Source organism: Paracoccus aestuariivivens (assembly GCF_009711225.1).
Taxonomy (GTDB): domain Bacteria; phylum Pseudomonadota; class Alphaproteobacteria; order Rhodobacterales; family Rhodobacteraceae; genus Paracoccus; species Paracoccus aestuariivivens.
Genome location: NZ_WMIE01000019.1, coordinates 1 through 57,671, shown reverse-complemented (window position 1 = coordinate 57,671; position 57,671 = coordinate 1). Strand labels below are relative to the sequence as shown.

General features: G+C 61.2%; 53 protein-coding genes (1 of these 53 running past the window's edge). 32 read left to right on the top strand and 21 right to left on the bottom strand.

Annotated features, from left to right (window positions below; all coding sequences use genetic code 11):
* The 6 genes from GL286_RS18655 to queF form a co-directional block, all read left to right on the top strand.
* On the top strand, positions 1-389 hold the 3' portion of the coding sequence (locus GL286_RS18655; RefSeq protein WP_155097086.1) for a gamma-glutamyltransferase family protein. It extends 1,195 nt beyond the left edge of the window; only the last 389 of its 1,584 coding nucleotides appear in the window; the start codon falls outside the window, past its left edge; the stop codon is at positions 387-389.
* Between the two features lie 15 nt (positions 390-404).
* A complete protein-coding gene (locus tag GL286_RS18650; protein WP_155097085.1) occupies positions 405-1,394 on the top strand; it encodes a bile acid:sodium symporter family protein in 990 nt (329 codons plus the stop codon).
* A 176-nt stretch (positions 1,395-1,570) separates the two neighbouring features.
* Positions 1,571-2,275, top strand: a complete 705-nt coding sequence (gene queC / locus GL286_RS18645) for a 7-cyano-7-deazaguanine synthase QueC (protein ID WP_155097084.1) — start codon at positions 1,571-1,573, stop codon at positions 2,273-2,275.
* On the top strand, positions 2,275-2,628 hold the full coding sequence (gene queD, locus GL286_RS18640) for a 6-carboxytetrahydropterin synthase QueD (protein WP_155097083.1): 354 nt from the start codon (positions 2,275-2,277) through the stop codon (positions 2,626-2,628). Before queC ends, queD begins: the two co-directional genes overlap by 1 nt.
* Positions 2,625-3,329 (top strand): 7-carboxy-7-deazaguanine synthase QueE, encoded by a 705-nt coding sequence (gene queE / locus GL286_RS18635; protein ID WP_155097082.1) that lies wholly within the window; start codon positions 2,625-2,627, stop codon positions 3,327-3,329. Before queD ends, queE begins: the two co-directional genes overlap by 4 nt.
* A 16-nt stretch (positions 3,330-3,345) precedes the next feature.
* Positions 3,346-3,810, top strand: a complete 465-nt coding sequence (gene queF / locus GL286_RS18630) for a preQ(1) synthase (protein ID WP_155097081.1) — start codon at positions 3,346-3,348, stop codon at positions 3,808-3,810.
* A gap of 2 nt (positions 3,811-3,812) precedes the next feature.
* On the opposite strand, the gene GL286_RS18625 is transcribed toward queF, so the two are convergent.
* Complete coding sequence (locus tag GL286_RS18625; RefSeq protein ID WP_155097080.1) at positions 3,813-5,468, bottom strand: GMC family oxidoreductase; 1,656 nt, start codon at positions 5,466-5,468, stop codon at positions 3,813-3,815.
* 83 nt (positions 5,469-5,551) lie between these two features.
* Positions 5,552-6,865: an MFS transporter gene (locus tag GL286_RS18620; protein ID WP_211596420.1), complete on the bottom strand. Its 1,314-nt coding sequence runs from the start codon at positions 6,863-6,865 to the stop codon at positions 5,552-5,554.
* Positions 6,866-7,086: 221 nt separating this feature from the next.
* On the opposite strand from GL286_RS18620, the gene GL286_RS18615 reads away from it, so the two are divergent.
* Positions 7,087-7,851, top strand: coding sequence for an IclR family transcriptional regulator (locus tag GL286_RS18615; RefSeq protein ID WP_155097079.1), 765 nt, complete (start codon positions 7,087-7,089; stop codon positions 7,849-7,851).
* A gap of 78 nt (positions 7,852-7,929) precedes the next feature.
* On the opposite strand, the gene GL286_RS18610 is transcribed toward GL286_RS18615, so the two are convergent.
* Complete coding sequence (locus GL286_RS18610; protein WP_155097078.1) at positions 7,930-8,391, bottom strand: YaiI/YqxD family protein; 462 nt, start codon at positions 8,389-8,391, stop codon at positions 7,930-7,932.
* Between the two features lie 219 nt (positions 8,392-8,610).
* Positions 8,611-9,336 (bottom strand): FadR/GntR family transcriptional regulator, encoded by a 726-nt coding sequence (locus GL286_RS18605; protein WP_155097077.1) that lies wholly within the window; start codon positions 9,334-9,336, stop codon positions 8,611-8,613.
* 317 nt (positions 9,337-9,653) lie between these two features.
* Here GL286_RS18605 and GL286_RS18600 point away from each other — a divergent pair, with 317 nt between their 5' ends.
* The 3 genes from GL286_RS18600 to GL286_RS18590 all read left to right on the top strand — a co-directional run bounded on the left by GL286_RS18600 (position 9,654) and on the right by GL286_RS18590 (position 14,375).
* Positions 9,654-11,021, top strand: a complete 1,368-nt coding sequence (locus GL286_RS18600) for an MFS transporter (RefSeq protein ID WP_155097093.1) — start codon at positions 9,654-9,656, stop codon at positions 11,019-11,021.
* Positions 11,022-11,113: 92 nt separating this feature from the next.
* Positions 11,114-12,667 carry a galactarate dehydratase gene (garD, locus tag GL286_RS18595; protein ID WP_155097076.1) on the top strand — a complete coding sequence of 518 codons (1,554 nt, stop codon included), beginning with the start codon at positions 11,114-11,116 and terminating at the stop codon, positions 12,665-12,667.
* A 190-nt stretch (positions 12,668-12,857) separates the two neighbouring features.
* Entirely contained in the window at positions 12,858-14,375 is a 1,518-nt protein-coding gene (locus tag GL286_RS18590) for a peptide MFS transporter (RefSeq protein WP_155097075.1), read from the top strand.
* Here the strand turns inward: GL286_RS18590 and GL286_RS18585 are convergent.
* Positions 14,372-15,292 (bottom strand): LysR family transcriptional regulator, encoded by a 921-nt coding sequence (locus GL286_RS18585; protein ID WP_155097074.1) that lies wholly within the window; start codon positions 15,290-15,292, stop codon positions 14,372-14,374. The genes GL286_RS18590 and GL286_RS18585 overlap by 4 nt on opposite strands.
* Positions 15,293-15,425: 133 nt before the next feature.
* Here GL286_RS18585 and GL286_RS18580 point away from each other — a divergent pair, with 133 nt between their 5' ends.
* The 6 genes from GL286_RS18580 to GL286_RS18555 all read left to right on the top strand — a co-directional run bounded on the left by GL286_RS18580 (position 15,426) and on the right by GL286_RS18555 (position 20,852).
* Complete coding sequence (locus GL286_RS18580) at positions 15,426-16,250, top strand: aldo/keto reductase (RefSeq protein WP_155097073.1); 825 nt, start codon at positions 15,426-15,428, stop codon at positions 16,248-16,250.
* Between the two features lie 7 nt (positions 16,251-16,257).
* Positions 16,258-17,445, top strand: a complete 1,188-nt coding sequence (locus tag GL286_RS18575) for an MFS transporter (RefSeq protein WP_155097072.1) — start codon at positions 16,258-16,260, stop codon at positions 17,443-17,445.
* A gap of 170 nt (positions 17,446-17,615) precedes the next feature.
* Positions 17,616-18,593, top strand: a complete 978-nt coding sequence (locus tag GL286_RS18570; RefSeq protein ID WP_155097071.1) for a tagatose kinase — start codon at positions 17,616-17,618, stop codon at positions 18,591-18,593.
* A 15-nt stretch (positions 18,594-18,608) separates the two neighbouring features.
* Positions 18,609-19,373 (top strand): SDR family NAD(P)-dependent oxidoreductase, encoded by a 765-nt coding sequence (locus GL286_RS18565; protein WP_155097070.1) that lies wholly within the window; start codon positions 18,609-18,611, stop codon positions 19,371-19,373.
* An 11-nt stretch (positions 19,374-19,384) separates the two neighbouring features.
* Positions 19,385-20,113 (top strand): SDR family oxidoreductase, encoded by a 729-nt coding sequence (locus GL286_RS18560; protein ID WP_155097069.1) that lies wholly within the window; start codon positions 19,385-19,387, stop codon positions 20,111-20,113.
* Between the two features lie 7 nt (positions 20,114-20,120).
* Entirely contained in the window at positions 20,121-20,852 is a 732-nt protein-coding gene (locus GL286_RS18555) for an SDR family oxidoreductase (RefSeq protein ID WP_155097068.1), read from the top strand.
* Here the strand turns inward: GL286_RS18555 and xylB are convergent, their stop codons facing one another.
* From xylB to GL286_RS18515, 8 genes are all read right to left on the bottom strand, one after another.
* Complete coding sequence (gene xylB, locus GL286_RS18550) at positions 20,853-22,304, bottom strand: xylulokinase (protein WP_155097067.1); 1,452 nt, start codon at positions 22,302-22,304, stop codon at positions 20,853-20,855.
* 7 nt (positions 22,305-22,311) lie between these two features.
* A complete protein-coding gene (locus GL286_RS18545; protein WP_155097066.1) occupies positions 22,312-23,772 on the bottom strand; it encodes a mannitol dehydrogenase family protein in 1,461 nt (486 codons plus the stop codon).
* A gap of 14 nt (positions 23,773-23,786) precedes the next feature.
* On the bottom strand, positions 23,787-24,848 hold the full coding sequence (locus tag GL286_RS18540) for a sn-glycerol-3-phosphate ABC transporter ATP-binding protein UgpC (protein ID WP_170295294.1): 1,062 nt from the start codon (positions 24,846-24,848) through the stop codon (positions 23,787-23,789).
* Between the two features lie 12 nt (positions 24,849-24,860).
* Complete coding sequence (locus GL286_RS18535) at positions 24,861-25,913, bottom strand: NAD(P)-dependent alcohol dehydrogenase (protein ID WP_155097065.1); 1,053 nt, start codon at positions 25,911-25,913, stop codon at positions 24,861-24,863.
* 3 nt (positions 25,914-25,916) lie between these two features.
* Entirely contained in the window at positions 25,917-26,105 is a 189-nt protein-coding gene (locus GL286_RS18530) for a DUF2160 family membrane protein (RefSeq protein WP_155097064.1), read from the bottom strand.
* A 3-nt stretch (positions 26,106-26,108) separates the two neighbouring features.
* A complete protein-coding gene (locus GL286_RS18525) occupies positions 26,109-26,948 on the bottom strand; it encodes a carbohydrate ABC transporter permease (RefSeq protein WP_155097063.1) in 840 nt (279 codons plus the stop codon).
* A 3-nt stretch (positions 26,949-26,951) separates the two neighbouring features.
* Positions 26,952-27,830 carry a carbohydrate ABC transporter permease gene (locus GL286_RS18520; RefSeq protein WP_155097062.1) on the bottom strand — a complete coding sequence of 293 codons (879 nt, stop codon included), beginning with the start codon at positions 27,828-27,830 and terminating at the stop codon, positions 26,952-26,954.
* Between the two features lie 74 nt (positions 27,831-27,904).
* A complete protein-coding gene (locus GL286_RS18515; RefSeq protein ID WP_155097061.1) occupies positions 27,905-29,341 on the bottom strand; it encodes an extracellular solute-binding protein in 1,437 nt (478 codons plus the stop codon).
* Positions 29,342-29,547: 206 nt separating this feature from the next.
* Here GL286_RS18515 and GL286_RS18510 point away from each other — a divergent pair, with 206 nt between their 5' ends.
* Positions 29,548-30,504 (top strand): sugar-binding transcriptional regulator, encoded by a 957-nt coding sequence (locus tag GL286_RS18510; RefSeq protein ID WP_155097060.1) that lies wholly within the window; start codon positions 29,548-29,550, stop codon positions 30,502-30,504.
* Between the two features lie 170 nt (positions 30,505-30,674).
* Entirely contained in the window at positions 30,675-31,064 is a 390-nt protein-coding gene (locus GL286_RS18505; protein WP_155097059.1) for an acyl-CoA thioesterase, read from the top strand.
* A gap of 16 nt (positions 31,065-31,080) precedes the next feature.
* Here GL286_RS18505 and GL286_RS18500 read toward each other — a convergent pair whose 3' ends face one another.
* Both GL286_RS18500 and GL286_RS18495 read right to left on the bottom strand, forming a co-directional pair.
* The gene (locus GL286_RS18500; RefSeq protein WP_246185025.1) at positions 31,081-31,539 is read right to left on the bottom strand and encodes a cell wall hydrolase; all 459 of its coding nucleotides are present in this window, start codon (positions 31,537-31,539) and stop codon (positions 31,081-31,083) included.
* A 220-nt stretch (positions 31,540-31,759) separates the two neighbouring features.
* Complete coding sequence (locus GL286_RS18495) at positions 31,760-32,233, bottom strand: Lrp/AsnC family transcriptional regulator (protein ID WP_155097058.1); 474 nt, start codon at positions 32,231-32,233, stop codon at positions 31,760-31,762.
* A gap of 125 nt (positions 32,234-32,358) precedes the next feature.
* Between GL286_RS18495 and GL286_RS18490 the strand changes: the two genes are divergently transcribed.
* The 6 genes from GL286_RS18490 (at position 32,359) to GL286_RS18465 (ending at position 38,660) form a co-directional block, all read left to right on the top strand.
* A complete protein-coding gene (locus GL286_RS18490) occupies positions 32,359-32,622 on the top strand; it encodes a hypothetical protein (protein ID WP_155097057.1) in 264 nt (87 codons plus the stop codon).
* A 163-nt stretch (positions 32,623-32,785) separates the two neighbouring features.
* Positions 32,786-34,666, top strand: coding sequence for a polysaccharide pyruvyl transferase family protein (locus GL286_RS18485; protein ID WP_155097056.1), 1,881 nt, complete (start codon positions 32,786-32,788; stop codon positions 34,664-34,666).
* Positions 34,663-35,832, top strand: coding sequence for a KpsE/RkpR family capsule polysaccharide export protein (locus GL286_RS18480; RefSeq protein ID WP_155097055.1), 1,170 nt, complete (start codon positions 34,663-34,665; stop codon positions 35,830-35,832). The genes GL286_RS18485 and GL286_RS18480 overlap by 4 nt, the downstream gene beginning before the upstream one ends.
* Positions 35,829-36,509, top strand: coding sequence for an ABC transporter ATP-binding protein (locus tag GL286_RS18475; RefSeq protein WP_155097054.1), 681 nt, complete (start codon positions 35,829-35,831; stop codon positions 36,507-36,509). The genes GL286_RS18480 and GL286_RS18475 overlap by 4 nt, the downstream gene beginning before the upstream one ends.
* Positions 36,502-37,293, top strand: coding sequence for an ABC transporter permease (locus tag GL286_RS18470; RefSeq protein ID WP_155097053.1), 792 nt, complete (start codon positions 36,502-36,504; stop codon positions 37,291-37,293). Before GL286_RS18475 ends, GL286_RS18470 begins: the two co-directional genes overlap by 8 nt.
* A gap of 170 nt (positions 37,294-37,463) precedes the next feature.
* Complete coding sequence (locus GL286_RS18465; RefSeq protein WP_155097052.1) at positions 37,464-38,660, top strand: hypothetical protein; 1,197 nt, start codon at positions 37,464-37,466, stop codon at positions 38,658-38,660.
* 69 nt (positions 38,661-38,729) lie between these two features.
* Here GL286_RS18465 and GL286_RS18460 read toward each other — a convergent pair whose 3' ends face one another.
* Complete coding sequence (locus GL286_RS18460) at positions 38,730-39,035, bottom strand: hypothetical protein (protein ID WP_211596419.1); 306 nt, start codon at positions 39,033-39,035, stop codon at positions 38,730-38,732.
* 305 nt (positions 39,036-39,340) lie between these two features.
* On the opposite strand from GL286_RS18460, the gene GL286_RS18455 reads away from it, so the two are divergent.
* Positions 39,341-40,072: a porin family protein gene (locus GL286_RS18455; protein ID WP_155097051.1), complete on the top strand. Its 732-nt coding sequence runs from the start codon at positions 39,341-39,343 to the stop codon at positions 40,070-40,072.
* A 20-nt stretch (positions 40,073-40,092) separates the two neighbouring features.
* Here the strand turns inward: GL286_RS18455 and GL286_RS18450 are convergent, their stop codons facing one another.
* Together GL286_RS18450 and GL286_RS18445 are read right to left on the bottom strand one after the other, a co-directional pair.
* Entirely contained in the window at positions 40,093-40,446 is a 354-nt protein-coding gene (locus tag GL286_RS18450) for a hypothetical protein (protein ID WP_155097050.1), read from the bottom strand.
* Positions 40,447-40,551: 105 nt separating this feature from the next.
* Complete coding sequence (locus tag GL286_RS18445; protein WP_211596418.1) at positions 40,552-42,915, bottom strand: arylsulfatase; 2,364 nt, start codon at positions 42,913-42,915, stop codon at positions 40,552-40,554.
* A gap of 162 nt (positions 42,916-43,077) precedes the next feature.
* Between GL286_RS18445 and GL286_RS18440 the strand changes: the two genes are divergently transcribed.
* Both GL286_RS18440 and GL286_RS18435 read left to right on the top strand, forming a co-directional pair.
* A complete protein-coding gene (locus tag GL286_RS18440; RefSeq protein WP_155097048.1) occupies positions 43,078-43,824 on the top strand; it encodes an alpha/beta hydrolase in 747 nt (248 codons plus the stop codon).
* Positions 43,824-45,119: a glycoside hydrolase family 15 protein gene (locus tag GL286_RS18435; protein ID WP_155097047.1), complete on the top strand. Its 1,296-nt coding sequence runs from the start codon at positions 43,824-43,826 to the stop codon at positions 45,117-45,119. Before GL286_RS18440 ends, GL286_RS18435 begins: the two co-directional genes overlap by 1 nt.
* Here GL286_RS18435 and GL286_RS18430 read toward each other — a convergent pair.
* The 3 genes from GL286_RS18430 to GL286_RS22885 are packed head-to-tail and all read right to left on the bottom strand — an operon-like array spanning position 45,013 to position 50,531.
* Entirely contained in the window at positions 45,013-46,356 is a 1,344-nt protein-coding gene (locus GL286_RS18430) for a glucoamylase family protein (protein ID WP_155097046.1), read from the bottom strand. The two genes, GL286_RS18435 and GL286_RS18430, sit on opposite strands and share 107 nt — an antisense overlap.
* Positions 46,344-48,587 (bottom strand): glycoside hydrolase family 3 N-terminal domain-containing protein, encoded by a 2,244-nt coding sequence (locus tag GL286_RS18425; protein ID WP_155097045.1) that lies wholly within the window; start codon positions 48,585-48,587, stop codon positions 46,344-46,346. The genes GL286_RS18430 and GL286_RS18425 overlap by 13 nt, the downstream gene beginning before the upstream one ends.
* Before the next feature lie 18 nt (positions 48,588-48,605).
* Positions 48,606-50,531 (bottom strand): ATP-binding cassette domain-containing protein, encoded by a 1,926-nt coding sequence (locus tag GL286_RS22885; RefSeq protein WP_170295292.1) that lies wholly within the window; start codon positions 50,529-50,531, stop codon positions 48,606-48,608.
* 727 nt (positions 50,532-51,258) lie between these two features.
* Between GL286_RS22885 and GL286_RS18415 the strand changes: the two genes are divergently transcribed.
* From GL286_RS18415 to GL286_RS18395, 5 genes are all read left to right on the top strand, one after another.
* Complete coding sequence (locus GL286_RS18415) at positions 51,259-52,260, top strand: iron-siderophore ABC transporter substrate-binding protein (protein ID WP_155097043.1); 1,002 nt, start codon at positions 51,259-51,261, stop codon at positions 52,258-52,260.
* Complete coding sequence (locus GL286_RS18410) at positions 52,257-53,297, top strand: FecCD family ABC transporter permease (protein WP_155097042.1); 1,041 nt, start codon at positions 52,257-52,259, stop codon at positions 53,295-53,297. The genes GL286_RS18415 and GL286_RS18410 overlap by 4 nt, the downstream gene beginning before the upstream one ends.
* Entirely contained in the window at positions 53,294-54,331 is a 1,038-nt protein-coding gene (locus GL286_RS18405) for a FecCD family ABC transporter permease (RefSeq protein ID WP_155097041.1), read from the top strand. Before GL286_RS18410 ends, GL286_RS18405 begins: the two co-directional genes overlap by 4 nt.
* Positions 54,328-55,134, top strand: a complete 807-nt coding sequence (locus tag GL286_RS18400) for an ABC transporter ATP-binding protein (protein WP_155097040.1) — start codon at positions 54,328-54,330, stop codon at positions 55,132-55,134. The genes GL286_RS18405 and GL286_RS18400 overlap by 4 nt, the downstream gene beginning before the upstream one ends.
* A 164-nt stretch (positions 55,135-55,298) precedes the next feature.
* Entirely contained in the window at positions 55,299-57,488 is a 2,190-nt protein-coding gene (locus tag GL286_RS18395) for a TonB-dependent siderophore receptor (RefSeq protein WP_155097039.1), read from the top strand.
* The last annotated feature ends 183 nt before the right edge of the window (positions 57,489-57,671 follow it).

Genomic DNA, 57,671 nt, shown 5'->3' with positions numbered 1-57,671 from the left:
GGCATCCGAATGCCATCGGACCGCGGAAACGCCCGATGCATACGATCATTCCCGGCATGGTGACGCAGAACGGTCGGGTCGTGATGCCTTTTGGCGTGATGGGCGGACATTATCAGGCGGCCGGTCACGCCGCTTTCCTGTCCGGCGTGATTGACCGTGGCATGGGCGTGCAGGAAGCCATCGACCAGCCGCGCAGTTTCGCCTTTGGTGGTATGCTGGACCTCGAGAAAACGATCCCGCCCCAGACCCGCACCGAACTCGAGGCTCGGGGCCATACCGTACGCGTTCTCGATGCGCCCATCGGAGGGGCGCAGGCGATCCGCATCGGCGACGGCCTGCTCGAAGGCGGATCGGATAGCCGTAAAGACGGCATGGCGCTGGGATTCTGAGGCCGGAGTGAGAAGATGGGTTTCCTGAAACGGATTGGCATCGACAACTATATGCTGATGTTGATCGGCACTGTCCTGCTGGGGGTGATCCTGCCCGCGCAGGGCGTCGCGGCGGTTATCCTGAAGGGGGTGACCTATTGGGCGGTGGCGCTGCTGTTCTTTCTATACGGCGCAAAGCTCGACCCTGCCTCGGTGCGGGCGGGTCTGCTGAACTGGCGGTTGCAAGGTCTGACTTTCGGGGCGACCTATCTGCTGTTTCCGCTGCTGGGGCTGCTGCTTACCGCGATCTTTGGCGGCGTGTTGGGGGCGCAGGTCACGCTGGGGCTGCTGTTCCTTGCGGTGCTGCCCTCGACGGTGCAATCCTCGATAGCGTTTACTTCGATGGCTGGGGGAAACGTTCCCGCTGCAATCTGTGCCGCATCGCTGTCGAATCTGATCGGGGTCGCGCTGACGCCTGCGCTGGTGGCGGTGATGCTGCATCAGGGCGGCGGCGGCGTCAGTATGGACGCTGTCGTCAAGATCGGCATCCAGATCCTTCTACCATTCGTCATTGGCCAGTTGTTGCGGCCGGTCGTGGGTGAATTCGTCAAGCGCCATCGGACTTTGACCCTGACCGTGGACCGAGGTTCGATCTTGCTGATCGTTTACTCGGCCTTCAGCGCCGGTACGGTTTCGGGGCTATGGGCCTCGATCCCGCCGCAAACGCTGATCGTTCTGATGGTCGTAGTCTGGATCTTTCTGGCGCTGGTCTTTGGTCTGATGCTGGGTGCGGGGCGGTTGTTCGGGCTGCCCTATGAAGACCGCGCGGTGCTGTTTTTCTGCGGCTCGACGAAAAGTCTGGCCAGCGGTCTGCCGATTGCCACGGCGCTGTTTCCGGCTGCGACGGTCGGGGCCACGGTGCTGCCGATCCTGATCTATCACATGTCGCAGCTTTTGGTTTGCGCGATGATCGCGCAGGCCAGCGCTAGACGGCGCGCGAATGACGGAACCGCATTGGCTGGCTGATTTGCCCGCTTGGGGCTTCTGGCCGGTGGCTCGTGATCGGGCAGCCGGCCTTTTTCTTTTCCGCGACCCCCACGTTGATAACCGTGGAAAACGGGCGGTTGCACCTGCCGCCGCAACCGCTTATGAGGCCCGACACCGGTCGCAGCCTACCCGGTTATCAAAACAAGGGTTCTAGAATGAAAACTGCTGTTGTCTGCTCAGGCGGACTCGATTCCGTTTCGCTTGCCCATATTCTGGCGACGGAGAACGCGCTCTCCCGCATCATCTCGTTCGACTACGGACAAAGGCACCGCAAGGAGCTGGATTTTGCCGCGCGCACGGCGGAACGGCTGGGTGTGCCGTTCCATCTGATCGATATGCGAACAATCGGGGCGGCGCTGACCGGCTCGGCGCTGACCGATGATCTTGAGGTTCCCGATGGCCATTATGCCGAGGAAACCATGCGCATCACCGTGGTTCCCAATCGTAACGCGATCATGCTGACGATTGCCTTTGGCGTGGCTGCCGCCCAAGGTGACGATGCGGTTGCGACGGCGGTGCATGGCGGCGATCACTTCATCTATCCCGATTGTCGCCCCGGTTTCACCGACGCATTCGCGGCAATGCAGTCGGCCGCACTGGAGGGCTACGCCAAGGTCGCGCTGCATGTCCCCTTTGTCCGCAAATCCAAGGCCGATATCGTGGCCGAGGGGGCAAAGGCGGGTACTCCATTTGCCGAAACGTGGTCCTGTTACAAGGGCGGAGACCTGCATTGCGGCCGGTGCGGAACCTGTGTCGAGCGTCGCGAGGCCTTTGATCTGGCGGGCGTGCCGGACCCGACCCCCTATGCCGATCCGGATTTCTGGCGCGAGGCGATTGCCGCGCGGGGTGAGGTGGCCTGATGTACCGTATTTCGAAGGAATTCCACTTCTCGGCCTCGCATCAACTGACGCATCTGCCCGCCGGTCATCAATGCGCGAGGTTGCACGGCCATAATTACATTGTCGTGGTGGAACTGGCGGCAGCCGATCTGAACGCTGACGGCTTCGTCCGCGATTATCACGAATTGGCCGAACTCAAGCATTACATCGACGACCGTTTCGATCACCGTCATCTGAACGAGGTGCTGAACGTGCCATCGACCGCCGAGAACATGGCGCGGCATTTCTTTGACTGGTGTCGCGAACGCTGGGCCGAAGTCACAGCGGTGAAGGTGTCCGAGACGCCCAAGACGTGGGCCGAGTATCGGCCATGATCCTGCGTATCGCCGAGATTTTTGGCCCGACAATTCAGGGCGAAGGCGCGCTGATCGGCCAGCCCACCGTATTCATCCGCACCGGCGGCTGCGATTATCGTTGCAGCTGGTGTGACAGCTTGCATGCGGTCGACAGCCGGTATCGCCATGACTGGGCGGTGATGGATGCGCAGCAGATCATGGCTGAAGTTGCCCGCCTGTCGGGGGACCAGCCCCTGATGGTGTCGATCTCGGGCGGCAATCCGGCGATTCAGGATTTTTCCGGTGTGATCGCGTTGGGGCGGGCCCAAGGCTATCGCTTCGCCTGCGAGACGCAAGGCTCGGTCGCGCGGGATTGGTTCGCGGATCTGGCATTGCTGGTCCTGTCGCCCAAACCTCCGTCCAGCGGGCAGGAAACCGACTGGAGCGCGTTCGACGCCTGCCTTGCCGCAGCGAAAGACGCGCCGCGGATCATGAAGATCGTGATCTTTGACGACCACGATCTGGCATGGGCGCGGGAGGCCTCGACGCGCTATCCCGACTTGGCCTTGTATCTGCAACCCGGCAACCCCGAGACCGATCCGGACCTGCCGGTCGATCCGCAATCCTTGGCGGACCGGATGCTTTGGCTGGTTGACGCGACCGTCGGCGCGGGCTGGCTGACCCCTAGAATCCTGCCGCAGCTGCATGTGCTGATCTGGGGCAACAGGCGCGGTGTCTAAGCGCGAAAGGACGATCATGACCGAAACGATCTATAGCAATCTCAAGCAATTGGGTGGTACGACAGAACTGCCGCAAAGTCCTGAAGCGGCCGTTCTTGAACGCGTTGCGAACCCGCAGGCCGATGTGTCCTATAACGTGCGTTTTACGGCGCCCGAATTCACCTCGCTTTGTCCGATGACGGGCCAGCCCGATTTCGCGCATCTGGTGATCGACTATGTGCCGGGCGATTGGCTGGTGGAATCGAAATCGCTGAAGCTGTTCCTTGGTTCGTTCCGCAATCACGGCGCTTTCCACGAGGATTGCACCATCTCGATTGCGCGGCGTCTGGCTGATTTCCTCGCGCCGCGCTGGCTGCGGATCGGCGGTTACTGGTATCCGCGCGGAGGCATTCCCATCGACGTGTTCTGGCAAACCGGCGCGATGCCCGAAGGCGTCTGGATTCCCGATCAGGGGGTTCCGCCCTATCGCGGGCGCGGCTGATTTCAGGCAACCTTGTCCAAGGAACTGCTGATCGCGTGGCTGCTTTGGCTGGCCGCGCGGTCCTCGATCACCATGCGGGCCAGCTTGGCCCCGATCATCATGGCGGGCGCGTTGGTGTTGCCCGACACGATTTCGGGCATGATCGAGCAGTCGGCGATCCGCAACCCGTCGATGCCACGGACCTGCAGGCGCGGATCGACGACCGAACGGTCATCGTCGCCCATTCGGCAAGTGCTGGTCGGGTGGTAGATCGTCGTCGAGTTCTGCCGCGCCCAGTCGAGTGTTTCGTCATAGCCCTGCACGTCGGGGGCGGGGCGGAATTCCTGCGAGATGGCCTCGCGCAACGGGGCGGTTCGGGCGATCTGGCGGGCGATCTCGATCCCCGCGACGATGGTGTCGCAATCGGTACGGGCGGACAGATAGTTCGGCTGGATCAGAGGGGCGTCGCGCGCGTCCGCCGAACGCAGCGTGATCGTGCCACGGCTTTCGGGGCGAAGCTGGCAAACCGATTGGGTAAAGGCCGAGAAGGGATGGACCCCTTCGCCGGGGCTGTCCGCCGACCACGGCTGGATGTGGAACTGGATGTCAGGCGTCGCAAGATCGGGGCGGGTACGCAGGAAGCCGAAGACAAGGCTGGCCGCCATGGTCATCGGACCGGTGCGGAACAGCGCATATTCGAGCCCGATGCGGGCCTTGTTGAAGATGCTACGCACCTCGTCGTTCAGTGTCGCCTCGCGGCATTTGAAGACCAGACGAGCTTGCAGATGGTCCTGAAGGTTGCGGCCAACCTCGGGCGAATGGCGGGCAACTCGGATGCCATGCGCGGTCAGGTGCTGCGCATCGCCCACGCCTGACAACATCAGCAGTTGCGGCGAGCCGATGGCTCCGGCGCACAGGATAACCTCGCGCGCGGCGCGGATGATCTGGCGGTTGCCGTCGGGGCGGGCGATCTCGACCCCGATGGCGCGACCGTTTTCGATCACGACGCGCATTACCTGCGCTTCGGTCACGATTTGCAGGTTCTGCCTGTCGCGGATCGGGGTCAGGAATGCCTTGGCCGAGGAGCAGCGCCGCCCCTTGTCGACCGTCAGCTGGAAATGCCCGACGCCGTCCTGAACCGCGCCGTTGTAATCGGGATTATAGGGAATGCCTTGGGCCTTGGCAGCTTCGATCCATAATTCGCAGATGCGGCGGCGCAGGCGCGGGTCCGAAACCTGTAGCGCGCCTTCGGTGCCGCGCCCTTCGCCTTCGCCGCGCTGGAATGTTTCGAGTTCTTCGAAAATCGGGCCGACCTCGCTCCATGACCAGCCGCGATTGCCCATCTGGGCCCAATGGTCGTAGTCCTGCCGCTGGCCCCGGACGTAAAGCAACCCGTTGAGCGAGGACGAGCCCCCCAGCACCTTGCCACGTGGCCAGTGGATCGAGCGGCCTGCGATGCCAGGATCTGGCTCGGTCGAATAGCACCAGTCGAAATCGGGATTGTGCATGGTGCGGAAATAGCCAACCGGAATGTGGATCCACGGGCTGCTGTCGCGCCGGCCGGCTTCCAGCAGCGTGACGCGGATCGCGGGATCGGCGCTTAGCCGGTTTGCCACGACGCAGCCTGCAGAGCCTGCGCCAACCACGACATAATCGGCGACCTCGAATGCCTGGGTCATATCAGATCCTTTCGGACACTACGTCCGCTCAGAGTGATTGTCCGGTTTGCGACGCCCCGCAGGGGACGCCGCGATTGCTAGGGTTACTGACCGCGCGCCTGCCGCCGACCAATCAAGATCGCGCAGACCATCGAGACCAGACCGGCAAAGACGACGTAGCAGCACAGCCAGAACGGGTCGTTCCCGTTCGCAGCCATAAGGTAGGTCGCGATCATCGGTGTGATCCCCGAGGCGAAGATGCCCGAGAACTGATAGACAAAGGACACGCCGGTATAGCGGACGCTGGCGTCGAAAAGATCGGCAAACAGCGCCGCCTCGGGGCCGTAGCAGATCGGGTAGATGACCCCGAACGGCAGCACGATCCCCAGCACGATCAGTCCCGGATTGCCTGACGACATCAGGGCAAAGGCCGGAAACACGCTGAGAACCAGCAGGAACGCGCCCATGGCATAGGTCTTGGGTCGTCCAATCTTGTCGGACAGTCGCCCGAAGAACGGGATGCAGAAGATCATCACGACGGCTGCGGCGCAGACCGTCCATAGCGCAAAGGTGCGCTCCAGCCCGACATACTTGGTCAGATAGACGATCGAGAACACGGCGAAGATGTTGAAGAACACCCCGTCGATATAGCGCGCACCCATGCCCAGCAGGACATTTTCGGGGTAGCGCTTCATCATGTCGGTAAAGGGCAGGCCTTGGTCGCGGGCGCGGGATTCGGCTTTGGCTTTCTCGAATTCCGGGCTTTCGCCGATATTGCTGCGGATCCATGTCCCCAGCAGCACAAGCACGATCGAGGCGATAAAGGCCGAACGCCACCCCCATGTCAGGAATGCATCCTCGGGCAGCATCGTCAGCAACGCCATCACGCCCGAGGCCATGAACAGCCCCAGTGACAACCCGATCTGTGGGATCGAGGCGTAGAAGCCGCGCTTCTTCTCGGGTGCGAACTCGTAGGCCATCAGGACGGCCCCGCCCCATTCACCGCCGATCCCGATGCCCTGTAGGATGCGCAGGATCAGCAGGATGATCGGCGCGGCGATGCCGATGCTGTCATAGGTCGGCAACAGGCCGATCGCCACGGTCGCGCCGCCCATCAGCAATAGCGTGATGATCAGCATGGTCTTGCGGCCGATCCTGTCGCCGAAATGACCGAACACCAATCCGCCCAAGGGGCGGGCGACAAAACCGACCGCGAAGGTGGCATAGGCCATCAGGATCGAGACGGTCTCGTTATCCGATGGAAAGTAGAGCTTGTTGAATACAATCCCTGCGACGACTCCGTATAGGAAGAAGTCGTACCATTCGATCGTCGAGCCAACGAGGCTGGCGAAGACGACCTTCTTAACATTGCTTTCACGTGTGGAGGTGCCAAAGGCACCCATGCTCAGATCCGACATGACGCCCTCCCGTGCGATGTTGGTCTTCGTGCAATTTTTGTGTGGATCGGCGCGCCTCCTCGCACGCTGATAGGGGGATGCTGCATTAGCTTACCGATCCGAGTCAAAGTATTTTTGATACCATTAGTCTCAAAACTCAATTTTCCGTTTGTCGGTCTTGTGGTTGGAGCGGCGCGGCACTCGGGCTAGAATGGCGTTTCCAGATCAAAGCATGTGAGCCGATGGACCAAAGTAGCGACCCCAGCCCTGCCGCGCCCAGTTTGAGAAATCTGCATATTCTGGAAGTGGTTGCGACCGAGGCGCGCCCAATCACAGCGACCGAGATAAACGCCGTCCTTGGTCTGCCGAAGCCGACGATCCATCGGCTGGTGTCGAACCTCGAACTGGAAGGTTATCTGAGCCGTCATCTTGACGGGCGCGCCTATCTGCCCGGGCCGAAGTTGCGCGAGATGATGCTGGGCGTGATGCGCGCGGGTCAGCATCAATTGCCGCGTCGCGAGGTGCTGATGCGCCTGCACGAGAAGGTGGGTGAGACATGCAACCTGTCGATTCCCGATGGCGATGCGATGATCTATGTCGATCGGGTCGAAACCCAATGGCCGTTACGGATCGCGCTGAAGGTCGGCTCTCGGGTTCCGCTGCATGCGACATCTGCTGGTAAGGCAGCGTTGGCCCAGATGCACGAACCCGAGCTGCTACGCTATCTGGCCAAGGCGCGCTTGGTCGCGCATACGTCGCAATCGATCACCGATCCGGAAGCATTGCGCGCCGAGATCGCGGCCATTCGTGAACGGGGTTATTCGACCGATAGCGAGGAATTCGTATCCGGAATGATCGCCATTGCGGTTCCCGTGCGCGACCGTTCGGGAAGATTTTGCGCAACGGTCTCGTTCCACGCCCCGATGCAGCGGTTGACGCTTGAGGCGGGGCGTCGGTATGTCCCTGACTTGCAAAAAGCTGCGGAAGAACTGGCGGATCTGATCTAGGCGTGGCGGCTGGCGCATCGGTTGCTGGCTTCGTCGCGGTGCGATTACCCCGACGAAACCAGAATGTCTTTTGCGAACCTATGGCTGCGGCAATCGTTGAGCGGCCGTCAGAACCCGATCAAGAGATTGCAGGAAGTGCGATTTGTCCGCCTTTGAAAATGCCGCGCCGCTGCCTTGGTGAAAGGGATTTGCTGCGCGGATATCCTGCATCAGATCGCGAGTCGCCAGGCGTTGGCCGATATTGGTAATTGTCAGCACCTCTCCGTTCGGCTGAATGACTTGTGCGCCTGCCTTCAGACAACGATCCGCCAACGGAATATCGGCGGTGACGACGACATCGCCCATACCGCAATGCGCTGCGATCCACTGGTCGGCGACATCCGGCCCCTCGGGCACGATCTGCAGCGACACAAACGGATTGGTCGAGGGCCGGATTCCTCCGTTACAGACCAGTATCATGGGCAAGCGCATCCGTGTGATCACACGCTCGGCCTCGAGCTTCACGGGACAGGCATCCGCGTCGATATATAGCGTGGTCATCGGGTTTCTTCCGTTTGTCAGGGGCTAGGCATATTGCCCCTGATCCCGATCCGGCGAAAGGACCGAAAATGCCGAGGGCAGTTTTGCCTGAGCCCAAGATCGCCTGATGCCAATCCAGAATGCTTGTGATCACACTCGCCGAAACGCAGATCGCGATGGTACGTCAGGCGTCACATGGATCGGATGAGGAGCCGCCCGATCCAGTCCACAATCTGGGCATTATTCTTCAAGAAACACGCGGGTCCGTGTTCGCGTAAGATGCTCGTTCATGGCATGCCTCGCGGCCTCGGGATCCCGCTGCTGGATTGCTTCCACAATGGCCTCGTGTTCCTCGCAAACCTTGGCAATGCGCTGAGGACTGATCTTGCCCGACAGGCTACGGGCAAATTCGATGCTTTTGATGAATTGCGGCCCGGCGGAAGCAAGGGCCGAGCACAGAAAGGCATTGTGCGCCGCCTCGGCAATCGCGAGGTGGAACAAGCGGTCCTCTTCGATCCCCGGATGCCCCTGACTTAGCGCGTCCTGCACCGCATCATGCGCGGCGCGGATTCGCGCGAATTCCTCGGCGTTGTGACGGGTCGCGGCGAAATAGGTGATCTCGGCCTCGATGACCTGCCGGAATTCGAACAGACGCTGCATCGTGGCGATGCTGCCGATTTCGGGGTAGTCCAGAACTCCGGCATTGGGACGCCGCAGGACCATGCTGCCTTGACCGCGACGCGACGTCACAATGCCGTCGATCTTGAGCCGCGACAGGGCCTCGCGAACCACGGTTCGCGATACCGCGTACATCTGGCAAAACTGCGCTTCGGTCGGCAAACGACTGCCCTCGGGCAGCGGTTTGTGCAGGATCAGGTGCAATATGTCGTCGTAAATCTTGTCGGCCAGCGTCGTCGATCCAGTGCCTCTGGCTGGCTCGCCGCCTAATCTAAGTTCGTCCTTCAAAGCATTGTCCACCCGTATTGCGACGTCATGCCATTGGCGCAGGACGCCTCCTCCGTTGGCGAAGATAGTGCGTCTTTCGTCGTATGTGGAGTCGCGAGGTCAAATGCGAAGTTGTATTATTTGTATTGTCAAATTGACGTCATTTCGACTAGTTGTATGACATAAACCTGACGGCGGCCCGAAAAGCCTACAAAATCATTGTCTTACGCGAGGGTCGAATCCTTGAAGCTACGGCATCGATTCCAAAAGCACGGCGTTACCCGCGCCGAAGTGGTCGTCTTGATCTGACACTGGCTCGGGAGGAACAGCCTTTGGATATGTCAACTCAAATGGGCACTGCTTCGGCAGTGGCCAAGCGCACGAATGCCCGCTGGGGCATTCTGGCAATGCTCTTTATTGCAACCACGATCAACTATGCCGACCGAGCCACCATGTCGATGGCAGGCAAGGACATGAGCGAGGCGCTTGGCCTTTCGCCGGTCCAGATGGGCTATGTCCTGTCGGCATTTGCGTGGTCCTATGTTCTGGCGCAGCTGCCCATGGGCACGATGCTGGACAAGTACGGTTCGCGCCGCGTCTATTTCTGGGGCCTGCTTCTGTGGTCGCTGTTCACCGTCATGCAGGGGACCGTTGGTTTCCTGACCGGCGGCGCGGCCGTATTCATGCTGTTCGCCTTGCGTCTGGCGGTCGGTGCAGCTGAAGCGCCCTGCTTCCCCGGCAACGCACGCCTGACCTCGGCTTGGTTCCCCAAGCAGGAGCGTGGCTTTGCCTCGGCGATCTTCAACTCGTCGCAATATTTCGCCACGGCAGCCTTTGCGCCGCTGATGGGCGCGATCATCCACCACCTTGGCTGGCAGGCCGTGTTCTACATCATCGGTGGTCTTGGCGTCGTTCTGGCCGCGATCTGGGGCAAGGTCATCTACCCGCCGCGTCTGCATCCGACCGTCAACAAGGCCGAGCTGGACTATATCCGCGAGGGTGGTGCGCTGGTCGACATGGACTATGCCCAGTCGGAAGCAAAACCCGCGCAGGTCGATACCAAGAAATGCGTCAAGGAATTGCTGGCCAGCCGTATGTTGCTGGGCGTGTACAGCTTCCAGTTCTGCATCAACATCCTGACCTATTTCTTCCTGACGTGGTTCCCGATCTATCTGGTCAAGGAACGCGGCATGTCGATCCTGAAGGCCGGTTTCGTTGCCTCGATGCCTGCGCTTTGCGGCTTCGCTGGTGCGATCCTTGGTGGCTATATCTCGGACCTGCTGCTGAAAAAGGGCTACTCGCTGACCTTCGCGCGTAAGGCTCCGGTCGTTGTGGGCATGTTCCTTGCGATGTCCATGCTGGCTTGTGAATATGTCGAATCCGACGCTCTGGTCGTGTTCTTCATGTCGCTGTCGTTCTTCGGCAAGGGGATCGGCTCGCTGGGCTGGGCCATCGTTTCGGATACCTCGCCGAAAGAGGCCGGTGGCATCTCGGGCGGTCTGTTCAACACCTTCGGCAACTGCGCCGGTATCGTGACCCCGATCGTGATCGGCTACCTCGTGGCTGCAAGCGGTGGTTCGTTCAACAGCGCGCTGGTCTTCGTCGGTCTGAGCGCCGCGGTCGCCCTGTTCATGATGCTGTTCGTGGTCGGCAAGATCGAGCGCGTCGAGCTGAAAAAGTCGCTGATCGCGCAACCCGCGAAATAAGCGTCCCAGTCTGAACGGCGGCAGCTTCACGGCTGCCGCCATTTTGCGATATTCTGGCGCCCGAACGCGGCGCATCGAGGAGATATCCCGCCATGACCATCCAGCAGGCAGCCCCCCAAGCCCCCCGTTCGATCCGGCTCAATCCCAATGACAACGTGGCAATCGTCGTCAATTCCGGCGGCTTGCCCGCAGGTGCGGTTCTTGAGAATGATCTGGTCCTGATCGACCACGTCCCGCAGGCGCATAAGGTCACGCTGCAAGACGTGCCGGAAGGCGGCGAGGTCGTGCGTTACGGCGAAGTCATCGGCTATGCGCTGAAGGCCCTGCCGCGCGGTTCGTGGGTCAACGAACTGCTGCTGGAACTACCCACGCCGCCCGAGTTGGCAAGCCTGCCGCTGGCGACCAAGGTCCCCGCCGACCTGCCCCCGCTGGAAGGCTATACCTTCGAGGGCTACCGCAACGCGGATGGTTCGGTCGGCACGCGCAACGTGCTGGGCATCTCGACCTCGGTGCATTGCGTGGCTGGCGTGGTCGATCACGCCGTCCGCATCATCAAGGAACGTCTGCTTCCGAAATACCCGAACGTCGATGACGTGGTCGGCCTGAACCACCTTTACGGCTGTGGCGTCGCGATCAACGCGCCCGAAGCCGTGGTGCCGATCCGCACCCTGCAAAACCTCGCCAAGAATCCCAACTTCGGCGGCGAGATCCTTGTCGTCGGCCTTGGCTGCGAGAAGCTGCGCCCCGAGACCCTGATGCCCGAGCTTCCCTCGGATCAGGCCATGAAGAACATCATGAGCCTGCAGGACGAAGGCTTCACCGGCTTCCAGCAGATGATCGACCGCATCCTGCAGATGGCAGAAGAGCGCCTTGAGCAGCTGAACCGCCGTCAGCGCGAAACCGTTCCGGCCTCGGAGCTGGTCGTCGGTCTGCAATGCGGTGGCTCGGACGCGTTTTCGGGCGTGACCGCGAACCCGGCGCTTGGCCATGCCGCCGATCTGATCGTGCGCGCAGGCGGCACGGTGATGTTCTCGGAAGTGACCGAGGTGCGCGACGCCGTCCACCTGCTGACGCCGCGCTGCATCGACGAGGAAACCGGCCGCGCCATGCTGCGCGAGATGAAATGGTACGACGATTATCTGGCGCAGGGTCGCACCGACCGCAGCGCCAACCCCTCGCCGGGGAATAAGAAGGGCGGGCTGTCGAACATTGTAGAGAAGGCTTTGGGGTCGATCGCGAAATCGGGCAACAGCAAGATCTCGCAAGTTCTCGCCCCCGGTGAGCGTGCGACGAAAAAAGGTCTGATCTTTGCTGCGACCCCTGCCTCGGACTTTGTCTGTGGCACCCAGCAATTGGCCTCGGGCATGACGCTGCAGGTCTTCACCACGGGCCGCGGTACGCCCTACGGTCTGGCGGCAGCTCCGGTCATCAAGGTTGCGACCCGCACCGATCTGGCTAAGCGCTGGCATGACCTGATGGATTTCGACGCGGGCCCCGTAGCCACCGGCGAGGCCACCATCGAGGAAGTCGGCCAGCAGCTGTTCGAGCTGATTCTGGATGTCGCCAGCGGTCGCAAGAAGCCGTGGTCCGATGTCTGGGGCATCCATAACGCGCTTGCGGTCTTCAATCCGGCTCCGGTGACCTGAGCCAGTAGAATCCGCCCTTTAGGCGAATAAAGAATGTCGGCCATCGGATCCGTCCTCTCGGGCGTCCGGTGGCCGAATGCATTTCCGGACCAGCCTGCGACATCCGGCCCCACGGGTGACGGTCGTCCGGTTATTTATGTTTCCCGCATTTAGGCGTATAGGACATAATCCTAAAAGGCTGCAGGTGACTATGACTGCCATCGGAAAATACCCGTCCGGATTGACCTCGCTTTTCCTTGTCGAGATGTGGGAGCGATTCAGCTATTACGGGATGCGCGCAATCCTTGTGCTGTACCTGATCGATGCCATCGCGAACGGCGGATTGGGGCTTGCCACCTCCGAGGCGGTGGCGATCTACGGGATCTACACCGCAGCCGTGTACATTCTTGCCCTGCCAGGCGGTTGGATATCCGACCGTTTCTGGGGGGCGAGACGGGCGATCATCGTCGGCGCTGTCATCATCATCATCGGCCATGTGCTGCTGGCGATTGCCGGCTCCAATGAGATGACTTTCATGCTGGGACTTGCCAGCATCGCTGTCGGGACGGGGCTGTTGAAGCCCAATATCTCGTCCATGGTGGGCGAGTTGTACGACAGCGACGATATTGGCGGACGCGATGCCGGATTCTCGTTCTTCTACATGGGCATCAACGTCGGCGCGATCCTGGGCGGCTTTGTCGCGGGATATCTGGGCGAGACCTGGGGCTGGCACTGGGGCTTTGGCGCTGCGGCCGTCGCCATGTTCGCGGGGCTGGTGAATTTTATCTATGCAGGTCAACGGGCATTACGCGGAAAAGGCGAGCCGCCCAAACCGCACCATCACCCCAATGCAGATACCGCGCGGTCTGACCACCTGATTTCGGGCATCCTCGTCGTTGCGGCCATCGCCGTGATGGCGGCGCTGACTTTCACCGGCTGGATCAACCTGCGCAGCGCCGAAGGCATTGCCGAGGCAATGGGTGTGTTGATCGTGACGGTGGCGATCGGGTTCTTCCTGAATATCTACGCGGCCGGAGACCTGACCGCCGAAGAAAAGCGCCGCATGATCGTGCTGGCCATACTCTTTGTTGCGGCAGCCATCTTCTGGTCGCGGTTCGAGCAGGCGGGTTCATCGCTGTCGATTTTCGCAGCCGAGATGACCGACCGCCAGTTCGGCAGTTTCGAGGTTCCGGCCTCGTGGTTCCAGAACCTGAATCCGGCCTTCATCATTCTGCTGACGCCAGTCATCGCCTCGTTCTGGATCTTCGCCCAGAACCGCAAGTGGGAGATCTCGGTCTTCGTCAAATTCGGTCTGGCGCTGATCCTTGTCGGATTGGGATTTCTTCTGCTGGTTCCGGCCGCGCAAATCGCCTCGACCGGCGGCAAGGTTTCGTTCCTGTTCCTGTTCGGTACATTCCTGATCCATACCTTGGCCGAGTTGCTGCTTAGCCCCGTCGGCCTGAGCACGTTCTCGCGGCTCGCACCGAAACGGTTCGTGAGCCAGATGATGGGCTTCTGGTTCCTTGCGGCCTCGCTGGGCAGCCTGATGGCGGGTCTGCTGGCGACGGGAATGGATACGTCCAGCCCTGCCAGCATGCCCGACCTGTTCAGCCGCCTTTTCTGGGGCAGCCTGTTCCCCGGCGTGGCACTGATCCTGATCGCGCGTCCGCTGACGCGTTGGGCCTTGGGCGGCAGCGAGCATCTGAAGCCCACGCCCGAAACCGACTAAATTGTGGGGGCGTCCGGCAGCCGCAGAAAATCGCGTAGCTTCGGGGTCATGAAGTCAAGAAACGCCCGAACGCGATGAGGCAGACGCTCTCCTCCCAGAAACAGGGCGCTGACGTCTTCGCTGTCGCCTTTCGTGGCCGAGGGCAGGACTTCGATCAACCGACCTGCGGCGATGTCTTCGCGCAGATGGAACTCTCCCATGCGAGCCAGCCCCATCCCTGCCAAAGCCATGCGGCGGACGGTTTCGCCGTTATTGGCCAGAAATGGTCCTGCCACGCGGCGCTCGATGACGCGGCCTGCCTCGCGCAGGGGCCACATCGGCGCAGAGCGGCGGAAGTTGAAGCCAAGGCAACGATGCGCCGAAAGATCCTCGATCCGCTGCGGCGTGCCGTGCTGATCCAGATAATCGGGCGAGGCGACAATCTTGCGCGGAGCGGTCCCCAGCTTGCGAACGGTCATCCCTGAATCGGGCAAGGGACCGACGCGGAACGCGATATCGGTCCGGTCCAGATAAAGGTCCACGATCTCGTCCGACAGGGACAGGTCGACGACAATATTCGGATAGGCCTGCCAGAAGGCAGGCAGAAGCGGCTCGACCCCCAGTTTCCCGAAACCGACCGAGGCGCTCACCCGCACTGTGCCGCCCAAGTTGGTCGCTCCCTGCGACAGATCATGTTCGATTTCCTCCAGATCGCCAAGCAGCGTCTGGCTGCGTTCGTAATAGATCCGTCCCTCGGTGGTCAGCGATAGTCGCCGTGTCGAGCGTTCCAGCAATCTGACGCCCAGACGTGCCTCGATCCGGCTGATCAGCTTACTGACGGTCGAGGGGGTCAGCCGCAGATTTCGTGCCGCATCCGAGAAGCTGCCGGTTTCGACCACGCGCAGAAAAACCTGCATCTCGCCCGCGCGATTATCCATATTCGGTCCGATCTGTGAAACTTGTTCTCAAATCATGTGCATCTTCGGCCGATTATCAAGACGTCGCCTACTGCGTATCTGATCGGGACCAAGACGGCATGTGCCGCAACCGCGCCCCGAGCAGGAGAAGACGATGCAATTTGTGACCGCCCATGGTGCCCGCATTCCCGCACTGGGATTCGGTGTGTTCCGGATGAGCGATGCCGAGGTCGAGCAGGTTGTCCCTGCGGCGCTGGAGGCAGGCTTCCGGCATTTCGATACCGCCCAGATCTATGGCAACGAGGCCGCGTTGGGTCGTGCGCTTGGCGCGTCCGCTGTGCGCCGCGACGATTTGTTCCTGACAACCAAGGTCTGGGGCGACAACTATTCCGCGGATCGTTTCGCAGCTTCGGTTGATGAAAGCCTTGACCGGTTGGGCGTCGATCAGGTCGATCTGCTGCTGCTGCATTGGCCCGGAGACAAAGTTCCGCTGGCCGACCAGATCGGTTGGCTGAACGAGGTGCAGGCGTCGGGAAAGACGCGCTTTATCGGCGTCAGCAACCAGAACATCACGCAACTTCGCCAGTCGGTCGCGCTTAGCACGGCTCCGATTGTCACCAACCAGATCGAGATGCATCCCTATCTGGATCAATCCGCGATGCTTGCCGCTGCCGCGCCGTCCGGCACGACCGTCACCGCCTATTACGGCATGGCGGATGGGGCGGTCCCGAAAGATGCCGTGCTGCAAGAGATCGGAGCGCGCTACGGAAAATCTGCCGCTCAGGTTGCTTTGCGGTGGCTGGTCCAGCAGGGCGTGATCGCCCTGTCGAAAACCGCCCGTCCCGAACGTGTCGCCGAGAACTTCGCGATTTTCGACTTCGCTTTGAGCAATGACGAGATGGCCCTGATCAGCGGGCTAGCCCGCGCGGATGGTCGTCTGGTCAGCCCCGAGGGGCTTTCACCCAACTGGAACGAATGAGGTTTCCATGAATACCGCACAAAATCCGGGCCGGGTGAACTGGCCCCTGATCGCCTTGGCTATCGGAGCCTTCGGGATCGGTACCACCGAATTTTCACCCATGGGTCTGCTGCCTGTCATCGCTGACGGGGTCGGAGTCTCGATCCCGTCGGCGGGGATGCTGGTCAGCGCCTACGCCATCGGCGTGATGGTGGGGGCTCCGGTCATGACGCTGGTTTTCAGCCGCTTCGGCAAGCGGACGGCGCTGATGCTGCTGATGGCGATCTTTACCATCGGCAACCTGATGTCGGCCTTCGCGCCGGATTACGTCTCGCTTCTGGTAGCGCGGTTGGTGACCAGCCTGAATCACGGCGCATTTTTCGGGCTTGGTTCGGTGGTTGCCGCCAGCGTCGTGCCGAAGGAACGCCAAGCCAGTGCCGTCGCAACCATGTTCATGGGGCTGACCATCGCGAATATCGGTGGCGTTCCGGCAGCGACCTGGGTCGGCCAGCAGATCGGCTGGCGCATGGCTTTTGCCGGCACCGCAGGGCTGGGCCTGATTGCGATCGCCGCCTTGTGGTTCGCCTTGCCCAAAGGCATGTCCGGCACGCGTCCCGACGTCAAGCGCGAGCTGCGCGTTCTGACCCGCCCCGAGGTGCTGCTTGCCATGGCGACGACGGTCATGGGTGCGGGGGCGATGTTCTCGCTGTACACCTACGTCGCGCCGATCCTTGAAACCCTGACCGGAGCCTCGGGCGGTTTCGTCACGCTGGGACTGGTGCTGATCGGGATCGGCTTCACCATCGGCAATTGGCTTGGGGGGCGCTTGGCCGATTGGTCGCTGGACAATGCCACCATGATCTTCCTTGCCGGTCTGGCCGCGATCATGCTGGCGATGCCCTTGCTGCTGGGAACCCATGTCGGAGCGGCAATTGTGTTGCTGATCTGGGGCGGTGCGGCTTTTGCAGTGGTTCCGCCGGTGCAGATGCGCGTGATGCAATCGGCCTCGGAAGCGCCGGGACTGGCCTCGTCAATCAATATCGGCGCATTCAATCTGGGCAATGCGCTTGGCGCGGCGGTCGGTGGCGCGGTCATCAGCCTTGGCTGGGGATACGCTGCCGTTCCGGTCGCGGGCGGGGCGTTGGCTGCCCTCGGGCTGGCTCTGGTCTGGCTGGGCCGACGCCGTGAGGTGTCCGAGGCGCTATTTGAAGTCTGACATGACACTTGCGGGGCCGATGCGGCCCCGCAGACATATCTGCCCGCCAGAAACATCTGGATCGCTTCGATTACAAATGTATTATCGCGGCAGGGAATCTTCGGCGGGGGGTGGCTGCGTGCAAGGGTGTTGGCATCAAACAACCGGCATGACCATGAGCAGCCCAATCCATGCTCGCACCTGACGCTCTTGGCCCGACCCTCTGCATCGGCGAAATCATCGTCGAGATTGTCGCCACCACGACAGGAGACGGCTTTCGTCACCCCCAACCATTGCTTGGCCCGTTTCCCAGCGGGGCGCCCGCGATCTTTATCAGCCAATGTGGCCGGTTGGGCGGGCAAAGCGCGATGATCGGAGCCGTTGGAGCGGATGATTTCGGTGCTCTCAACCTTGCCAGATTGCAGTCGGACGGGGTCGATGTTTCGGCGGTCGCGCTTGATCCTGAATGGCCGACCGGCAGCGCCTTTGTCCGCTATCGCGCGGATGGCTCCCGCGAGTTCGTGTTCAACATCAACCATTCCGCCGCGACCCGCTTTGGTTGGAGCGAACCCGTGGCGCGGCTTGTGGCGCGCGCCGGTCATCTGCACGTGATGGGCTCTGCCCTGTCGATGCCGCCCGCGCGCGAGGTCATCGTCCGCGCCGCCGCAATGATCAAGGAACGCGGTGGCACGCTGTCGCTAGATCCGAACTTGCGAAAGGAACTGTCCGGCGGTCCCGAGATTGCCGAACTGTTCCAGTGCCTTGTCGGCCTATGCGATCTGCTACTGCCATCCGGCGCCGAGCTATTTCCGGCCGCCGGACTGGACGCGCCCGATACGACCGAGGCGCAAGCCATCGCCCATCTTCTGCAACGTGGTGTGACCGAGATCGTGTTGAAACGCGGACCTAACGGCGCGAGCCTGTTTACCCCCGACAGCGTTATCCGTGCCGCGCCGTTTCAGGTCGATGAGGTCGATCCGACCGGCGCCGGAGACTGCTTCGGCGCGGCCTATGTCACCTGTCGTCGCCTTGGCATGGGGGCCGAGGCGGCCTTGACCTATGCCTGCGCTGCGGGTGCCCGCAACGTCACGGCCGTCGGCCCTATGGAGGGGGCGGGTACGCTGGCGGAACTGGATGATTTCATTCGTACCACAGCACGGCGGATTTGACCGAGGGGGGAAACGATGACGCTTGAAAGGTTTCGGTTGGACGGCAAGGTTGCGTTGATTACCGGTGGTAATCGCGGGATCGGTCTCGCCATCGCAAAGTTGTTTCTGGAAGCAGGTTCTTTTTGCATGTTGTCCGGCCGGTCGCAGACTGACGGGCTTGGCGCGCTTCTGGCGGCGTACCCCGACCGTGCCGCATGGTTTCAGGCCGATGTGAATGACGAGGCAGCACCCGAAGGCATGGTTGCCGCGACCGTGCAGCGCTTTGGTCGGCTGGATATTCTGGTCAACAATGCGGGCATCGCCGATAATGGCGATTTCCACGATTTCGACGACGCAAGGTTGAAGCGGATCATGGACACCAACCTTATCGCGCCATTCCGCATTGCGCGGGCTGCGATCAAGCCGATGCTGGCGCAGGGGAGCGGTTCGATTGTGAATATAGGCTCGATCTCGGGTTATGTCGCGAACAAGCCGCAATTGCAGGTCGCTTACAACGCATCTAAGGCCGCCGTGCACCAGATGAGCGCCGTCATGGCCTATGAATATGCCGGTCGGGGCATCAGGGTGAATGCTCTGGCTCCGGGCTATGTCGTCTCGGATATGACGGCGGGGGGTATCGCCAATCCGGAATGGAACCGGATCTGGACCGAAAACACGCCGATGGGCCGATTTGCCCAGCCCGAGGAAATGGCGACCTGTGCGCTGTTTCTGGCATCGGACGCGGCCAGCTATGTCACCGGCGCGGTGCTGGTCGCGGATGGCGGATACACAACGCATTGAGGGGGGGAAAGATGGGCGAGATTTTGACGGATAAGGTCGCGTTGATTACGGGCGCGGCTTCCGGGATCGGACTGGCCACGGCTCGCGCGTTGATCGGGCAAGGTGCGCGTGTGGTCATGGTCGACCGTGACCGCGCCGCGCTGGATCGGCTGGCTGGCGAACTGGGTCCGGCGGCGATCCCTCAGCTCACCGATCTGCTGGATGCGGAGAGCTGCGCCGCTATGATCCCAGAGGCGCTGGCCAAGGCTGGTCGCATCGACATACTGCATTGCAATGCCGGAACCTATATCGGCGGGGATCTGGTCGAGACGGATGGTGCGACTATTGACCGGATGTTGAATCTGAATGTGAACGCCGTGATGAAAAACGTTCATGCTGTCATTCCCCACATGGTCGAGCGGGGCAGCGGCGATATCATCGTCACCTGTTCGGTCGCGGGCCATTCCGCGATCCCGTGGGAACCGGTCTATTCCGGATCAAAATGGGCGATTACCTGCTTTGTCCAGACCATGCGGCGGCAGCTGAACCGCAAGGGTATCCGCGTCGGTCAGGTTTCTCCGGGGCCGGTGATCTCGGCCCTGTTGGCGGACTGGCCCGAGGAAAACCTGCAGAAGGCCAAGGATTCCGGCAGTCTGATCGAGCCCGACGAGGTTGCCGATGCCGTGATCTATATGCTGACACGACCGCGAAATGTGACGATCCGCGACATGATCGTCCTGCCCACCAATTTCGACATCTGAGGGCGGCATGGGCGATTTCAGCGGATTGACCGTGCTGGTCACCGGCGCGGCCGGAGGGATCGGTCGCGCTATGGCGGAACATTTTGCGAAGGCCGGAGCGCGGCTTGCGCTGGTCGATGTCAAGGATACCGGCACGTTGGCTGCCGGATTTGGGTCACATCATCGGGCGTTCACGCTGGATCTGGCCGACCCCGCAGCGATCAGCGCGATCGTGCCGCTGATCGGCGAAGCGATGGGGATCGACGTCCTGATCAACAATGCCGGTTTGGGTATCGTGTTTCCGGCGGCGCAAGTGTCGGTCGTGGATTGGGACGCGACGATGGCGATCAATCTGCGCGCGCCTTGGCTGATGTCGGTGGCGGCGCTGCCCTATCTGAAACGCTCGGGGCGGGGCAGGGTGGTGAATATCTCGTCCCAGGCCGGAGTGATCGCGATTGACGAACACGCGGCTTATGGTGCTAGCAAGGCGGGGCTGAATCTGTTGACCAAGGTGCTGGCGGTGGAGTGGGCGGGCTTTGGCATCACGGTGAACGCCATCGCGCCGACCGTGGTCGAAACGCCGATGGCGCTGGTAGGCTGGGCCGGAGAAAAGGGCGAAAAGGCCCGCAGGGACATCCCCGTCGGGCGTTTCGCCAAACCTTCCGAGATTGCGGCAGCGGCGGGCTTTCTCGCCTCGGTCGAGGCGGGGATCATCACGGGCGAGGTGCTGATGGCCGATGGCGGTTATACCGTACGCTGATCACTGCGCGGCACGGATGGCCGGATAGGCGGCTCGAAACGCGGCGTAACCGGCATCGAAAGCATCGCGTAGCGCGGGATCCGGCGCGATCTCGGTCGTGGTCGCAGGAGAGGTCATCACTTGATCGACCGGACCTGCGCCCGCAGCGACCATGCCCAGCCTTGCCGCACCCAGTGCGGCACCGAACTCTCCGTCCGATGGTAGGGCCAGCGTCACGTCAAGCGCCGTCGCGATAATCTGCAACCACGTCTGCGAACGCGCGCCGCCTCCGATTGCCATCAGCCGGTCGATCCGGACGCCGGTCACCTTCAATGCCTCATGGCTGTCGCGCAGGCCGAACGCGACGCCTTCGAGTACGGCGCGGGTCAGGTCGTCGCGACCGGTATCCGAGCCGATGCCGGTGAAACTGCCGCGGATCAGCGGGTCGTTATGTGGCGTCCTTTCGCCGGAAAGATAGGGCAGGAAGCGCACCGGACCGGGGCGACGCAATTGCGTGCCCAGATCCGAGGTCAATCGGGACGGGCTTGCCCCCGTGATCTGCGCCAGCCAGTTCAGGCTGTCGGTGGCGGAAAGCATCACCCCCATCTGGTACCATTTTTCCGGAACGGCATGGCAGAAAGTATGTACGGCCGTTTGTGGCGCGGGCCGATAGCCATCGCGCGCGACCAGAAGCACGCCCGATGTCCCCAATGAGACAAAGCCCTGTCCTTCTTTCATCGCGCCAATGCCACAAGCGGCGGCGGCATTGTCACCTGCTCCGCCAGCGACGGTCACCAGACCCGCAAGGCCCCATTCGCGCAGCAATTCGGGCCGTAAGCGGCCCGCGACCTGACTGCCTTCGACCAAGCGCGGCATCTGATTGCGACGCATGTGACCGGCGACCAGCAGATCATCCGACCAGTCGCGTCCGCCCGTATCCAGCCACGAGGTTCCTGCGCTGTCGGACATGTCAGCAACGTGCTCGCCGGTCAGCCACAGGTTGAGGTAGGCGGTCGGAAGCAGGACATGTGCGATCCGCGCGAAGTTTGCCGGCTCATGCGTCCTGACCCATTCCAGCTTCGGTGCGGTGAAGCCCGGAAAGACGATATTCCCCGAGGTAGCGCGGAATTCCGGCATGGCGTCCAGACGCGCGGCCTCGGCATGGCTACGGGTGTCGTTCCACAGGATGCAGGGACGGATGACCTGATCCGCGGCGTCCAGCAGTGTCGCGCCATGCATATGCCCCGCGACCCCGATCCCTTTCAGCGTGGCGAATTCGGGTCGGGTGTCGCGCAGTTCCGAAACCGCGCCCTGCAATGCGGCGATCCAGTCGGCGGGGTCCTGCTCGGACCAACCGGATTTCGGGTGACTGACGCGGTAATGACGCTCGGTCGCGCCCAAGGGACTGCCGCTGTCCGAGACCAGCAGGGCGCGCAATCCCGACGTGCCCAGATCGATTCCAAGGAAACTCATCGCGTCACTATGCCAGATAGCGGGTCAGCGCCGCTCGCGCCCCTTCTTTGTGAATGAGCCTTAACCATCCGTCAAACGCATCTGCAAAGGCCGCTGACCGCGCCAGATCGCCATAGATCGCAGGGACTAGCCAAGCCGCGGGATCATCCTTGGCGATCTGCGCACGGGTTTGCAGGGCGGACCAGTCGGGATCATTCGGCTCGATCAGCGATCCATCCTCGCGCCGACCCGTGCAATAGCGCGCCCAGAGTGCCTCGACCAAGGCCAGCCCCGTAACCGGCAGACCCGCCGCAAGACCGTCGCGGATCGAGGGCAGCACGAAGCCCGGATGACGGCTCGAGCCGTCAAAGGCGACCCGCCGTGTGGTGTCGCGGATCGCGGGGTTCGAGAAGCGCCGCTCGATCAGGTCCAGATACGCTGCGGGCGTGTATTCGGGAACGGCGTGGACATGAGGCAGGATCTCGGACTGCTCGACGTGGCGAAACAGGGCCGAGATCTGCGGATCGGCCATGGTTTCCGCGATGGTCACGATGCCCAGCAGGTCCGCGACATTGCCGATGATCTGATGGCCGGCGTTCAGGATCCTGATCTTCATCCGCTCGTAATCATGCACCCGATCCGAGAATGTTGCCCCTGCAAGATCCCAATCGGGACGACCGGCGCAGAAGTGATCCTCGATCACCCATTGCCGGAAATTCTCATGCGTGACGGGGGCGGCGTCCTCGATACCGAAGTCCTGCACCAGCGCCAGTTCGGCAGGGCCGGTGGCGGGAACGATGCAATCCACCATGGAGTTGGGAAAAGCACTGTTCTGGTCAATCCATTCGGCAAGGGCGGGATCGTTCAGTCGCGCAAGGCCGACGATGGTCTGACGCAGGATCGTGCCATTACCTTGCAGATTGTCGCAGCTTTGCGCGGTAAATGGCCCGAGATCCGCTGCCCGCCTTCGGGCCAATGCCGCCACCATGGCCCCGAAAGCCGTGCGCGGTGCGTCGGGATTGGCAGCGTCGTGGCGGATATCGGGATGCCCGGTATCCAGGCCTTTATCGGGGTTCAGGTAGTAGCCGCCTTCGGTCACCGTCAGGGCGACGATCCTGATAGCTGGGTCCGACATCGCCGCGACCAGGGGGGCGTTGTCGTTCCGGACCGGAATATAATCAATCATCGAGCCGACGATCTCGGCCGAGCGGCCCGCAGGATCAAGTTCGATCAATGTGGTCAGATAATCCTGCCGCGCCAAGCGGTCGCGCATTTCCGCATCATAGGCTCGAACTCCTGCGCCCAGAATGGCCCAATCATGCGCGAGGCCCTGTTGCATCAGGCGGTGCAAATACCATGACTGATGGGCGCGGTGGAAATTCCCAAGGCCGATATGGACGATGCCGGGGCGCAGCGCGCGGCGATCATATTGCGGGCGCAGGATCGACGGGTCCAGATCGGCAAGGGTGGCATTGCACAGGCGGGTCATACGGTCCTCGGAGGTCACAGGCGGCGTTCGGTCTGGCGGTCGAAAAGGTGAACATTGGCGGGGTCGATGACGAAACCGACCTGCTCACCGGGGCGGGCATAGATGCGGTCGCGGACCACCGCATTGATCAGGTCATTGTCCACCCGCGCGAAAATCTGGGTCTCGGAACCGGTCGGCTCGGTCACGACGATATTGACCGGCACCCCTTCATCGCCGATGGCGATGTGTTCGGGGCGGATACCGTAAGTGACCTGATGGCCGTCAGCCAGACCGGCTTGCGGCATGGGCAGTGCAAGTCCGCCATCGGTCCGGAACACCTGCCTGCCCTCCTGCGAGGACACAGTTCCATGCAGGAAGTTCATCGAGGGCGAGCCGATGAAGCCCCCGACAAAGACACTTTCCGGTCGGTCGAACAGGTCCAGAGGCGCGCCGATCTGCTCGACCCGCCCGTCCCGCATGACCACGATCTTGTCGGCCATAGTCATTGCCTCGATCTGGTCATGGGTGACATAGACGATGGTTGTTCCAAGGCGCTGGTGCAGTTCCTTGATCTCAACCCGCATGCTGACGCGCAGCTTGGCGTCAAGGTTCGACAGCGGTTCGTCGAACAGAAAGACCTGAGGATTGCGCACAATGGCACGGCCCATGGCGACGCGCTGGCGCTGGCCCCCCGAAAGCTGCTTCGGGTAGCGATCCAGCAGATGCGCAAGGTCCAGAATCGACGCCGCGTGGTTCACCTTCTCCTGAATCTCGGATTTGGGGCGCTTGGCCATTTTCAGGGGGAAGCCGATATTCTCGGCCACGGTCTTGTGCGGATAAAGCGCGTAGGACTGGAACACCATCGAGATGTCGCGTTCCTTTGGCGGCACGTCATTGACCACGCGTTCGCCGATCGAGATGGTGCCGTCACTGATCTGTTCCAAACCGGCCAGCATCCGCAACAGGGTCGATTTTCCGCAACCCGAGGGGCCGACGAGGACGACGAATTCGCCATCCTCGATATCGACATTGACGCCGTGCATGACCTGAAGTGCGCCGTAGCGCTTGAATACATTGTCGATTTTGACACGCGCCACGCTGTTTCCTTTCTATTGCGGCATTTCGATCTGCATTTTCACGTCGCTTGCAGGCGCGGAAGCTGCGATCTCGAATGCCTGAACGCTGTCGCTAAAGGCGAATGTCCGCGTGATCAGCGGTTTCACGTCGATTGCCCCCGAGGCGATCATGTTCACGCAGCGCGGAAAGGCATGGGCATAGCGGAAGATATTCTCGACCCGCGCTTCCCGGACCATCGCCGCGCCCGCATCATAGGCGATCGGATCGGGTTGGCCGCCGATCATGACGACACATCCGCCCGGAGCGAGCGGTTGGAAAATGCCCGCCGCTGCCTTGGGTGAGCCTGTCGCCTCGAACACGACATCGGCGCCCCAGCCGTCAGTCTCGCGCAGGACACACTTGGCAAGATCATCTTGCGCGACATTCACCGGTATGATGGCGCGGGACAGACCAGCGCCGATATCAAGCTTTGGCTGAGCGACATCGGACAGGAAAACCCGCGCGCAACCTGCGGCCAATGCTGACAGTGCCGTGACCAGCCCGATGGGCCCCGCACCCATGACCACGGCATTGTCTCCGGGCTTGATCCGCGCCTTGGTCGCGGCATGGATGCCGACGGCGAGGGGCTCGACCATCGCGGCTTCGGCGAAGGACACGGTGTCGGGCAGCTTGAAGGTGAATGCCTCGGGGTGGACACAGGTCGGGCGCAGGATACCATGGACCGGCGGGGTCGCCCAGAAGCGGACGGCGGGGTCAACATTATACATGCCCAGACGGGTGGCGCGGCTGTTCGGCTCGGGAATGCCCGGCTCCATGCAGACGCGGTCGCCGGGTTTCAATGTGCTGACGTCGGAACCGGTTTCGATGACGGTACCCGAGGCCTCATGTCCAAGGATCATCGGCGCATTGACGACAAAGGGGCCGATGCGGCCATGGGTGTAGTAATGCACGTCCGAGCCGCAGATCCCTACCGTATGCAGCCGGATGCGGACATCGCGCGGACCAAGTGTTTCCTCATCATGGTCGATTGCGGGGAAATCTCGCAGCGACAGTTCTCCTTGCCGCTCAAGCACCAGTGATTGCATGATTTATCCCCTTTTCACGATGATGATGGCCAGCGCTACCGAGATCGCGACGCTGATCCAGATCGAAAGCCCAAGGGGTTCGATAAAGCGCAGCCAGAACAATGACAGCGCGACCCAAAGCACGATGCTGATGAAAAGGCGGTCGAACCAGTTTGTCTCGATGGGCAGAAAGCCCCGTCTGTCCTTGTCCATGGCCTATCCTTTCACCGCGCCGAAGGTCAGGCCCGCGACGATATGGCGTTGCACGAGACTGAACACGATCAAGGCCGGTATCAGCGTGAAAACCGAGATCGCGGCCATGATCCCCCAGTTGGTCCCCGTGGTCGTGACATATTCGGATAGTCCGGTGGTCAGCGTGCGGGCGTTGAAGTTGGTCAATGTCGCCGCCAGCAGATATTCGTTCCATGCAAAGACCCAGGTCAGGATCAGCGTGACAGCAAGTCCGGGCCGCGCGAGCGGGAAGACCACCTCGCTGATGACGTTCCACGGGCTTGCGCCATCGACATAGGCGGCCTCGTCCAGTTCCTTAGGGATACCGTCCAGCGTCGGGCGCAGGGTCCAGATCGCGAAGGGCAGGTTGAAGGTGCAATAGACAAGGATCATCCCGATCCGCGTATCGGCCAGCTTGAAATCCCCGATGCTGTAGACCTGTGTCATCAGCAAAAACAGCGGCAGAAGGAATACGGCCGGTGGCGCCATGCGGTTGGTGATGGTCCAGAAGAATACGCTTTCCTTGCCCGGCAGGTCAAATCGCGACAGCGCGTAGCAGGCCAGAAAACCCAGCGTGGTGCATAGCACCGCGTTTCCTGACGAGATCACCAGAGAGTTGACCATATAGCTGCGCAGGGTGCGGTCGTTCAGCACATCGGCGTAGTTTTTCCAGTACAGATCGCCCGACAGCCAGACAGAGGGGGTCGAGAACAGCTCGATCGCCGGTTTGACCGAGATGACGAACAGCCAGTAGATCGGGAACAATGTCAGAAAGCTGAGCAATACCCAGAACAGCACCGACAGCCACGGATTGCCCTTACGCATCGCCTAGCCCTTTCCCTTGTTACGCGGGGCGATCAGGCCAACATACATCAGCCAGCAGACCACGATGGTGAGGTAAAGCACGATGACCGACACGGCCGAGCCATAGCCGTAATTCGTGCGCGGAAAGACCTCTTTGAAGATGTGGACGCCGACATAGCGCGTGGCAGAGCCGGGGCCGCCTCCGGTCAGCATCAGGACCTCGTCGACGGTTCGCATCGCGTCCATCATGCGGATGAAGACTGTGGCAAGGATCGCCGGCCGGATCATCGGCAGCGTGATGTGCCAGAAGATCTGCCGCCGGTTCGCGCCGTCGATCTGGGCCTGCTCGAACGGATCGGCGGGCAGGGATACCAGCGCCGCGATCAGCGTCAGCGTGACCAGCGGCGTCCAGTGCCAGATGTCCATGATGACGGTGGTGGCAAAGGCCTGCCACGCGCTTTGGCCGATATTCAGGTCATAGCCCAGCCAGTTCGACAGGATATTCGGGATGATCCCGATGGACGGCGTCGTCATCAACTTCCAGACCGAGCCCACGATGATCGGCGCCATGATCAGGGGCAGGGTGTGGATGGTGCGAAAGAATGCCTTGCCGGGGAAATCCCGCATCAATGCTTGGGCCAGCGCATAGCCCAGCACGAGTTCCGACAGCACCGCGAAGAAGACAAAGGCCGCCGTCACCCCCAGCGAGGCCAGGAATTGCGCGTCGAAGACCAGCTTGCGGTAATTCCCGGCCCAGTTGAACAGCATGTCGGGATTGGCCCCGAACGGGTTCCATTGGTGAAAGGACACGAACAGCACATAGATGAAGGGCACGACCCCGAACAAAGCCAGGATCAGCAGCGTGGGGGCCAACAAGGCCCAGCCGAGGAACTTGGATTGCATGGCTTTTCCCGTCCGATGCGCGGATTGCCAATCGCCGCGGGGATTGCCCCCGCGGCGACCGGGGGGAGGAACGCTTATTTCCGGTAACCCAGATCGGTCAGTTCCTGCTCGGCCTTGGCGGCCATCTGGTCCAGACCCGCATCGGGATCGACCTTGCCGGTCAGGATGTCATAGAAGATCGGCGCGGTCGCCTCGCGCAGCTGGGCGTGGAACGGATAGGGGGGCGCGCCGCCGAACAGCTTGCCGTCATCGCGCAACATGCCGAAGTAATTGCCCAGCTTGTCGTTCAGCTCGGTGACCTTGGGCGACTCGTAGGTTGCGGTTGTGGTGATGCGCGATCCGGCGACGGCCCAGTCGGGCTGCAGGTCTTCCTCGGCAAGGAATTGCAGGAACAAGGCGGTCGCATCCGGGTTCTTCGAGGTCACCGGCAGGCCAAAGGCGCCGCCATCGTAATAACCGATATAGCCCTTGCCCTCTTCGGCGGCCTTCAGCACGCCTTCCGACAGCGGCGGCAGCGCGACCGAGATCTTGCCCACGACCTTCGATTGGTTCGGGTCCGAGGCGATCCAGGCGACGTTCTCGCCATAGACCAGCCCTTGGGCGGCACGTCCTGCGGCCATGGTCGTCGCCACTTCGGACCAGGTGGACTGCACCGATTCAGGCGGGCCGATATCGCGCAGATGCAGCCACCATTTCATCGCTTCCTTGGCCTGGGGCGAGTTCATCAGCCCGCCATGTTCGACCGTGGCGCCGTAATTGTTGGCCGCGTCGATGCCCCAGTTGTAGACGCCGAAGGTCGGCGCGACGGATTCAAAGAACTCATACCAGGATGCCGGATGCCCGGTATGGGCCTGCGCGGTCGAGCCCCACAGGTCCAGCTTGTGATCCTTGCCCCATTGGGTGAAGAAATCCGCGATCTGGGTATATTCCTCATGGGTCTTGGCCGGGGCCAGGTCGCGGCCGGTCTTTTCCTTGAAGGCGGCCATGATCTCGGGGTCGTTGAACAGGTCGGTGCGATAGACATAGGGCTTGATGAAAGCCTCCATCGGCATCCCGTAAAGGTCGCCATTCGCGCCGCGGAAGTAATTGGCGAAGGTGGTCAGCTTGGCCTCGTCGAAATCCGGGGCCTTGAGGTCCGGCTTCTCCTTCAGCTTGGCGGTCAGATCGACCAGAAAATCGCGGGCCAGATAGGCATAGACGATGTCTTGTTCGATATAGACCATGTCATAGATGCCGGTCTTGGCCTCCATGTCCTTGATCGCCTTGTCGTACATCTGGTCCCACGAGGTCGTCTCGATATCGACACGAATGCCAGTCAGTTCCTCGAATTTCGGCGCGAGGACGTTGCGGACATAGTTTGATGCGGGCGTTGATTCCGTCACGCCTCGCAGGGTCACGCCCGAAAACTTGCTGCCTGCCTGCTTGTAGAATTCTTCATCCAGAGCCCAGGCGCTGCCTGCCACAAGGGACAGCGCGAGCACGGATGCCCCCAGTCTGACAACCTTATTCATCAACCATCCTCCCTGATCCAACGAGGGGAAACGGCGGGATTCGTGTCGCGATGCCCTCCGGCGTTCCTCGTCCCCGTTCGCATCTTGGCAAATCCGGCAGGGCTGGTGCAAGAAAAATCTTGCAAATGTAATGAATGAAATACAGTTGTAAAATAGACTGGATTTCCGCCAGTTGACAATGCCGACGGGGCCGATGAGATGCGCCTATGACGAATGAAGACCTTCCCGAGGCCGATGCGTTCACCGTCGAGGTGTGCTGGCACTATTTTGTCAACGAGCTGACGCAGGCCCAGATCGCCAAAGCGATGGGCGTGACACGGCTGCGGGTGAATCAGGCGATCCAGCGCGCGCGCTCGCTGGGCATCGTCAAGGTCGAGATCGACTCGCCCTTATTGCCCAGATTCGACCTTCAGGACCGGTTACAAAAGCGGTTCGGCCTGATGCGGGCGCTGGTCGCCCCCGCCAATCCCGAGAATTACGATTATCACGGTGCTTGTGGCGCGGCGCTTGCCAGCTACATGGCCGAGCGTCTGCGCTCGGGCGAATGGCGGCGGATCGGCGTGTCTTGGGGCATGACGCTGCAATGCGCGATCAACCGGATGATGCGGCAGGTCTTGCCCGACCTTGAGGTCGTTTCGATGATCGGCGGCACCAGTCGGGGTGAATCGCTGAATGCGTTCGGCATTGCCTCGGGTCTGGCCGACCGCTTGGGCGCGCGCTATTCCCTTCTGGCCGCGCCGGTGTTCCTTGCTTCGCAGATCGACCGCGCCGAATTTCTGGCTCAGGACATCTTCACCGAACATTTCGAGAAGCTGCGCCAACTGGATGTCGCGATTCTGACCGCCAGCAATATCTCGGAGCGCAGCTATCTGATCCGAACCGGTCTGCCTGCCGTTCTGGGCACCGAAGACCTGATCGCAGCTGGTGTGATCGGCGATGTCGTCAGCCGTTTTCTTGATGCCGAAGGGAACCACGTTCCGACTTTGCTGGACGATTGCACCATCGGCATCGAACTTGATGTGCTGCGTCAGGTTCCCGAACGTGTGCTGGCGGCAGCGGGACCGCATAAAGTGCCTATCGTTCGGGCCGCGCTTCAGGCCGGGCTGGCGAATGTTTTGATCACCGACGATTTGACGGCCAAGATGGTTCTGGATGCCGATTGACGGGCAGTCTTTGTTTGGTTCGGCGCACGGCTTGTTGCAATGTTCTGCTGTTTTCCAAGGCAGGACCGCTGCCGAGCAAAAATCCTGCACAACCTTGCTGGAACACGCCCGAAAAACACGGCAAAGCTTGGCGGATATCGTTTCATCCGAGCAAGGGAACCCGCGGTCATATGCCAGATTCTCAGCCAAATGGCCTTCCTACGATCCGCACCATCGCGATGCCTGCCGATACCAATCCTGCGGGCGATATTTTTGGTGGCTGGCTGATGAGCCAGATGGACCTTGCGGCGGGGTCGGTCGCGGCGCTGACGGCGCGCGGCCGTACGGCGACCATCGCTGTCGAGGGTATGAAGTTCCATCGCCCCGTCAAGGTCGGGGACGAGGTGTCGCTGTATGCCGAGGTCGGACATATCGGCCGGACCTCGATGCGCATCCATGTCGAAGCCTGGCGACGCCAGCGTGAAAGCGAGATCACGCAGAAGGTCACCGAAGCGACCTTTACCTTTGTGGCGCTGGATGAAAAAGGTGCGGCGCGGCCGGTCTTCCCGCCCGAGGTTTAGACCCCCTTCATCACCCTTATCTGCGGGTGATGCCTTCGATCGATTGCGGCGGGTACGGTTGGGTCACCAGATCCCGATGCCGCCTTTCGTAGAATGCGTTGCCTCCGGTCACGAGGACATAGTGCATATTGTCATAGGACGCCCTGTAGCTTGCGCTATGGAAAAACATCGCGTTGCCGATCAGGGGATGGCGCTCGCCGCGCAGTACTGATTTCGCGGCCTCGCGCACCTTCGGCAGGCTTTTGCCATCCATGCGGCGGGTCATGATTCCTCGCGCGAACTGATTTTTCTGCCCGACAACGCCGCAAACCGAGTTGGGGTATTTGTCGGATACCACGCGGTTCATGACGACGCTGCCGACAGCGATCATGCCGTCACGGCTGGACTGGTTCGATTCGAAATACATGGCGCGCTCCATGCATTCCAAAGGGGAATGCCGGTTGCCGAACGAGCAGCCCGCAAGGACCACAACCATTGAGGCCAACGGTATGGCCATCCGGACTTTCATCGACGTGAATTTCATTGCCTGCTCGTGTGACTGCACGCGGACTTTTCGTCCTTTGATGAAGGATTAGCAGTCAGCCGCGCGAGGCATCAACGCAAAATTCGCGTTGAGCGCGAATACCGCCGTAGCCAGTCAAGGATCGGTCGTGGCTGGCCCGTCACCGGCCCGCCCTGTCAGCCAGAGTCCCGTTCTAACGATTGCGCGTATCCACCGGATAGGCGCTGGAGAAACGGATACGCTCCATCGAGAAATGCGAGGTGACGTTCTTGATCGGCACGGCATCCGTCAGGCGTTTATAGAACTGGTCGAAGGCCGACATGCTCGTAACGGCGACGCGCAGCATGTAATCCATTCGTCCGGCCATCCGGTAGACCTCCATGACCTCGGGCAGGGTATCGACGGCGCGCGTAAAATCCTCGCGCCACTCGGCCGAATGGTTCGGGGCCTCGATCTCGACAAAGACCAGAACGCCCAGCCCGAGTTGAAGCGGGTCGGCCAATGCCACGCGACCGGTTAGAACGCCGCTGGCCTCAAGCTTTTGGATCCGCTTCCAGCAGGGTGTCTGGGACAAGCCGACCTTCTCGGCAATCTGCGAAATAGGCAGCGTGGCGTCACGCATCAACTCGGCCACGATCTTGCGGTCGATCAGGTCAAGAGCAGTCATATCCTGTCCTCCTGCAATTCAAGGGAACGCCAGTGCGGCGGCTCGAATTAAAACGATATTGTCTATCTTATAGATCGTGTATTATCCTCCGCGCAAGACTTGTGATTGTCAAAGGAATCGCAGCCATGACTGTTCCGCATCGGTCCGACGCAACAAATCCTGCGCCAAGCGCCCGTAATAACGGACTTTTTTCCGTTCGTCTGATCGATCTTCGGACCGGCGAAGTGCCTTCGGTGAACGGAAATCCGCTAAGTGTCGTCACCGACACCCCCCGACAAGCCGAGGCAGAGCTGATGAAAGGACGCGACCGCGCCTTGTGGCAGACACAGGTCGATCCGGTCGGTCCCGATCCCGCGCGACCGGCGCTTGCCAGAACCCGACGCTGGTAAAACGGCCGCGGCAGGGAAAATTATTCCTTTCGCGCAGGCGCAAAGGGAAGGCGACCTCTGCCGCGGCCTCGGGATTGGGAATGGCGGGGCGGCGGGTGAGGGTTTGATACTGAAGTTGCAAGACCGGCCATTCAAGACCGGCGACCAGACGGAGAACGAGGCATTGCTGAAACTAGATGAGATGCGTTTGCATGGAGAATTGCTGCGGGCTGTTCCAAGCGGTCCCGAGGTGATTTTCTGTTCGTTCCACACGCCGGACGACTATTACGCGCAATCGGCGCAGCGGCTGCGCAATTCGCTGGATGGGCTGGGGATCAAGTACCAGATCGCGCGGGTCGATAAGGCTCCGGGCGAGGAATGGCTGGAGATCTGCCGCAAGAAAGTTCCTTTCCTGCATTCCGTGTGCCAGAGCCATCCGCAGGCGAGGGTGTTCTGGATCGACGTCGATTGCGACATCGACTATCTGCCGGATCTCGTATCGGGATTTTCCGCGGATATCATCGGTTTCCAGCGCGGCTTCGGCCATCCCCTGCGCATAGGTTATTCGAACAGCGCGCGGTTCTGGGAGCCGTGCTTCTGGGGCATCAACACCACCAAGGCCGCGCGTGCTTTCATCGCTGACGCCGATGCGGCATGCGCGACCATGACCCTTCGGGCAACCGACGATTATTTCTTCGAAGAGGCGTGGCGCAAGAACGCGGACCGGCTGAGTTTCCAGATGATTCCGTCCTCGATGCTGGTCGGGCGTGCGGACAGGCCCGAAACCGATGCACGACCGTTCTTCTATTTCGGGTCCAGCGGCAATGTCGCGACGTTCAAGGGCTTGGCTGCGCAGCACAATCGTGCGGGTCAAGCCAAGACGGCGGGGCCACAACCCACTCCCCGGATGAAATCGGCCGCTTTGAGCGCAGCAAGACGGGTGCAGGGCGCGCTGCCGCAGGGATTGGCCGTCCCGCTGCGGCGCCTGTCGGATCGGGTGGGCATGACCGAGTTCTTGCAGCCTGTCGCGGCCAAGGGGCGACAGCTTTCCCCCAACAGTGTCTACCGCGTGATTCATGATGCCCGCGCGGGCCGAGAGGCGGCAGTGCGGGCTCGAGTGGCTCAGGTAACCAGCCGCAAGTTGCTGGCGGCGGGGGATCAGGTGGTGATCCGTGCCGCCGAGGCATTCCTTGAGCACGCGACTGCGACCGATTCCGGTCGGGGCGCTCCGTTGCGGTTGCTGTGGTGGGACAAACCCTATCCGGGGAATTTCGGCGACTGGTTGTCGCCGCTGGTTCTGGCTGCGGCCTCGGGTCGGGCGGTGCGCTATCAATCGCATGACGAGACAGGTGCTGGGCCGCATTTGCTGGGCATCGGCTCGATCGGGCGTTTCGCGCAGGCGTCGTCCATCGTCGTCGGGACCGGTATCAGTCGCGGTGATGTCGAACTGTCGCGTGACGCAGACTATGTCTCGTTGCGCGGGCCATATTCGGCCAGCGCGCTGCTGGCGGCAGGCGGGCCCAAGGTCGATCGGTTCGGCGATCCCGCGATTTTGTTGCCACGGCTGCTGCCCTTTGTCCGGCCAGCGCGCACGAACGGGCGGATCGCGCTGGTCAGACATTTTTCACATCGGGGTGTCGCATTGCGTTTGCCCGAGCGGGTGGACGAACATTCGGTCCTCCGCTCGGGTCGAGCGGATATCTCGGCGCTGATCGAGAACCTGCACAGCTATGATGCGGTGCTGACCAGCGCGATGCATGTCTTCATCACCTGTCAGGCCTATGGCATTCCGGTCGGGCTGATCACCTTTGACGGGTTCGAAAGCGCCGTTCATGGCGACGGGATCAAGTATCTTGACTATGCAGCAGGGGTCGGGTTGCCCGAGCGTCAACCGGTTCCGGTCGCCCACGACCTGCGTCACCGCGATTTCGACACGCTGATCACGGACGAACGCGTTTCTGCTACCGCGATGGATGCGGTTCAGGCTGCGCTGGACGATGCCTTTGCGGCTTTCGACCTGGCGCAAAGCAAATGGCGCGAAAAAGCGGCGGGTGAGCCGAAATGAAGGTTCAAGAGCTTCCGCGCCAGTTCAAGACCGGAAATCCGCGCATCCCGCCTCCGGTGGCGCGGGCGGGCTGGACCGTGCGGCATACCATGTTGGCGGTCAGTTTTGTGGTTGCGGTACTGCTGCCCGCCGTTGTCGTCGCAAGCTATATGTTCCTGATCGCGCGAGACCAATATGTTTCGGAAGTGTCGTTCGTCGTGCGAGATGACGAAACGCCGAATATGGGGCTGTTGGCGGGAATCGGGCTGTCCTCGGTCGGGAATGCGACCACGGACGCCAAGATGCTGTATGAATATCTGCGCAGCCCGACATTCGTTGCAGAAACCGACCGCCAGATCGGCTTGCGCGGGATGTTCGCCCGCACCGAAAGTGATCCGGTTTTCTCGCTAGGGCGCGACGCCACGCAAGAGGATCTGGTCGCCTTCTGGCGGCGGATGGTTACGATCAGCGTCGATTCCGCGACCGGCATGATCGGCATCGAGGCGCAGGCGTTTTCTCCGGCGGATGCGCGGCGCATCACGCAGGAAATTCACGACGCGGCGGGACGGCTGGTCAACAACGTCTCGGACAAGGCGCGTGACAACTCGGTCCGCTATGCCGAACGTGATCTGGCCAAGACCGAAGCCCGTCTGGCCGAGGCCCGCATCGCCATCGCGCGCTTCCGCGACCTGAACAGGATGATGGACCCGCAAGCTGCAGTGAACATCAACTCGACCGTCATTGCCGGACTGTCTCAGGAACTGACCGAGGCGATGATCCAGCTTGAGACCCTGCGTGCACAGGGCAGCGCGGATGTCAGGTTGGTGCAGGCCCAGACCCGCGTCGATGTCTTGCGCAGCCGGATCGAGGACGAGCAGCAAAGCTATGTCGGCGGGGGCAAGGCCGATGTGAGCTTCAGCGCGGTTCTGGACGGCTATACCAAGCTGCAACTGGACCTCGAACTGGCCGAGAAAAGCTACAGTCTTGCGCTGGCCGGTGTCGAGGCCGCGCGTTCCAAGGCCGAACAGGATACCCGCTATCTGGCGACATTCGTTCCTCCGACCGAGGCGCAGACCGCGACCAGACCGCGCCGGTTGATGATCACCCTGCTGACCGTCACCTTCATCTTCATCGCGTGGCTGAGTGCCGTGCTGATCGTCTGCTCGAACCGCGACCGCTTCAAATGATCAGGCTCGAGAACCTGTCGAAAAGCTTCACAGTGAATGGCCGCACGACCATCGTTGCCCGAAACATCAACGTGACCTTTCCGCAAGGCGGTGCGGTCGGGCTGCTTGGCCATAACGGTGCGGGCAAGTCTACGCTGTTGCGGATGATCGCGGGTGTAGTCCGGCCGGATCGGGGCAGGGTGGTGACGCGCGGAACCGTGTCCTGGCCGGTCGGGTTCTCCGGCAGCTTTCACCCCGACCTGACCGGAGCGCAAAACACCCGCTTCATCGCGCGCATTTACGATGCCGATGCCGAAGCCCTGCTGCGGTTCGTCGAGGGGTTCGCCGATCTCGGGCATCACTTTCACCTGCCGTTTCGCAACTATTCGTCGGGAATGCGGTCGCGGCTGGCCTTCGGTGTGTCGATGGGTATCCATTTCGACACCTATCTGGTCGATGAGGTGACATCGGTCGGGGACGGCTATTTCCGCGAGAAAAGCAAAGCCTATTTCCGCAACCGGTTGCTGAACAGCGGGGCAATCATGGTCTCGCATTCGATGAGCATGATCCGCGCCATCTGTTCATCAGCGGCGGTGCTGCATCAGGGCCAGCTGACCCATTACCCCGACGTCAACGAGGCGATCCGTGTCCATCAGAATAACATGGGTACGACATGGGACGAGGAAGACGATGACTGAGGCCCGCCGCCACCCGTTAAGCCGGTTTCCGGCATTTCGTGCGTTGGGCGCGCTGATCTTCCGCGAAATGGCGACGTCCTACGGGCGTTCGCCCGGTGGCTTCGTCTGGACCGTGCTGGAGCCGGTGGGCGGGATTGCCCTGCTGACCGTGATCTTCTCGATGGCGGTGCGGGTTCCGCCGATGGGTTCCAGCTTTGCCTTGTTCTATGCCACCGGTTTGCTGCCGTTCCTTATGTTTCTGGATGTCAGCCGCAAGATCGCGCAGTCGCTGTCATTCTCGAAGCAGCTGCTCTTTTATCCGGGCGTGACGTTCGTCGATGCGATCATGGCCCGTTTCGTCCTGTGCTGCGTCGTCCATGCGCTGGTTTTCGTCATCGTCCTGAGCGGCATCATCGCCTATGATCGCGTCGATCTGATCCTTGATCTGCCTCGGGTCGTGTTGGCGTTTCTGATGGCCGCGGGCCTGGGGCTGGGCGTCGGCTGCATGAATTGCTTTCTGATGCGACGCTTCCCTCTATGGTCGAATATCTGGGCTATCGCCACCAGACCGCTGTTTCTGGTTTCCTGTATTTTCATGCCCTTTGACAGCGTGCCTCAGGGGTTTCGCGATGTTCTGTGGTTCAATCCGATCATCCACATCGTCGGCATGAACCGCAGCGCGTTCTATTCGACCTACCGTGCCGACTATGTCGAGCCGGTCTATGTCGCGCTGGTGGCAGCCATTCTTTTCGCGTCCGGATTGGCCCTGTTGTTCAAATGGCACCGCGATCTGGCACAGCGCTAGGCAGGTCGCGGGACGGCCGCAGTATCGTCGCTAGGAATTCGTTCCCCAGCCTGTTGCGGAAAGAGAAACTCTTGACTGTCGCAGGTTGAAAATAACACGACTCAAACTATCGTCATTTAAGCCTCGTTTGATAAAGTTCTCGTAACGCCACTCTGCAAATCGAGACTCCGATGCCGATCTCAAGGATTTCCCAGATCTACGAACACGAAGGGATGGCCGGCTTTTATTCGCGCATTCGCTATCCCAAGGCACGCCGTTTGCCGCAGGGCTATCGCTCTGTTTCCGAGGACGTCGTGATCATCGGAGACGATTTGACTTTGGTTCCGGTGTTGGCCGAGATGTTGGCCCATGCCGGTCGGGACGTTGTGGGTTGGGGCAACCGTGACGACCTGACGCGGTTCCATTTTGATCCCGACATTTCGGGAGCGCGTCGTTTTGACCGCAACGATGTCCTGATCTTCTCGGCTGCGGCGCAGTATCATGTCGGCCAGCTGCGGATCGTGGCCGAGGAATGCCACGCGATCATCGAAACCTCGGACGCGCGGTTCCGCACGATTTCGGAAATGCGGATCGCGGGCGACCGGCTGTTCAACGCCGCCGGTAGCCCCGACGAGTTCCGCCGGACGCTATACCGCTTCTTTGTCGCCACCGGCGCAATCGAGCCCGATCTGGCCTATTGGCGCTATCTGATGCCCGCACCCGAGGGGGCCGAGGCGAGGTTCTGCCTCAGCCTGCCGGAAACGCCTGAGCGGCGCGACGCATTTCGCAGCACGGGGCTGGGTGATTTCAGGGTCGTCGACGGGCTGGTGATGAATGAGGGTTGGATCGGCGCGGCGCTTGGTTTTCGCAGCATTGCCGAGGCCTGCCTTGCGACCAATGTCCAGACTGCGATGATCTGCGAAGACGACGTGCAGCCGGCGCCCGATTTCGCGTCCCGATTGCGGGTCGTCATGGACTATCTCGGGCAGACCGAATGGGACGTATTCTCGGGCCTGTCCAGCCATGTCGGCCCGGAATACCGGATCGAGCGGATCGAGCGTTTCGGTGGCGAAACCTTTGTGCATTTGAACCGGACCACCGGAATGGTCTTTAACATCTACAACCGCCGCGCATTGGCGCATCTGGCGAACTGGAGCATTGCGCGCCACGGTGCTGCCAGCATCACGATCGACCGCCATCTCGAAGAAATGCCGGGTTTGCGTGTTGTCACGACGCTACCCTTTCTGGTCGATCACAGCGACGAACTATCTTCGGCTGCATGGGGCTTCCAGAACCGTCGCTACCGCTCGTTGCTGACGGCAAGCAGCCAACGGCTTGGCCGGTTGGTCGAGGGGGCCGAAGCTGGCAGTATTCGGGCGACGATCTGACAACCTACCGCATTCGCGCGGTTGACACGGCGCGGTTGCCGATCGGTCGTGGACCCCGTCAGGTGTCGCTCAGTTACAGGCCGGGTATTTGTAGCGATCGGCCTCCGAGACATCCGGCGGGCATGTCGCGGGCTTGTGTTTGTGACCGGTATTCGCGTGACCGACCTGACAGATGCCATTGGCGCGGTTCGGGCCGGTATAACTGACCTCGACCGTGTTGTCGGGATTGATCATCAGCGAAACGGTGACATGGCCATGTGTCGCTTCGACGTAATTGTCGTTCTGGGAGGTGATCTTGGCGTCGTTGCCGTTGAAGTAGATCGGGCCGTGCTCATCGGCATGGATCTCGATCCCGGTCGGGCAGGTGGCATTCACCAAAGGGATCTAGGCCGAGGCCGGGGTGGCGATGACGGTCAGGCTGATCGCGATGAGGATGCGTTTCATCATGTCTCCATCCTTTGTCCGGTCGCGGCGGGGGCGAGGTGATGGCAGGCGTCTATCGGGTGTTGCCGGATCGGGACGTATTGCGCCACTTTTCGTTTTGATCAGCGAAATTTTTCGGTCCACGAGACCGCCCCGTCCCCGAGCCAACGAAAATTCGCAGGATCGACCCACGTGAAGTTTCCGCAAACGCGCGGGAAATGTTATGATGTCGCCATCTTCGAACAGGAGAAGCGCGAATGCGGTCACTGGTAGTGCTTTTGGCTCTCCTGCCGCTATCCGTCCACGCGCAAGAGGGCGAGTGGACCTATTCGGCGAATATCTACGCCTGGATCCCCGGATTGGACGCGAGCGTCCAGACGCCGCTAGGCGAGTTGAATAGCCGTTCCAGTGGCGGGAATGTTCTCGACAATCTCGACATGGCGTTCATGGGCACGTTCGAGGCGCGCCGCGACAAATGGGGCCTCCTGTTCGATGGCGTTTATGCCAAGCTTTCGACCAGCAAGGACACACCCTTTGGTCTGGCATTTTCGCAAGGCGAGATAGCAACCGAACTGTCGGCGGTTTCGGGATACGCGCTTTATCGCAGCTATGACACGGAAAGACTGACAGCGGATATCGGGCTTGGTCTGCGGGCCTTCGATGTGGATCTGGATATCGGTCTGGATGCTGGCCAGATTGGCGGTGACCGCGCATTCGGTGGTAGCAAAAGCTGGGTCGTTCCGCTTGTCGCGGGACGCTTTACTGCCCCGATCAGCGAGAAATGGTTCGCCACCGCCTATTTCGACTATGGCCAGACTTCGGGCGACGACACCACATGGCAGGGTGTGGCGACTATTGGCTACCGCTTCAACGAACGCTGGGCCGTGCAAGGCGGATACCGCCACATGGAGCTTGAGCAAGAGATCGGCGGGCTCGATTCCGATATTTCACTGAGTGGTCCGGTTATCGGACTGAATTTCCGGTTCTGACGGGAAATGGCGCTACGCCTTTAACGACGGAACCAAAGCAGCGCGGCGCTGATGGTCAGATGTGCCACAATGACCGGCCAGATCGCGACGCCGGTCGCCACGCCGGAAATCGCCAGATAGGCGAGGTAAACCGCCACGGCGAAGCCATAGATGATCATTCCGGCGCGTGGCGATCCGGGCCAGCACGCGATGCCGAGGCCGACCAATGCGATTCCGGCGATACGGGCGAACCCTACGGCGACCCCAAAAATTTCCACGCCCAGCAGCAATTCGGCAAGGGGGCTTGGCCGGACCACAAGGGCAAGACCCGTCGCGATCTCGGCGATTGCGGAAATAACAAGAGTGACCGAAGCAACAGAGTTGGAGCCGTTCATTTCAGCATGGACCCCTGCAATGAAAGCTCCTGAAGTGGCGGTCGCTGCAGATAATCCGGTCTCGGGCCCCTGCGGAGAGGCCCGATCCCTTGTCACGCAACCGTGCTATTTCAGCGCGACGGTCACGTCCTCGATCTGGCCGGTAAAGGTGAACGGAAGCTGATAGTTGAAGTCCACCGCCGAGCCAACATCCATGCCGATATCCAGCCCTTCGCCAAGCGCCATCTGGATCGGGATGGTCTTTTCGATCTCGCCCTTGGCAACCTCGGTTCCGTTGACCTTCATGGTGACGGTGGCGCCTTTTCCCATCTCTCCTGCCGCGCCGTGATAGGCGAAATCGAGTTCCAGCTTGACCTTGCCCGCCGGTAAAGGATCGGTGGCGGTGATCGTCGGGCGGTCGAGCGAAAGGTAGTTATAGACGAAACTCGGTTTACCGTCCTTGAGGTAAAGCCCGTAGCCGCCGACCAAGCCGCCCTGTGTTACGATCATTCCGTTGGCGTTTTCAGCCGGAACATCGACATTCGCGGTAATTGTCCACGACTTGTTCAGAACGCGCGGAGACGCATCCGCCGCGAGCCCCACCTGTCCGGGATAATAGGTGAAGCTTTTGGCATCGCCGGACAAGACCGGCCGCCCCATCGCTTCGGCATTGAGGCGCTCGACCGCTCGACCGTCCAACGGCAGAACGTCGTAGCGCGCGGCCTCGGCCCACCACAGATCCTGCAACTGGCGCAGTTTCTCGGGGTTCTCGGTGGCGAGGTCATGGGCCTGGCTGAAGTCCTGAGCGACGTTGTAAAGCTCCCATTTTTGCTTGTCGGGATCATAGGCCTCGCGGACCGAAACCCAAGGCGCCGAAGCCGGAGCCGAGGCCATCCAGCCGTCCTGATACATGCCGCGATTGCCCAGCAGTTCGAAATACTGCTTGGTGCGATGCTCGGGCGCGTTCCCGTCCAGAAGCGTGTCCGCAAAGCTGATGCCCTCGATCGGCTTCTGGGCGATGCCATTCAATGTTTCGGGCGGGGTGATGCCGATGACCCGATAAAGCGTCGGAACGATGTCGATCGTATGGGTGAATTGCGAGCGGACCCCACCGGCGTCGGTGATCTTGCCGGGCCACGAGATGATCATCGGGTTGCGCGTGCCGCCGAAATGGCTTGCGACCTGCTTGGTCCATTGGAACGGCGTGTCCATCGCATGCGCCCAGGCCGAGGGGAAGTGGTTGAAATGTTTCGGTCCTCCAAGCTCGTCGATGACCTTGATGTTGTCCTGCCATGTCTCGGGGAAGCCGTTGAAGAACAGGTTCTCGTTGACCGAGCCTTCAAGCCCGCCCTCGGCGCTGGAGCCGTTGTCGCCCGCGATATAGATGAAGATGGTGTTCTCGGCCCCCGGAAGCGATTTCACCGCCTCGATCACGCGGCCCATTTCGTGATCGGCATTCGCGCCGTAACCGGCAAAGACCTCCATCATGCGGGAATAAAGCCGTTTCTGGTTGTCGTTCAACGATGCCCATTCCGGCAGCCCCGCCGAGCGCACGGTCAGGTCGGTATTCTCGGGTACGACGCCCAGTTCCTTTTGCCGCGCAAGGGTATGCTCGCGATAGGCGTCCCAGCCCTCGTCGAACTTGCCCTTGAAGGGTTCGGTCCATTGCTCGGGAACCTGATGCGGCGAATGGGTCGCGCCGGTTGCGACATAAAGGAAGAAGGGCCGCGTGGGCGCGATGGTCTTGACCTTCCGCACCCATGAAATCGCGTGATCGGCCAGATCGGTCGTCAGGAAATAGTCGGGATCAGCCGAGGCCGGAACAAGGTTACGGTTCTCGTAAAGGATCGGGTTCCAGTGGTTCATGTCTCCGGCGTTGAAGCCGTAGAAATAGTCGAAACCAAGGCTATTGACCCAGCGGTCAAAGGGACCGGCGGCGCTCCCTTCCCATGCCGGAGTGTTGTGGTTCTTGCCGATCCATGCGGTCATGTAACCGTTCTGGCGCAGCACCTCGCCGATGGTTCCGGCGCTTTTCGGGATGATCGAAGTATAGCCGTCATAACCGGTCGCGGCCTCTCCGATCACGCCCGAAGCGACGGAATGGTGGTTGCGACCGGTGATCAGCGCGGCCCGCGTCGGCGAACAAAGCGCCGTGGTGTGGAAGCGGGTGAAGCGCAGCCCCTCGGCCGCCAAGGCATCCATCGTGGGCGAGGTGATCCCGCCTCCAAAGGTCGAGAACTGTCCGTAACCCGCATCGTCCAGCAGGATCAGCACGACGTTCGGCGCACCGTCAGGGGCCTGCACCGGCTGCGGGAATTGCGCCGGATCGCTGTCCGCGATGCTGCGACCGATGTTTCCCTCGAAGCGGAAATCGGGTCGCGGCAGGACGGAGGGGGTCGAGGGGTCGGGCCAAGGCTTCGCTTCTTGTGCTGCGAGTGGCGGCGAAATCGCAATGGCAGAGACGATAGCGGCAATCTGCAAGGAACGCATGGTCAGCCTCATACTTTGATGAATCAAAGAAAATTCTGGCTTGGTGCGGTGTGTGCCGCCTTAACTTTAGCGAAACGTGGGGATTCGGACAAGAAACGTGGTTTATCCTGCCCGTGCGGGCGGGTCTTGGCGCAGGACACGGGCCGATATAGAATCCGTAAGATGAGCAATTCTCATCCCAACTGGACCGCTACTGCCCAGCGTATCGAAATATCGACGCGCTTCGGTGCTTTGCCATTGGTCATCGCCGCGCGTTCAGGCGATCCGGTCGGAACCGTTCTGTTGGTTCATGGCAGGAACGGCGCCCCTGATCAGGCCCAGATTGCCGAGATTGCCGAGGCATATCTGGCGCGGGGCTGGCGGGTCGTGGCCCCCGAACTGCCTTATTCCGCTGCCTTGCCTGAGTCCGGCCCTGCGGATCGCGTGACCTTTTCCGGTCATATCGATGCGGCCCGTGCCGCTTGGGACTGGATCGCACGCGAATGGCCGCATGGCTCGCGTGCGCTTGCGGGCCATAGTCTGGGGGGGTACGCGGTCGCGCAACTGGGGGCCGGGGCCGATGCTCATCATGTTCTGGCCATGTCTCCGGTTCTGTCGGGGCGGGCGCTTCTGTTGGCGCGCGAGGCAATGGGGCAGGGCGCGATAGACGAGGTCCGCCGCGAGGCCCCTGCCTATTTCGCCGAGATGCAGGTTGCGGATGCCGCGCCCGCCCTGCACCGGATGACAGCGCCGCTGGCCGTCGTGACCGGAGGGGCGGACGGGCTGATCCCGCTCAAAGATGCGCACAGCTATTTCGACGCGGCACCGAATGCGAGGTTCTTCGCGGCACTTCCCGACGAACACCATTGCCCTGCGGGCGAGGCCTGCGCCCGCGTGCTGTCACTCGCCTTGTCGATGCTGGAGGCCTAGTGAACTTCCCCGATCCGCTTTGGATTGCGGCGCAGCGCTTTGCCTCGGCGCGCGCGATGCGGAATGCCTGTTCAGCGACGCATTTGACCCGCCATCGCGCCGGTTTCGGCTGGACTGTCCGGCCCGCTGCCGGCTCTGTCCTTGCTTCGCCCCGTATTACGCACTGGGACCCCGAGCCGGATTATTTCCATCACTGGGTCCGCGATTCCGCCATTGTGCTGCGCGCAGTGCCGTGCGCTATCGCGGCTGATCCCGACTCCCGCCCGTTCTGGCTGCGCTTCATCGCAGATTTCATCGGTTTCTCGCTGTTCATCTCTGACCCGAAACGCTTCGGCCCCGCGACCAATCCGTTGCGGGGCTCGACTATGCCAAGCCATTTGGAATACCTGCGCCCTGATGCCGAGCTGGCGGCCTTGCAGGGCGATGCGTGGATGGAAGAGCCGCGTTTCGCGGTGGATGGCTTACCGGATCCTGAGCAATGGAACAGGCCACAGGATGACGGCCCCGCATTGAGGGCGACGGCGCTCATGTCCGTTCTGGACGATCTGCCCGATGCCGATTTTCCGGATGCACGGGGTCTGATCGCCCGTGACCTCGCGCGGGTTATGCAGACGGCTGGTCGTTTAAGCATCGGTCCGTGGGAGGAGGCCCCAAAGCGGCGCACGACATTTACGCTGATCGTCCAATGGGATGCGCTGGATCGGGGTAGCGTCTGGTTCGGCCGCCCCGATCCGGCGATGCGGCAGGCGGCGGGCCGTCTGGAAGGCCTGATAAAGCAGGCGCTGGACAGGCCGAGCGGTGGTTGGCGGGAAAGCGTTGAGGCGACCGAGGGCAGGCTGGACAGCGCGACCTGCCTTGCCATTCTACACGCCCGCCGTACCGATGGCCCCTTCGCCGTGTCAGATCCACGAACCCGCGCGACGGCAGCGGCGCTGGAACGCGTATTCGCGCGGCTTTACCCGATCAATCAAGGGCGCGAGGTTCCTGCAATCGGGCGTTGGCCCGAAGACAAATACTTCAACGGCAATCCATGGTATCCGACGACGCTGGGTTTTGCCGAGTTGCATTACCGGATCGCCGCCCAGACCAATGATCGCGCTGCCTTTGAAAAGGCCGAAGCGTGGCTGGCGCTGATCCAGCAAGTTGCGCCCGAACCCGCCGGTGCTTTGCCCGAACAGTTCGACCGCGTTACAGGGGCAGGGGTCTCATCGCTTGATCTGACATGGTCGGCGGCGGCATTTCTAGAGGCTGCTGCGGCTCGGGACAAGGCGGTTCGGGCGCTGTTCCAGTCGTGAGATAGGGCGCGGTAAAACCAAGCGCCCCAAGGCCGCGGCGTATCTCGGGCCGAGCCGAGACAAGCCGCCAGATCAAACCCGAGCGGTAATTTTCTAGCCCGATGACGATGGGGGCCTGATCGACGGCAAGGCGGCTTTCGGCTGTCCAGTCATGACTTGGGCTGAAGGCATCGACGAATCCGGCTTCGCCCCAGATTTGCGCACCCAGATCGTCATGCAGGTGGCGCAGGACCGGCATTGCCTCGTGTGGGGCGAAAGGAAACGAGCCAAGCGCGGCGGTGGGGGTGATGACGCCAGTATCCTCGGTCGGGGAATGCGCGACATATCCGGTCGGGTCGTCGCTAGCCGTCAGACCCCAAAGGGTCGCGCCGTAACCTTTCCAGCCATGCGGATTTTGCAGACAGTGGTAGCGGTTGATCAAAGCATGGATGCGGGCCTGCTCGCCGTAATCGGCATAGGCATCGCGCAGGCCGCGCGGGTCGATGCCGAGAAACGGATACTGCGACAGAAACAGTGGCCCGCCCCAATCCAGTCCCAAGGGCAGGACCATCCCGCCATAGGTTTGCCCGTTCCTGAAGGCCGGTGCCATGGCCCAGCTTTGATGATAGGAGGATGTGGGCAGCGGATGGGAAAGCGAGCCGGTGCCAAGGACGAAAACCGGAAATGCCTCGTTCCAGCCACGAATCGGCAGCGATTTCGGCGTCCATGCCCGATCAGGGTGGCGATGCCACATGACCGCGCCATCCTCGCGCAGATGGGCGGTCCATTCCACCGCGTCAAACAGCGTCTGAATGCGGGTACCCAAGGACGGTTCTTCGCGGAAATAGGCCGCCGCCCCCAGAAGGCCGAGCATCAGAAAGGCCGTCTCGACCAGATCGCCGCCGTCGTCGCCAACCATGAAGGGTAGGACGCGTCCGGTCGTGCCGTTCAGGAAATGCGGATAGACCCCGTGAAACCGGTCGGCGGTCTCCAGAAAACCCAGTATCCGCTCAAGGCGGTCCAGAACCTCGCGGCGTGGTCGCCATCCGCGCTCGACCGCAACGATCTGGGCAAGGAGGCCGAAGCCGGTTCCTCCGGTGCAGACGGTCTCGGCGACGTCATAGCCGAAATCGCCTGCGCTGCGCTCACGGGCCATGCCGCTGACGGGGTGGCTCCAATCAAGGAAATACAGCGCGGTGGCCTGTGCCACGCGGTCGCGCAGTGCCGCATCGTCCAGGCCCCTGATTACGTTAGCCATGTCAGTTCCACCATCTGGGTATCGCGGCTGTTCGGGCCGACATGCAGTTGGATCCCTCCCGGATCGCGAACCCATTCAGCGCTTTCAAGCGAAGGGGCGAGCGGGTAGCTGAACTGATCGGCAGTGATCTGGAATGTGACCAGACGACGTTGGCCGGGATTAAGTGGAACCTGTTTGAAGTCGATCAGCTTTCGCCTTGGTCGCGTGACGCGGGCGACCGGATCGCTGGCGTAAAGCTGCACGGTTTCTACTGTCGGGCGAGGGCCGGTATTCTTGACGCCGATCCGCAGAGTGACGGCTTGATCCGCCGTCGCCGTCTTGCGCGACAGGCGGGGCGGGGCATAGTCGATCCGGCTAAAGCCAAGACCGAAGCCGAACGGGAATGAAGGCGCATCGTCGGGCAGGTCCAGCCAGCCGGTCAGGAATTTGGTGAAGTGGTCTCTTGCCGGACGTCCGGTCGGGTCGCAGGCATAGGTCAGGGGCACCTCGGCCGTATGGCGTGGCAGCGACACGGCAAGGCGAGCCGTCGGCTCGGTTGCGCCGAAGATCAGATCCGCGACGCCTTCGGGGCCAGCGACACCGCCGTGCCACGCGTAAAGCAGGGCGTCGGCCTGCGCGGCAATCCCGCCAATGGCAAGCGGGCGTCCGGCAAAGACCACCACCAGCAAGGGCTTGCCTGTGCTTGCCAGCGCCGCAATCAGGCGGCGTTGCGAGGCTGGCAGATCGGGCGACAGGCGCGACGAGGACTCGCCCGCATGCTCCTTGGCCTCGCCAACAGCCGCGATGATCACATCCGATGTGGCTGCCAGTGCCACCGCCTCGGCCAGAAGTTCCGCCTCGCTGCGCGGATCGCGGGTCACGGTCACGCCATGGACATTCAGGCGTTGCTCCAGCCAAGGCTCGTCAACGATATTGGCGCCCCAAGCTGTTTCTGGGACGTTTCCGGTCAAGGTTGCGATGGCTTCGTTCAGGGGGATGACGTCCTCGGCACGTCCCGATACGGCCCATGTTCCCAGCATATTCGCCCGATCCGCCGCGAAGGGGCCGATCAGGGCGACCTTGGTATCGGACGCTAAAGGCAGCAGTCCGCTATTCTTCAGCAAAACTGCTGAACGGGTTGCCGCTTGCCGCGCAAGTTTGCGCCCTTTGGCGCGCGAGGGCGCTTTCGGTTTGCCGCCCAGCCCGCGAAAGGGATCGTCGAGAAGGCCTAATCGAGATTTGAAGGTCAGGACACGCCGACAGGCGCGCGTCACAAGATCTGCGATCTGGTCTGCGGAAAGCGAAAAACCGGCGTCCGAAGCGTGCAACCCGTCGCGCAAAAGGGATGGCAATTCGCGCAGGTAGTCTTCACCGACCATATCCATATCGACGCCCGCATGTAGCGCGCGCGCAACGGACACGGCGGGTTGGCCCAGCCCATGCGCCGCCAGTTCCTTCACGCCGGTGTAATCCGAAACAACGAGGCCGTTGAAACCATGCCGCCCCCGCAACCAGCCTTCGATCAGTGGGCCATTCGCGTGCATCGGCAGTTTGTTCACCGCGTTGAAGGCTACCATGATGCTGGCCGCCCCCGCATCTATCCCTGCGAGGAAGGGCGGCAGGTAGGTCTCGATCAGATCCTCCCATGCGAGGCTGACATTGTCATAATCGCGACCGGATTGTGGTGCGCCGTAAGCCACGAAATGCTTCAGGCAAGCGGCCACCCGACCTTCAGAGCCCAAGCCAAAGCCTTGCAAGCCGCGCGTTGCGGCAACCGCGATACGCGAAGCCAGCAGGGCATCTTCCCCGGGGCCCTCGGCCACACGGCCCCAGCGGGGATCGCGGCTGATATCAAGCATGGGGCCGTAAACCTGATGCAACCCTTCGGCGGCGGCCTCGGCGGCGGCATATGCGGAGGTTTTCTCGATCAGCTGCATATCCCAGCTGCAGGCCATCGCGATGTTCAGCGGGAAAACCGTCCGGTGCCCGTGGATCACATCCTCGGCGAAGAACAGCGGAATCCCCAGCCGCGATCCGGCCAATGCGCGTTCCTGCATGGCACGCGCCGAGGCAAGGGATTTGGTGCCGAAAATTGCGCCGACCTGCCCTGCGTCCAGACGTTTCGAAAGCGAGGTCGGCTGGTGTGCCCCGGTGACAAGACCTTCGCCTGCGGGCAACAGGTTCAGCTGTCCGATCTTTTCGTCCAGAGACATCTGCGAGATCAGGCATTCGACTTGGTCGTGGATCTTCATGTCCTCTCCGTTGCCTTTTTATTCTGCTGCGTGACGGGCGGCTTCGTAGACGCCGATCAGGGTCGGGCGAAGCGTGCCGATACCGTCTTTGATTTCCAGTTCCGCCGTATAGAAAGGCGCGCCGTCCGGAGCATAGGGCGCCGTTTCCCCATGCAGGACCGCAAGAACCGCTGTATCTGGAAGCGCTCGGCATAGCGTCAGATGGAAATCCACAACCCCTTCGACGTCGAGTGCGGATGTGGCCTCATCAAGCAACAGCAGATCCGGTTTGGACAGCAGGATGCGGGCCAGAACCAGACGCTGTTTCTGACCGCCGGAAAATACATTCCGCCAGTTCCTGCCCAGATGCAGGGCGTCATCAAGGCAGTGGATGAATTCTCCTAGCCCGACACGCGACAGGGTTGCTGCGACGGCGATGTCCGAATGCTGCTCGGGGGCGTCGGGATAGGTCACCAGCGCTTTCAGCGCCAGGCGGTCGGGAATGTCGGGGTCCTGACCGGCAAAGAACAGGCGCGCGCCCTGATGGATCGAGACCCGACCCTGACCATAGGGCCAGATCCCCGCAACCGCCTTGAGAAGACTGCTTTTGCCGCAGCCGTTCCGGCCCGTCAGGAAGACGCGGTCGCCGGGATAAAGCTGAAGTCCCGGCAGGGTCAGGAAGGCAGGGGTATCATGGCCGCGATGGTGCAGTTTCAGGTCGCGCATGGCCAGAATAGGGCCGGACTGGTGGCGGATATGCTCGAAGCGGCTGATACCGGTTTCGCCGTAGAATTTCTGGCGATCCTGCACACGGTCAATCGCGGCGGCCAGTTCGTTCAGACGTGTCGCATGGGCCTTGAGCGTGGCGATTGCGGGCATGACATTGATGAACCAGGACAGCTCTCCGATCAGTTCGGCCGTCAATTCGCTGCTGGCGACGAAATTGCGGAAGCTGAGATTGCCCGCCATATAGGACGGCAGCGCGGGCAGATAGGACAGCAGGCGGGCCGAGAGAAAGCTGTACAGGCTGTTGAACAGCAGCATCGCCGCCTCAAGCCAGTTCTGCTTGCCCCATGTCCGGTCCAGTTCGGTGTAAAGCTGTTTGTTGATCCGGCTTTGGGCCTGTTCGCCACGGGTCGCGGCCATCTGGTCGACGCGGTTCAGCGTGACGCCCCACTCGCCCCGCCACGCCCCGTTCCTGCGTTGCCGCTGGATGCTGAGGCGTTCGATCACATGGCCTAGTTTCCATGCGATGAAGGTGATTGCGGGGACATAGACCGCCACGAGCAACAGGCACAGAAGCGCCGAACCATACTCTCCCGGGACGAGGTTTACATGGGCTGCGACACTTGGACCGAACCAGTCCGCCAACGCGCCGTTTGCCTGTGTGCCCCAGATGTCAAGAAAGGGAACGGGTTTGCTGCGTTCCAGCAGCGCGGACGAGACAAACCAGACCGCCGCGATCGAGCCCCACAGCCCCATCGCAAGACCGATCAGCCCACCGTAGAGGTTCACCGAACATTCATCCACGCGCTGGTCAAGCGCATCCGGCATTCGCGAGGTTCCACCGCTCTGCGAGCGGTCGCTCATCAGGTCAAGTGCAATGCGCCCGTCGGCAAGGATCGCGTCGTTGAACTGGCCGACGAGCCACCCTCTTGCGCGACGGTGCAACGTCATCGAGGTGAAATGCCGCACCGCCACCCCTGCCGTTCTGGCAAGGAAAATGGCCAGATAGGCCGCGCCCGCAAGAAGGATCGTTTGCGCCGGATCGGGGCCGTTATCCCCAGAGTGGAAATTCGCCAAGGAAGCAAGAAAATCGGCACTGGCAAGCGCGACCCAGACGCTGGCTTTGCTGAGAAGCGTGGTCATCGCAAAGATGATGACAGTCAACAGCCACGCCTCGCGCCAGCGATCCGACAGCCAATAGGCAAACAATAAACCCCAGAACCGACTTAAACGTTTCACCCGCTTCGCCTTTCGGGTGCCGAGAAACGGCCACATCATGCCTCAGCAACACAAAGTCGCTGATGGGCCAAGTCCGGCACATTGTCTGAATTGTTCTGATCGCATTGCACGATTCTTCGGCTTTGCGACCTCCCTGTCAGGAAAGCGTAACAAACCATTCTGTCGGCGGCAAATTGCCGATGCTGGGTCGGTGGTTATATTATTGGGCAGGTTTTGCTCGCAGATGACCTGAATCCCGAGGGTGCGAACGATTTCGCTGGCCTGATGACATGAATCCTGCTTGCCGATGCGACCGATCTGGACGTGCCACTCGCGCGTGACCCCTGCGGGCAGATTGCCGCAAGCGGTTAGCCTGGTTCGAAAAACTCAAGGCCCGATCTGAGGCTTTCCTGCCAGTCCGCCCAGCGAACATCTTACCCCATATGCGACATTGACGATGTCTAGCCGTGACGCCTGCGGATGTGCGGGGGATTGCGCTTGGTCATACCTGCGAGGGTTGCTGTTGCCAATGCGCCCCAGTCTGGCCAGAAAAAATCGCTCGCCACGGTTTGATTAGGGTGCGACAGGATGGCGTAGCGGCGAAAGCGAAGCAGACGAATTTAAGGGCAAACGTCGGGTTCCCGGAGGCGGATCGGCGGTCCGATGAACGGTTTCTGTCAGTACTTTACTTGACCCTGTGCGCAGAAAGTGAAAGGTCGACGTAAATAGTCAATAATGGCGCCGCGTGATGCAACTTTCTTTCAACGGTCGTATTCCGGCCTTTCTTTTTGGTTTGGTCCTTGCGCTGCCGGTGTCCGGTCATGCGCAGACTGGCGAGACACAGTTCCCTCTGACGATCGAGCACGCGTTCGGAACCACCACGATCGAGCAGAAGCCCGAACGCGTCGCGACTGTCGCTTGGGCCAATCACGAGGTTCCGCTGGCGCTTGGCGTCGTTCCGGTCGGTTTTGCCGCAGCGAGTTTTGGCGATGATGACGGCGACGGCGTTTTGCCTTGGGTCAGCGCCAAGTTGAAAGAGTTGGGGGCCGAACCCCCCGTTCTTTTCGATGAAGGGGACGGCATCGACTTCGAGGCGGTGGCGGCCTCGAAGCCAGATGTCATTCTGGCGGCCTATTCCGGCCTCAGCCAGAACGATTATGAAACCCTCAGCATGATTGCACCGGTTGTGGCCTATCCGGAATCGCCTTGGGCGACGGACTGGCGCGAGATGATCCAGTTCAACAGCGTCGGCATGGGCATGAAAGCCGAAGGCGATGCGCTGATTGCCAAAATAGATGCGGAAATTGCCGAGAGCGTTGGCAAACATCCCGAGCTTAAAGACAAATCGGCGATGTTCATTACCCATCTCGATCCGACCGATCTGAGCCTGATCCGGTTTTACACGGCCAACGATACCCGGGTGAAGTTCTTTAAGGATCTGGGGCTCAACTCTCCGAAAAGCGTGATGGACGCCACCAAGCCGGGGCAATACTCTGGCGAGGTCAGCGCCGAGCAGATCGATCAGTTCAACGACGTCGATATTTTCGTGACTTATGGTTCCTCGGAAATGCTCGAACCGCTGAAATCCGACCCGCTGGCATCCCGGATGACCGCGATCTCCAAAGATGCGGTGGTCATGCTGGGCAATAGTCCTGCGGCAACGGCTGCCAATCCGACGCCCTTGGCGATTTCTTGGGTGCTTGACGATTATGTGGGGATGCTGGCCGAGGCGGCGCGCAAATCCGAATGAGCACGGCCACAAATCCAGTCGGAACGCGGCCCACCTCGGGCCGCGTTCAGCTTTTCCGGACAGGCGGTCTGGCCTTGCTTGGCGTCACTCTTCTGGGATTATGCTTCCTGTCGGTCGCGGTCGGCACCCGTTCGGTCGCGTGGAGCGATATCTGGGCCGCACTTTCGGGCCAGACCGAGACCATTGCACAGGCCGCAGTCGCCGTGCGCATTCCGCGCACGATCTTTGCCGCGCTAGTCGGCGCGGCGCTTGGGCTGTCGGGCACGATCATGCAAGGGGTCACGCGCAATCCGTTAGCCGATCCGGGCATCCTTGGGGTGAACACCGGAGCCGCGCTGGCCGTGGTCATCGGGCTCGCATGGTTTGGCATGACGATGGCGCATACATTCGTCTGGACCGCGATCCTGGGTGCGGGCGTGACGGCGGTCTTTGTTTATACGATCGGCTCGCTAGGACGCGGCGGTGCGACCCCGCTGAAACTGGCACTGGCGGGGGCTGCGACCTCGGTCGCGTTTTCCTGTTTTACGATTGCGGTGATCCTGCCGCGAAACGACATCGCGGGCGGGTTCCGGTCATGGCAGATCGGCGGTGTCGGCGGGGCGACCTTTGACGGAATCCGGCTGGTTTTGCCGTTCTTGCTTGCCGGTTTCGTGATCAGCCTGCTTTCGGCGCGCAAGCTGAACTCGTTGGCGCTTGGCGACGATCTGGCGGCCGGTCTGGGCGAGAATGTCGCGCTGGCCCGTGGAATGGCTGCTCTTGGAGCGATCCTGCTATGCGGCGCGGCCACCGCGGCCTGTGGGCCGATCGGCTTTGTCGGGTTGATGGTTCCGCATCTGTGCCGTCTGCTGGTCGGGGTCGATCACCGCTGGTTGTTGCCCTATGCCGCATTCAGCGGAGCGGGGCTGCTGATCCTCGCCGATGTGGTCGGTCGCATCATCGCGCGCCCCAGTGAACTTGCCGTCGGGATCGTCACGGCCTTTATCGGCGCGCCCTTTTTCATCTGGATTGTCCGCCGCCAGCGGGTTCGCGAATTATGACCACCATTTCCTTTGCCTACACCGTAGCCGCAGGGCGGCTGGCCCGCGTTCGCCAGTGGCGCCGTGTGGTCGTGGCCCTAATGCTGCTGGTTCTGGCTGGCTTCGCGCTGACCCTGATGCTGGGGCAGTCCTTTACCCCACCTGACGAAGTGCTGCGCGTTCTGGCGGGCAAGGACGTCCCCGGTGCCAGCTTCACTGTCGGCCAGCTGCGCCTGCCTCGGGCCGTCATGGCGGTGCTGGTCGGGATGTGTTTCGGCATGGGCGGCGTCGCTTTCCAGATCATGCTGCGCAACCCGCTCGCCAGCCCCGATATTATCGGCGTCAGTTCAGGAGCCAGTGCGGCGGCAGTTTTCTGCGTCGTCGTTTTGTCGATGGACGGTGCCGCTGTTGCAGGAATTTCGGTCGTTGCGGGCCTTGCCGTTGCCCTGATCGTTTACGGCTTGTCGTTCCGCAACGGTGTCGCCGGAACCAGACTGATCCTTGTCGGCATCGGCGTCGCCGCCATGATCGACAGCTTCATTGCATTCGTCCTGTCGCGTGCCCCGTCTTGGGACCTGCAAGAGGCATTGCGCTGGATCACCGGCAGCGTGAATGGTGTAAAGCTTGATCAGGCCCTGCCAGTTCTTGTGGCGCTTGCGGTTTTTGGCGGGTTGCTTCTGAGCCGGACCCGCGATCTCGAGGCGTTGCGCATGGGCGACGACACCGCAGCCGCATTGGGCGTGCGGGTCGGGACGACGCGGATCGTCGTGATGTTGGCCTCGGTCGGAATGATTGCGGTTGCGACCGCAGCGACCGGTCCGGTGATGTTCGTGGCTTTCCTGTCCGGACCGATTGCCGCGCGCATTCTGGGCCCCAAGGGCTCGCTTCTGATCCCTTCGGCCCTTGTCGGCGCGGTCCTTGTGTTGGGTGGCGATTATATCGGGCAATTCGTGCTGCCCCATCGCTACCCTGTGGGTGTTGTCACCGGCGCATTGGGCGCACCTTATCTGCTTTATCTGATTATACGCGTTAACCGCGCCGGAGGCTCGCTATGACCCCATCGCATTCGCTTGTGGCCGAGAACCTGTCCGCCGGATATGGCGACAGCGTCATCCTGAATGGATTGGACCTCGAGGTTCCGCCCGGCAAGATCACCGCCATTGTCGGCGCGAATGGCTGCGGCAAGTCTACCTTGTTGCGCACCATGTCACGCTTGCTTCCAGCTACGCAGGGCCGCGTTCTGCTGAACGGAAAGTCTGTCCATCGCAGTCCGACACGCGAACTTGCCCGCAAACTGGGCCTGCTGCCGCAATCACCCATCGCCCCCGAGGGGATCACGGTTGCTGATCTCGTCAGCCGCGGCCGGCATCCGCATCACGGGTTGATGTCGCGCTGGACGAGACATGATGACGAGGCCGTGGCACAGGCGCTGGAGGTGACCAAAACCGCCGATCTGTCGGAACGGGCCGTCGATGAATTGTCAGGGGGACAACGCCAACGGGTCTGGATTGCCATGGCCCTTGCTCAAGAAACCGAACTGCTGCTGCTGGACGAGCCGACGACCTTCCTTGACGTTAGCCATCAGATCGAGGTTCTGGATCTTCTGACCGACCTGAACCATTCGCGCGGTATCACCATCGTGATGGTGCTGCACGACCTGAACCTTGCGGCGCGTTATGCCGATTGTCTTGTCGCTATGGCGAATGGCCGCCTTCATGCCTATGGCAACCCCGAGGATGTGATGACCGAAGCCAATGTCGAAACCGTATTCGGATTGCGCAGCAGGGTTATCCCGGACCCGGTTTCGGGCAAGCCGCTGGTCTTGCCGATTGGTCGGCACCGGTTGTCGGGCCTGTAGTTCCCGACTGCTAGAAAGTCTGGCAGGCGCTGTTGCATTCGCACCACACCTGCCAAAGTTCGATTCAATTTGTCAGATTAACGCGTCGTATCGCTTGATGCCAATTCCAGCGGGCGATAACGCCATTCCCAAATATTATAAAATAACTAAGGAAAGGGACACGGATGGCACATTCCCATCGCTGCGTTCTTCAGCGCTTTTCACGCGGTTGTTTGACGACTGCTCTTCTTGGCTGCACGGCACTGGTGGCTGTTTCGACCGGAGCGCACGCACAAGACGCGGAAAATGCGGCGGAAACAACCGCCATCCGTCTGAACCCTGTGACGCTGCAGGCCCGTGGCAGCGTCGACGATGACGCAAACAGCATTGTCGCTCGCGAACTGTGGGTCGGTGGCAAGGTCGCGACCAGCATTCTTGATACGCCCGCGTCGGTTTCGGTCATTACCGGCAAGGAAATCCAGGATCGTGACGCCGAAACGCTCGAGGAAGTGCTGCAATACTCGGCCGGCATCGTCACCGACTACTATGGCACGGATGACCGTAATGATTATTTCCTTGTGCGCGGCTTCCAAGCGACCACCTATCGCGACGGCCTGACGCTTGGCTCGATGCGCGGTGTGCGCGAAGAGCCCTTCGCCTATGAGCGTGTCGAAGTCATCCGCGGTGGCAACTCGACCTTGTTCGGCGCGGCAGATCCGGGCGGAACCATCAACTTCGTGACGAAAACGCCGAAATTCGAGCGGATCGCCGAAGCCTATCTTTCCTACGGTTCGTTCAATCACGCCGAAGTCGGGGTCGATTACGGTGACGTTCTGAACGCCGACCAGACGATGGCTTACCGATTCACGGCAAAGGTGCAGGACAGCGACCTCGAGTATGACCACTCGAAAGACAACTCGACCTTCCTGATGGGCGGACTCACCTGGCAGCCGACGGATGCGACGACGCTCAGCTTAGTCGTCGACTACCTGAAGCGCGATGGCACGCCGAACAGCGGTGGCTATCCTTTCATCGGCGAGTATGACCGCAGCGATTTCTTCGGCGAACCCGATTTCAACTACCACGATGTCGAGCGTACCAGTGTTACGACCATGCTCTCGCATGATTTCGGTACGGGGCTAAGCTTGCAGGCAAATCTGCGCTACAGTGATCTGACCGACAATTACGGCTATGCCTACATCGAAAACCGCAGCCCGCGCGTCGGCACAACGGTTGAGCGTGGGGCCATGGCTACTGACCGTTCGGCCGAGGAAGTTATCGGCAATGCTATCCTGAAATACGATACGAGCTTTGACAGCGTCGACAGCAGCACGCTTGCAGGTATCGAATTCCGCGATGCTTCGACTAAAGATACCTCCTATTTCGGTGCACTTCCGGCAATCGACACAGTCAACCCGGTTTATGCCGGTCGGCCTAGCGTGTCCGTCACCGGAGAAAGCGAGAACGACTATTCGACCCAGTCGTTGTTCGTGCAGCAAAACCTGGCGTTCGATGATCGCTTCATCGCCACGATCGGCCTACGCCATGACTGGATGGACGTGGCGATCAAGGGCTACGATTGGCAGGGCGCGTTCGACAAGCAGGATGATTTCTCGGAAACTTCGGTTCGCGCGGCGCTGACCTACAAGGTGACCGACGAGATTTCGACCTATCTCAGCTATGTCGAATCCGTCGCTCCGCCCTCGGATGCATCGTCGACCTTCGGTTTCGACCCCGCTCGTGGTGACCAGTACGAACTTGGTGTGAAATACGCACCTGCTGGAATGGATGCCCTATTCTCGGCCGCGATCTACGAACTGAACAAGAAGAACGAGACGCGGACCTACTGGCCGGCAGGCAGCTCGACCTTCGAGCTGACCAATATCGACGCCCGGGTTCGTGGTCTCGATCTGGAGGCCAAGGCCGAGATCGATGAAAACTTCAGCGTGATCGCAGCCTACTCCTATATGGATACCGAGATCCTTCGCGGTCAGGATTACGGCAGCGGTGCGGATCTTGCCGGAAACGAGCTTGGTTCGGTCCCGAACCACACTGCTTCGATCTGGGTCAACTATTCGTTGGCAGGCGAAGGGGCACGCGGAGACATTACCTTGGGACTGGGCGCGCGTTACGTCGGGTCGTATTACTTCTCTGACTCGAATGATGAAGGCACGTACAAGGCCGCGGGCGATAACGGCAAAAGCTCGGCAGCGACCCTACTTGACGCCGCATTTACCTATGAGGTGCAGGATGGCACCGACCTTGCGATCAACGTGAGCAACCTGCTTGACGAACAGCATGTCGTCGGCGGCGCGTCGGCCTATTATTACAACCCCGGCCGCGAGATCCAGGCAACGCTGCGCCATCGCTTCTGATGCAGGCAAAGACAAGCGACCGAGCCTATCGGTCGCTTTGTTGCATCATGTTGCTTTGTTGATTTTCACCGAGAAGTGAGCCATCGCTGACTATGGAATTCGGGTCATGCTTTGGTCAATGTGTGTGTGGTCTCCTTCTTTTTCGTCGCCAATGCAGCTGAGCTGGCCTTAAAGCGGAAGCTG

Bases quoted from the DNA above. Each gene is read 5' to 3' on its own strand.
- GL286_RS18620 (WP_211596420.1), bottom strand. From the start codon at position 6,865: ATGTCGGATCTGAGCATGGGTGCCTTTGGCACCTCCACACGTGAAAGC.
- xylB (WP_155097067.1), bottom strand. From the start codon at position 22,304: ATGAGTTTCCTTGGAATCGATCTGGGCACGTCGGGATTGCGCGCCCTG.
- GL286_RS18395 (WP_155097039.1), top strand. From the start codon at position 55,299: ATGGCACATTCCCATCGCTGCGTTCTTCAGCGCTTTTCACGCGGTTGT.
- GL286_RS18465 (WP_155097052.1), top strand. From the start codon at position 37,464: ATGCCGATCTCAAGGATTTCCCAGATCTACGAACACGAAGGGATGGCC.
- GL286_RS18575 (WP_155097072.1), top strand. From the start codon at position 16,258: ATGAATACCGCACAAAATCCGGGCCGGGTGAACTGGCCCCTGATCGCC.
- GL286_RS18650 (WP_155097085.1), top strand. From the start codon at position 405: ATGGGTTTCCTGAAACGGATTGGCATCGACAACTATATGCTGATGTTG.
- GL286_RS18530 (WP_155097064.1), bottom strand. From the start codon at position 26,105: ATGGACAAGGACAGACGGGGCTTTCTGCCCATCGAGACAAACTGGTTC.
- GL286_RS18405 (WP_155097041.1), top strand. From the start codon at position 53,294: ATGACCACCATTTCCTTTGCCTACACCGTAGCCGCAGGGCGGCTGGCC.
- GL286_RS18415 (WP_155097043.1), top strand. From the start codon at position 51,259: ATGCAACTTTCTTTCAACGGTCGTATTCCGGCCTTTCTTTTTGGTTTG.
- GL286_RS18490 (WP_155097057.1), top strand. From the start codon at position 32,359: ATGACTGTTCCGCATCGGTCCGACGCAACAAATCCTGCGCCAAGCGCC.
- GL286_RS18400 (WP_155097040.1), top strand. From the start codon at position 54,328: ATGACCCCATCGCATTCGCTTGTGGCCGAGAACCTGTCCGCCGGATAT.
- GL286_RS18480 (WP_155097055.1), top strand. From the start codon at position 34,663: ATGAAGGTTCAAGAGCTTCCGCGCCAGTTCAAGACCGGAAATCCGCGC.
- GL286_RS18505 (WP_155097059.1), top strand. From the start codon at position 30,675: ATGCCAGATTCTCAGCCAAATGGCCTTCCTACGATCCGCACCATCGCG.
- GL286_RS18425 (WP_155097045.1), bottom strand. From the start codon at position 48,587: ATGAAGATCCACGACCAAGTCGAATGCCTGATCTCGCAGATGTCTCTG.
- GL286_RS18545 (WP_155097066.1), bottom strand. From the start codon at position 23,772: ATGACCCGCCTGTGCAATGCCACCCTTGCCGATCTGGACCCGTCGATC.
- queF (WP_155097081.1), top strand. From the start codon at position 3,346: ATGACCGAAACGATCTATAGCAATCTCAAGCAATTGGGTGGTACGACA.
- GL286_RS18625 (WP_155097080.1), bottom strand. From the start codon at position 5,468: ATGACCCAGGCATTCGAGGTCGCCGATTATGTCGTGGTTGGCGCAGGC.
- GL286_RS18535 (WP_155097065.1), bottom strand. From the start codon at position 25,913: ATGCAATCACTGGTGCTTGAGCGGCAAGGAGAACTGTCGCTGCGAGAT.
- garD (WP_155097076.1), top strand. From the start codon at position 11,114: ATGACCATCCAGCAGGCAGCCCCCCAAGCCCCCCGTTCGATCCGGCTC.
- GL286_RS18525 (WP_155097063.1), bottom strand. From the start codon at position 26,948: ATGCGTAAGGGCAATCCGTGGCTGTCGGTGCTGTTCTGGGTATTGCTC.
- GL286_RS18600 (WP_155097093.1), top strand. From the start codon at position 9,654: ATGTCAACTCAAATGGGCACTGCTTCGGCAGTGGCCAAGCGCACGAAT.
- GL286_RS18590 (WP_155097075.1), top strand. From the start codon at position 12,858: ATGACTGCCATCGGAAAATACCCGTCCGGATTGACCTCGCTTTTCCTT.
- GL286_RS18470 (WP_155097053.1), top strand. From the start codon at position 36,502: ATGACTGAGGCCCGCCGCCACCCGTTAAGCCGGTTTCCGGCATTTCGT.
- queC (WP_155097084.1), top strand. From the start codon at position 1,571: ATGAAAACTGCTGTTGTCTGCTCAGGCGGACTCGATTCCGTTTCGCTT.
- GL286_RS18565 (WP_155097070.1), top strand. From the start codon at position 18,609: ATGACGCTTGAAAGGTTTCGGTTGGACGGCAAGGTTGCGTTGATTACC.
- GL286_RS18555 (WP_155097068.1), top strand. From the start codon at position 20,121: ATGGGCGATTTCAGCGGATTGACCGTGCTGGTCACCGGCGCGGCCGGA.
- GL286_RS18570 (WP_155097071.1), top strand. From the start codon at position 17,616: ATGCTCGCACCTGACGCTCTTGGCCCGACCCTCTGCATCGGCGAAATC.
- queE (WP_155097082.1), top strand. From the start codon at position 2,625: ATGATCCTGCGTATCGCCGAGATTTTTGGCCCGACAATTCAGGGCGAA.
- GL286_RS18410 (WP_155097042.1), top strand. From the start codon at position 52,257: ATGAGCACGGCCACAAATCCAGTCGGAACGCGGCCCACCTCGGGCCGC.
- GL286_RS18495 (WP_155097058.1), bottom strand. From the start codon at position 32,233: ATGACTGCTCTTGACCTGATCGACCGCAAGATCGTGGCCGAGTTGATG.
- GL286_RS18610 (WP_155097078.1), bottom strand. From the start codon at position 8,391: ATGACCACGCTATATATCGACGCGGATGCCTGTCCCGTGAAGCTCGAG.
- queD (WP_155097083.1), top strand. From the start codon at position 2,275: ATGTACCGTATTTCGAAGGAATTCCACTTCTCGGCCTCGCATCAACTG.
- GL286_RS18510 (WP_155097060.1), top strand. From the start codon at position 29,548: ATGACGAATGAAGACCTTCCCGAGGCCGATGCGTTCACCGTCGAGGTG.
- GL286_RS18430 (WP_155097046.1), bottom strand. From the start codon at position 46,356: ATGGCTAACGTAATCAGGGGCCTGGACGATGCGGCACTGCGCGACCGC.
- GL286_RS18450 (WP_155097050.1), bottom strand. From the start codon at position 40,446: ATGAACGGCTCCAACTCTGTTGCTTCGGTCACTCTTGTTATTTCCGCA.
- GL286_RS18475 (WP_155097054.1), top strand. From the start codon at position 35,829: ATGATCAGGCTCGAGAACCTGTCGAAAAGCTTCACAGTGAATGGCCGC.
- GL286_RS18455 (WP_155097051.1), top strand. From the start codon at position 39,341: ATGCGGTCACTGGTAGTGCTTTTGGCTCTCCTGCCGCTATCCGTCCAC.
- GL286_RS18580 (WP_155097073.1), top strand. From the start codon at position 15,426: ATGCAATTTGTGACCGCCCATGGTGCCCGCATTCCCGCACTGGGATTC.
- GL286_RS18500 (WP_246185025.1), bottom strand. From the start codon at position 31,539: ATGGTTGTGGTCCTTGCGGGCTGCTCGTTCGGCAACCGGCATTCCCCT.
- GL286_RS18515 (WP_155097061.1), bottom strand. From the start codon at position 29,341: ATGAATAAGGTTGTCAGACTGGGGGCATCCGTGCTCGCGCTGTCCCTT.
- GL286_RS18585 (WP_155097074.1), bottom strand. From the start codon at position 15,292: ATGGATAATCGCGCGGGCGAGATGCAGGTTTTTCTGCGCGTGGTCGAA.
- GL286_RS18520 (WP_155097062.1), bottom strand. From the start codon at position 27,830: ATGCAATCCAAGTTCCTCGGCTGGGCCTTGTTGGCCCCCACGCTGCTG.
- GL286_RS18440 (WP_155097048.1), top strand. From the start codon at position 43,078: ATGAGCAATTCTCATCCCAACTGGACCGCTACTGCCCAGCGTATCGAA.
- GL286_RS18615 (WP_155097079.1), top strand. From the start codon at position 7,087: ATGGACCAAAGTAGCGACCCCAGCCCTGCCGCGCCCAGTTTGAGAAAT.
- GL286_RS18445 (WP_211596418.1), bottom strand. From the start codon at position 42,915: ATGCGTTCCTTGCAGATTGCCGCTATCGTCTCTGCCATTGCGATTTCG.
- GL286_RS18560 (WP_155097069.1), top strand. From the start codon at position 19,385: ATGGGCGAGATTTTGACGGATAAGGTCGCGTTGATTACGGGCGCGGCT.